The organism is Novosphingobium sp. UBA1939, assembly GCF_002336885.1.
Lineage (GTDB): Bacteria > Pseudomonadota > Alphaproteobacteria > Sphingomonadales > Sphingomonadaceae > Novosphingobium.
This window is the reverse complement of the sequence record NZ_DDFB01000038.1, coordinates 1-45,083: the sequence shown is the minus strand read 5'-3', so window position 1 is coordinate 45,083 and position 45,083 is coordinate 1. Positions and strand designations below refer to the sequence as shown.

Genomic DNA, 45,083 nt, shown 5'->3' with positions numbered 1-45,083 from the left:
CCGGAATCGCCGCGAACAGGCCGATCGCGGTGGCCAGCAGCGCTTCGGAAATGCCCGGCGCGACCACCGCCAGCGACGAATTCTGCTGCGCGCCGATGTTGAAGAAGCTGTCCATCACGCCCCACACGGTGCCGAACAGGCCCACGAACGGCGCCACCGAGCCGACCGTGGCCAGGAAGTTCAACCGCCCGGCCAGCGCGTCGCTTTCCGCCGTCACCGCGCCTTCCAGCGCCAGGCTGAGCCGCTGGCGCGTGCCCTCGCGGTCAATCGTGCGGCCCGAGGTGGACCGGCGCCATTCGCCCAGCGCGGCGTTGACGACACGGGCGGAGGCCACATCGCGCTTGCCGTTCTCCTTCTGGAACGCGTCAATGTCGTGCGCGTCCCAGAACTCGCGCTCGTACTTGTCGCACTGGCGCTGGACGCGGCCCATCTTGATCCGGAAGCCGACGATGATCGTCCAGACCCAGACGCTGGCGAGCACCAGCCCACCCATCACCGCCTTCACCACGATGTCGGCGTGAAGGAAAAGCTCCACCGGATTGAGCTGGGTCGGCGCGCCGGCGGCGCCGCTGGCGAGAACTTCGAGCATCATGCGGAAATCGGGCCTTCCTGTTCGGATGAGGTCGCTTCGGATGGAGCAACGAGGACAGTGTGGAACGCATCGACCCACGCGCGCGGCTGGCGGCGGGGCCGGCCAGTGGGCGCAACGAAGGCGACACGCACGGTCGCCTGGGACAAGAGCGCGTCTTCCCTGAACGCACGCTGGACGATCCGGCAAGTCGCGGGGGAAATCTCGGAAACATGGCTGCGCACCAGCACCGCATCGTCCAGCCGGGCGGGCCGGAGATAACGGATCGCCAGGTCGGTCACGGCATAGGCGCCCTCGCCCGCGTCATGCGCGCCGCGCTGGTCGATGCCCAGGCAGCGCAGCATGTCGGACCGGGCGCGTTCGAACCAGCGCAGGTAGTTGGCATGATAGACCACGCCGGAAAGGTCCGTGTCCTCGAAATAGACGCGGACCGGGAAAAGATGGACAGCGCCGTCGAAACGGCCGGAAGGCGGCGCGGGCGGGAGCATGGGCGTTCCGTTTCTAGCCGTGCGACGAGTCGAAGGGCAAGGTCGTGCGGCGAACTTTGTTAAGCATCAGGCGAACCGAAGGACAGAACCCGAAAACGCCGCCGCTACGCCCTCGCTCGCTCAGCGCGTCACCAGCATCGGCCCCAGCGGACGGCCCGCGAAGACGTGGACGTGCAGGTGCGGCACTTCCTGGTGGCTGTCCGGCCCGACGTTGGCGAGCAGGCGATAGCCCGGCTCGATCACCCCCGCCTCGCGCGCCACCGTGCCCACCGCGCGCACGAAGCCGCCGATCTCCGCGTCAGACGCCTTGGCCGAGAAATCGTCCCAGCTCACATAGGCGCCCTTGGGGATCACCAGGATGTGCAGCGGCGCCTGCGGGTTGATGTCGTGGAACGCCAGCGCCCATTCGTCCTCATAGACCTTGCGCGAGGGGATCTCGCCCCGCAGGATCTTCGCGAACACGTTCTGGTCGTCGTAAGGCAGGGTGGCGTCAACGGCCATGGCCGGCTCTCCTCTTGGCGTTTCTTGTCGGAACGGCGGGTCTTTCGAGGTCGCTTACTCCGTTGGCCGGCTGGCCTTTTCGGCGATGCCGGAAACGCCTTCGCGCCGGTCCAGTTCCGCCAGCACGGCGTCTAGCGGCACGTCGCGCGCACCCAGCAGGACGAGCAGGTGGAACAGCAGGTCCGCCGCTTCGCCGGTCAGCTCGTCGGCGCTGCCCGAAAGCGCGGCGATCACCGTCTCGGTCGCTTCCTCGCCCACCTTCTGCGCGATCTTGCCCAGCCCCCGCGCGTGGAGCTTGGCGACATAGCTGGTCGCGGGATCGGCGTTGCGCCGCGCCGCGATGGTCGCTTCCAGGCGCGCGAGAGTGGTGGCGTGGTCCATGGCGCGGGGGATGGAGCGCCCGGGCCTCCGGGTCAAGAGGCCCGAATACCGGTCAGGCCCGCGCAGGAAGGCCCGCCGCGCGCAACGCGGCGTGCGCCTCGGCGATGGAATGCGTGCCGAAGTGGAAGATCGACGCCGCCAGCACCGCGCTGGCGTGGCCCTCGGTCACCCCGGCGACGAGGTGGTCGAGCGCGCCCACGCCGCCGCTGGCCACCACCGGCACGCTGACCGCATCGGCGATCGTCCGCGTCAGTTCGAGGTCATAGCCCTGCTGGGTGCCATCCCCGTCCATCGAGGTGACGAGCAGTTCGCCCGCGCCCAGGTCGGCCAGGCGCACCGCATGGTCCAGCGCGTCGATCCCGGTCGGCTTGCGGCCGCCGTGGGTGAAGATTTCCCACTTCCCCGGCGCCACCCGCCGCGCATCGACCGAGCCGACCACGCATTGCGCGCCAAAGCGCTGGGCGATGTCCGCCACCAGTTCCGGCCGGGCGACGGCGGCGGAATTGACCGCGACCTTGTCCGCCCCCGCCAGCAGCAGAGCGCGCGCGTCCTCGGCGCTGCGCACGCCCCCGCCCACGGTCAGCGGCATGAAGCAGACCTCGGCCGTGCGCGCGACCACGTCGAGCAGCGTGCCGCGCCCTTCGTGGCTGGCCGAAATGTCGAGGAAGCACAGCTCGTCCGCCCCGCCCTTGTCATAGGCGCGCGCCTGCTCCACCGGATCGCCGGCATCGCGCAGGTCGACGAAGTTGACGCCCTTGACCACGCGCCCGTCGCGGACATCGAGGCAGGGGATCACGCGGACGCGGACGGTCATGGTTCAGCCCCTCGCCGCCATCTGCAGCGCGGCGCGCAAGTCCAGCCGCCCGTCATAGAGCGCGCGGCCGGTGATGACGCCCTCGATCCCGTCCTCGGCGTGGAGCGTCAGGACATGGATGTCGTCCAGCCCCTTCACCCCGCCGCTGGCGATCACGGGGATGTCCACGCGCCGGGCCAGGTCCACCGTGGCCTCGATGTTCACGCCCTTGAGCAGCCCGTCGCGGCCGATGTCGGTGAACAGCAGGCTGGCGACGCCCGCGTCCTCGAACCGGCGGGCGAGATCGACCACCGACACGTCGGACACGTCGGCCCAGCCCTCGGTCGCGACCATGCCGTCGCGCGCGTCCACCGCCACCACGATGCCGCCGGGAAATTCCTTCGCCATGTCCTTGACGAATTCCGGGTCCTTCAGCGCGGCGGTGCCCATGACCACGCGGCTTACGCCGAGGTCGAACCAGCCCGCCACCGCTTCGCGCGTGCGGATGCCGCCGCCCAGCTGGACGTGGCCGGGAAAGGCTTCGAGAATGCCTTCCACCGCCTCGCGGTTTTCCGCGCGGCCGGCGAACGAACCGTCGAGATCGACGACATGCAGGTGCATCGCACCCGCTTCGGCGAACAACAGCGCCTGGGCCGCCGGGTCGTCGCCATAGACGGTCGCCCGGTCCATATCGCCTTCGGCGAGGCGGACGACCTGCCCTGCTTTCAGGTCGATGGCGGGAAAGACGATCATGTCAGGGCTTCCATTCCAGAAAACGGGCCAGCAGCTCCAGCCCGTAGGACTGGCTCTTTTCGGGGTGGAACTGCACCCCCAGGATGTTCTCGCGCGCGACGGCGGCGACGATTCCGCCGCCGTGGTCGGTCATCGCCGCCACGTCCGCGCCCGCTTCGGGCACGAAGTGGTACGAATGCAGGAAATAGGCCTCGCCCGGCTCGATCAGGCCCGCCGCCGGCGCGCCGGCATGGTGCGCCGGGGCAACGTCGTTCCAGCCCATGTGCGGCACCTTGATCGCGGGATCGGTCGGCTCGATCAGGCGGACCTCGCCGCCAATCCAGCCCAGCCCAGGCGTCACGCCGTGCTCCACGCCGCGATCGGCCAGCAGCTGCATCCCCACGCAGATGCCCAGGAACGGCGCGCCGCCCACCAGCACGCGCTCGCGCATCGCCGCGACCAGCCCCGGCACCGCCTCCAGCGCATCGATGCAGGCCTTGAACGCGCCCACGCCGGGCAGCACGATGCGGTCCGCCGCCCGCACCACGTCGGGATCGGCGGTCACCGCGACGCCTTCCGCCCCCGCCGCCTTCAGCGCGTTGGCCACCGAACGCAGGTTGCCGGCGCCGTAATCGACCAGCGCGAGGACTTCAGCCACCGAGGATGCCCTTGGTGGACGGCACCGCATCGCCCTTGCGCGGATCGATCTCCACGGCCTGCCGCATGGCGCGGGCGAAGCCCTTGTAGATGCCTTCGATGATGTGGTGGTTGTTCGAACCATAGAGCGATTCGATGTGCAGGGTGATGCCGGCCGCCTGGCTCACCGACTGGAACCAGTGCTCGAACAGCTCGGTGTCCATCTCGCCCAGGCGCGGCTGGGTGAACGCGGCCTTCCACACCAGCACCGGGCGGCCCGAAATATCGAGCGCGACGCGACACAGCGCCTCGTCCATCGGCGAATAGGCGGTGCCGTAGCGGGCGATGCCCTTCTTGTCGCCCAGCGCCTGGGTGATCGCCTGGCCCAGCGCGATGGCGCTATCCTCGGTGGTGTGGTGCTGGTCCACGTGCAGGTCGCCCGCCACGCGCATCGTCACGTCGATCAGCGAATGGCGCGAAAACTGTTCGACCATGTGATCGAGGAAGCCGATGCCGGTGGACACGTCGTACGCGCCGGTGCCGTCGAGGTTGACCGAGACCGCGATGTCGGTTTCCGCCGTCTTGCGCGCGACCGATCCGGTACGGGACTGCTGCATGGTTTGGTCCTGTGCTGTCTGGGCCTGCGTATCCGAGGCGGACTCAACTGCGCCGCCTATAGGCGGGTACGAACGAGAATCAATCTTTGCGCGCAACAAGGCCATGTGGAGACATGCCCTCTTGACCGCGCGGGCGGCCAAGGCCAGTTGTGGCGACGATGAACGATACGCCCGACAGCCTGATCCCCTATGACGAGATCGTGCAGGAGGCCCTGCGCGCCGTCGTCGGCCGCGTGCTGGGCGAAGTGGAAGCCTCTGGCGGCTCGCTGCCCGGCAACCACCATTTCTATATTACCTTCAAGACCCAGGCGCCCGGCGTCTCGATCCCGGCGCGCCTGAAAGAGCGCTTCCCCGACGAGATGACGATCGTGCTCCAGAACAAGTTCTGGGATCTGAAGGTGGAGAGCGACCGGTTCAGCGTGGGGCTCAGCTTCAACCAGGTGCCCGCCATGCTGGATATTCCGTTCAGCGCGATCACCGCCTTCGTCGATCCGGCGGTGGATTTCGGCCTGCAGTTCCAGGCGATCGCCGACAGCGACGACGAACCGCACGAAAGCGCCGAGAACGATTCGCCGGAACAGGCGGAGCACCCGGCCGTTGAACGCAACGAGGACGGTTCCAACGTGGTAACGGTGGATTTCGGCCGCAAGAAATAGCGGCGGGGCCTGCCGCAGGATGTCGGCCCCGGCGGGAATACCGAAGGGCAAGGCATGACGATCAGGGACAAGCTGGCAAAGATCAAACCCGCGCGTATCGCGCGGAAAGCGGCGGGAAAGGTCGCCGAGGCGGCGCGCGATGACACCGCCGGCGGTACCAAGAATGCCGGCCCCAGCATTCCCGGCCCCAGCACCAACGCCATGACCAACCTGATCCTGGCCGACATCGCGCTGCGCGCCGGAGGCGCGCTGCTGCGGCGCGGGGTGGAACGCGGGCTGCTGGGCAACAAGACCGGCACGGCCAAGGCGAAAAAGATCATCCGCGGCCGCACCATGGGCGAAACGCTGATCGGCACCGCGCTGGCCCGCGTGGCCACCCGGTCGGTACCGGGCGCGATCATGGTCGGCGGCGGCCTGCTGGCCAAGACGCTGTACGATCGCCGGCACGGCAAATCCGCGAAGGCGGAAGGCGAGGCGGCCGTGGATGCGAAGGCGAAAAAGGGCGAGAAGGAATAGCCCGGCGGTCCGCCTGCAGCCGTCAGCGAAGCCGGGCCGAAAGCTCCATCAGTTCCAGCCGGTTGCCGAACGGGTCGTCGACATAGGCGTGCTGGTAGCCATCGCGCGACGCCTCGTCGCGGATCACGTAGCAGCCGGCATGTTCCAGTTTCCGCACCAGATCGCCAAGATGCGCCACGATGAACGCGACGTGGGCTTTATGCACCGGGCGGAAGTCGGGATCGACGCCGAGGTGGACCTTGACGGCATCGCGTTCGAACCAGCAGCCGCCCAGCTTCGCCAGATGCGGCGGCTTGGGCACTTCACGAATGCCCAGCACGTCGCGGTAGAACGCCCGCGCGCGGTCCTCTCCGCCCGGTGGCATGGCCAGTTGCACGTGATCGAGCCTCTGAATGTCCATCCCTTGCTCCCGCCAGCGGCTCGCCGCCCAGTAACGACCCTGACCACGGCCTTGACCACCGCCTTGTCCATGCGCCACTAGCACGCATGGCCGATAGCACCACGCATACCACGGATACGCTCCATCGCAGGGGGCTGATGTTCATCCTGTCATCGCCATCGGGCGCGGGCAAGACGACGATCGCGCGCAAGCTGCTGGACGAGGACGACGAGATCGCGATGTCGGTGTCGGTCACCACCCGCCCGATGCGGCCGGGCGAGGTCGACGGCAAGGACTACTACTTCGTCAGCCAGGCGGAATTCGACCGCATGGTGGAGGAAAGCGCGTTCTACGAATGGGCGCATGTCTTCGGCAACAGCTATGGCACGCCCAAGGCGCAGATCCGCGCGGGCCTGAAGGAAGGGCGCGATTTCCTGTTCGACATCGACTGGCAGGGCACGCAGCAGCTTTACCAGAAGGCGGAAACCGATGTGGTGCGCGTGTTCATCCTGCCGCCCAGCCTGGACGAGCTGCACCGCCGCCTGACCGGGCGCGGCACCGACAGCGCCGAAGTGATCGCCAGCCGCATGGCCCGCGCGCAGGCCGAAATCAGCCACTGGGACGGCTACGACTATGTCGTGGTCAACGATGACATCCAGAGCTGCTTCGACAAGGTGAAGCAGATCCTCGCCGCCGAACGCATGAAGCGCGCGCGCCAGACCGGGCTGATCGGCTTCGTCCGCGAACTGACGCGGGGATAGAACGGGCGCGCCGGCAGGCGGGCAACCTGCCGGCGATCGGCCTCAGTGCCCCGAAGGCCGGCTCAATGGCCCGAAGGATCGACGAAGTCGCTCGGGATCCAGGCGTTGACGATGCCACCATCGATCGGGATCGTCGTGCCGACGACATAGTCGCCCGCGCGGCTGGCCAGGTAGATCGCGCCGCCGGCGATATCCTCGACGCCACCGATCCGCCCCGAAGGGATGCCGCGTGCCGATTCCTCCGGCTTGCGCGCCGCCACCTTGTTCATTTCCGAAGGATAGGCGCCGGGTGCGATGCAGGTGACGACGATGTTGTCCTTGATCAGCCGTGCCGCCATGCGGCGGGTCAGGTGGATCACCGCCGCCTTGGACGCCTGGTAGCTGTAGGTTTCCCACGGGTTGACCCGCATCCCGTCGATCGAGGCGATGTTGATGACCTTGGCCGGTTGCCCCGCCGACGCGGCCGCCTTGAGCAGACCGTGCAGCTTCTGCGTGAGGAAGAAAGGCGTCTTGACGTTGAGGTTCATCACCTTGTCCCAGCCGCCTTCGGGGAAGTCCTCGAAGTCCGCGCCCCACGCCACGCCGGCGTTGTTGACCAGGATGTCGATCTTGGGCTCCAGCCTGGCCAGATCCTCGGCCAGCGCCTCTATCCCGGCGAGCGTGGAAATGTCGCCCGGCAGCGCGATCACGCGATCGCCCAGTTCGCGCGCGGTTTCCTCTACCACCGCCGCCTTGCGCGCGGTGATGTAGACCTTCGCGCAACCGGCGGCGAGGAACCCCTCGGCCAGCATCCGGCCGATCCCGCGCGATCCGCCGGTAATCACCGCCACGCGGCCTTCAAGGCTGAACAGCTTGCTGAAATCCATGTCAGTGCCTTTCGCTTTCCTTCCGCACGGGAAGGGCAATCAGGGTCAATATCCGCTCAGCTTCGCCACGCGCTCGGCATGGTAGAACGGATCGCCGGTGAATTCGGACAGCGCGCGGTCACGCTTCATGTAGAGACCGATGTCGAACTCGTCGGTCATGCCCACGCCGCCGTGCATCTGCACGCCTTCGCGCACGGCCAGGTTGCAGACCTTGCCCGCCTTGGCCTTGGCCACGGCCACCATCAGTTCCGCCTTGTCCGAGCCGGCATCGAGCAGTTGCTGCGCCTTGATCACGGCGGCCTCGGCAATCTCGATTTCCGAATAGAGATGCGCGGCGCGGTGCTGCAGCGCCTGGAACTCGCCGATCAGCTGGCCGAACTGCTTGCGCGTCTTGAGGTAGGCGGTGGTGATGTCGAACGCGCCGGAAGCGACGCCGATCTGCTCCGCCGCCGCGCCGACGCGGCCGGCATCGAGCACCCGGTTCAGCAGCGCGCGCCCGCCATCGACCTCGCCGATCACGCAATCGCCATCCAGTTCCACGTTGTCGAACGTGACGTGGCTGGCCATGGCGCTGTCGACCAGCCGCACCACGTCATGCCGCACGCCCGCGGCATCCTTGGGGACCGCGAACAGGGTGACACCATCGGCATCGCCGTCGCTGCCCGCGGTGCGCGCGGCCACGATCAGGGCATCGGCCGAGGCGCCGTGGACCACGAAGTCCTTGCGGCCCGAAAGGCGGAAGCCATTGCCCGCCTTCTCGGCGCGGCAGGCGATGCGTTCGGGGCGGTGCTTGGGGCCTTCGTCGATCGCCACGGCCAGCACCGTCTCGCCCGCGATCACGCCGGGCAGCCAGCGGCCGCGCAGCTCGTCCGATCCGGCGGACAGCGCGGTCACGCCCATAACCGCCGTGGTCAGGAACGGCGACGGGGTGAGGTTTCGGCCGATTTCGGTGAGCACGATGCCCGCCTCGACATGCCCCATCGCCAGCCCGCCATCGGCTTCGGCGGCGAGGATGCCGGTCAGGCCCAGCTCGGCGAACTGCTTCCACAGCGCATGGCCGAACCCGTCCGGGCAGTTGATGTCGCGCCAGTGGCGCAGCTGCTGCTTGATCCCGCCTTCGTCGGCCATGAAGCCGGTCACGGTTTCGGCGAGCATCGCCTGATCTTCGGTATGGTAGAGCGGCATGTCGTTTGCTCCGTTTCCCCTCCCGCTTGCGGGAGGGGTCAGGGGTGGGCCTGCTCCCTCCCCTCCATCACCGCANNCCCTCCCGCAAGCGGGAGGGGGGATCGAAGCGTCAGGCCCCCGGAAGATCCAGGATGCGCTTGGCGATCACGTTGAGCATCACCTCGCTGGTGCCGCCCTCGATCGAGTTCGCCTTGGTCCGCAGCCACGATCGCGCGGGCGTGCCGCCGCTGGTGGCCTCGCTTTCCCATTCCAGCGCGGTGCTGCCGCCGGCGGCCATCAGCAATTCGTGCCGGCGCTTGTTCAGCTCGGTCCCGGCATACTTCATCATGTTGGGCTGCGCCGGATGCGCCTTGCCCACCTTGATCTCGTCGAGGAACTTCTCGCCCATCGCGGTATAGGCCAGCGCATCGACATCGAACTGCGCCAGTTCGGCGCGCAGGATCGGGTCTTCCAGCCCGTTCCGCGCGATCACCGCGCCGATCGTGGTCAGCCGGTCGCTGCCGCCCGCGCCGGAGATCATCTCGCGCTCGTGGCCCAGCAGGTATTTCGCCACGTCCCAGCCGCGGTTGAGCTGGCCGACGATCTGCGCCTTGGGCACCTTCACGTTGTCGAAGAACGTCTCGCAGAACGGCGAACTGCCCGAAATCAGCTTGATCGGCTTGGTGGTGACGCCGGGGCTCTCCATGTCGAACAGCAGGAAGGAAATGCCCTGGTATTTGTTGGTCTTGTCCGTGCGGACGAGGCAGAAGATCCAGTCGGCCTTGTCGGCATAGGAGGTCCAGATCTTCTGGCCGTTGACCACCCAGTGATCGCCCTTATCCTCGCCGAAGGTCTGCAGCGAGACGAGGTCGGAGCCCGATCCGGGCTCGGAATAGCCCTGGCACCAGCGGATTTCGCCACGCGCGATCTGGCCCAGGTAGTGAACCTTCTGCTCCTCGGTGCCGAACTTCAGCAGCGCCGGCCCCAGCATCCAGATGCCGAAGCTCGACAGCGGCGGCCGGGCGCCGATGCGGGCGCACTCCTCGCGCCAGATCTTGGCTTCGGCCGGCGACAGGCCCGCGCCGCCATAGGCCTTGGGCCAATCGGGCACGGTATAGCCCTTGGCCACGCAGCGTTCGAGCCAGGTCTTCTGGGCCGCGTTCTTGAACTGGAAGCGCCGCCCGCCCCAGCATATGTCCCCTTCGTCGCGCACGGGCTCGCGCATTTCCGGCGGGCAGTTGGCTTCCAGCCACGCACGGATTTCCTGTCGGAAACTGTCGAGATCAGACATGTTCGGGCTCCTCTCTTAATCGCAAGGTTAAGGCGAGTCGCCGCGCTTGCGCAAGCGCGGATTTCCAAGGGTTTGCGCGATGCAAGGATGCCGTAGCGTCAAGCGCCAAGGCATTGACGAAGACCCATTCGCGCCTAAGCTCCCGGCCAAACAGACAGACCGGAACACGGTCCAGAACACAGGCCCGACCGGGCCGGGAGAGAACCATGCGCTTCGAAGGAAAGACCGTTGTCGTAACGGGTGCCGCCTCGGGAATCGGCCGCGCCACCGCGCTCAAGTTCGCCGCGGAAGGCGCGCGCGTCTATGCGGCGGACATCGACGAACAGGGCCTAGCCGCGCTGGCGGCGACCACCAACGGCAGCATCGCCACCGCGCGGTGCGACGTGACCCGGACCGAGGATATCAAGGCGCTGATGGACCGCGCTGCCGCCGAAACCGGCGGAATCGACGTGGTGTTCAACAATGCCGGCGCGGGCGGCGATCGCGCCACGATCGACGAGATCGAGCCGGCCGGCTGGGACCGCACGATGGACCTGCTGCTGCGATCGGTGGCGTTCGGCATCCGCTATGCCGTCCCGCACATGGTCGGCCGCAAGGACGCGGCGATCGTCAACACTTCCTCGGTCGCGGCGGTCGGGCCGGGCTATTCGCCCACCGCCTATGCCGTCGCCAAGGCCGGGGTGCTGCACCTGACCAAGTGCGCGGCGGCGGACCTCGCCAAGCACCAGATCCGCGTCAACGCGGTGCAGCCAGGCTTCATCAACACCAACATCTTCACCCGTTCGCTGGACATGCCGGCCGAACTGGAAGCGCAGGCCAAGGGCGCGATCGCGATGATGTCGCAAAGCGCACAGCCGGTGGCGCGCGGCGGCCAGCCGGACGACATCGCGGACGCCGTGCTGTTCCTGGCCAGCGACGCGGCCGGCTTCGTCACCGGCACCTCGCTGATCGTCGATGGCGGCATCACCATCGGCCCGCGCCACAGCTGGGATCCCGCGATGCCGGGGATGTTCGATGCCCTGCAGCAGATGGCAGACGCCGGGCAGCCGGCGTGATCCCGATAGAAGGCCGCGTTCCGACGCGGACCGCGGCGTTTGCCGGGCTTGGCAGCGTGGCCTACGGGATCAAGGACAACGGCTTCTCCACCTTCCTGCTGCTGTTTTACAACCAGGTGCTGGGCATGGACGCCCGGCTCGTCAGCCTGGCGCTGCTGATCGCGCTGGTCTTCGACGGGCTGGTCGATCCGCTGGTTGGCCATGTCAGCGATCGCACGCGCACGCGTTTCGGCCGCCGCCTGCCGTTCCTCTACCTTGCCCCGATCCCGCTGGGGATCGCGTGGGTGCTGCTGTGGTCGCCCACCGGCGCGCCCAGCTTCGCGACGCTGCTGGTCTCGGCCATTCTCGTGCGCGGGCTGGTCGCGGCCTGCGAGGTGCCCTCGGCCGCGCTGGTGGCGGAAATCAGCCGCGATTACGACGAGCGCACCCGCCTCACCCGCTTCCGCTTCGTGTTCGCCTGGGGCGGCGGGTTGCTGATGCTGCTGCTGGCCTATGGCGTGTTCCTGCCCAACGCGATGCTGGCGCGCGAAGGCTATCGCGCGTTCGGCATCGCCGGCGCGATCCTGATGGCGGGTTGCGTGCTCGGCTCGGCGATCGGCCTCCACCGCACCATCGCCGGCTGGCCGCCGCAACAGGCCTCATCCGGCAAGGGACTGCTCGGTTCGCTGGGTGAAATCCGCGAAAGCTTCTCGCACCCCGCCTGCCTGGTGGTGATGGCCGGCATCGCCTGCGCCATGACCAGCCAGGGCATCACCTTCGCGCTGTCGAACTACCTGTACCTCTACGTCTGGCGCTTCACGCCCACGGCCTTGCAGATCTTTCCGGTCGTGCTGTTCGGCAGCGTCATCGGCGCCTCGCTGCTCGCCGGGCCGGCACAGCGGCGCTGGGGCAAGGCGGGCGCGGTGGCGGCCACCGCGCCGCTGGGCATGCTGTTCTGGGTCGGCCCGCTGCTGCTGCGTTATGGCGACCTCTGGGCGGCGGACGGCAGCACGCCGGCGCTGGTGGCGATGTTCGTGTGCACGCTGCTGGCCAACACGTTCACCGTAACCTCGTCGATCGCGCTGTGGTCGATGGTGGCCGACGTGGTGGAAGCGTCGGAGGAACAGACCGGGCGCCGGTCGGAAGGCACGCTGTCGGCCGGGGCGTTCCTCGCGTCCAAGTGCGCCACCGGGCTGGGCATCTTCGCCGCCGGGCTGCTGCTCAGCTATGCGCAGTTGCAGCCCAACGCGCGACCGGACGCGGTGCCCGCGGCGGTGATAGACCGGCTGAGCCTGGCCTATGCCGTCTGCACCGCCCTTCTCGCCGTGGCCACCGCCCTGATCGCGCGCCGGTTTCCGATCGATCGCGCCGCCCACGAAGCGCGGCTCGCCCTGCTCGACAAGCTGGCGCACAGCGATCCCGACGCGGGAGGGCTGCACCCCTGACGCTGGGGCCTGACGCCCCCGGAACCGGTTTTGCTCCGGATCAAGGCCCGCTTTAACCGCACAGTTAGTTTTCGCTTGAATTCGCCCGATGCCCGGTGAATTCTTCCCGGACGCAAGGAGAGGACAGATGGATTTCGACCCCACAGAACGCCAGGTCTATTGGCGTGACCGCGTACGCCAGTTCATCGAGGACCGTGTCCGCCCGCGCAATGCCGAATTCAAGGCCGAGAAGAACAGCGGCGAACGCTGGAAAGTGATCCAGGTCCTTGAAGAGGAGAAGGCCCGCGCCAAGGCGCAGGGCATCTGGAACCTGTTCATGCCGCCGCAGTCGGGCCGCGCCCATGTGGACGACAGCTTCGCGTTCGAAGGCCCCGGCCTCACCAACCTCGAATACGCGCTCTGCGCCGAGGAAATGGGCCGCGTGGGCTGGGCCAGCGAAACCTTCAACTGCTCCGCGCCCGATACCGGCAACATGGAAGTGCTGCACCGCTATGGCACGCGCGACCAGAAGGAGGAATGGCTCAAGCCGCTGATGAACGGCGAAATCCGTTCCGCCTTCCTGATGACCGAACCGCAGGTCGCCTCGTCCGACGCCACCAACATCGAAACCTCGATCCGCCGCGAAGGCGATGAATACGTCATCAACGGGCGCAAGTGGTGGTCCTCGGGCGCGGGCGATCCGCGCTGCAAGATCGCCATCGTCATGGGCAAGACCGATTTCGAGGCGAAGCGCCACCAGCAACAGTCGATGGTGCTGATGCCGCTGGATGCGCCGGGCGTGACGATCGAGCGCTTCCTGCCGGTGTTCGGCTATGACGACGCGCCGCACGGCCACATGGAAATCCGGCTCGACAACGTGCGCATTCCGGCGTCGAACATCCTGCTGGGCGAAGGGCGCGGGTTCGAAATCGCGCAAGGGCGCCTCGGGCCGGGCCGCATCCACCACTGCATGCGCACGATCGGCGTGGCGGAAGAAGCCATCGCCAAGATGGCGAAGCGCCTGCAATCGCGCGTCGCCTTCGGCAAGCGCGTGTCCGAACATTCGATCTGGGAACAGCGCATCGCGCAGGCCCGCATCGACATCGACATGACCCGCCTGCTCTGCCTGAAGGCGGCGGACATGATGGACAAGGTGGGCAACAAGGCGGCCGCGCTGGAAATCGCGATGATCAAGGTGCAGGCCCCCAACATGGCGCTGCGCATCATCGACGACGCGATCCAGGCGCACGGCGGCGGCGGCGTGTCCGAAGACTTCGGCCTGGCCGAAAGCTATGCCCACATGCGCACGCTGCGGCTGGCGGACGGGCCCGACGAAGTCCACAACCGCGCCATCGCGCGCATCGAGTTCGCCCGCCACGCGGAAGGCCCGCAGGGCGATCGCGGCTTCAGCTCGGGCGATCTGGGCGTGGCGCGCTAGGCCTCTCTGGCGCCAACTCCCCCCTCCCGCACGCGGGAGGGGGTGGGGGTGGGCCGGTCGGGCGCTCCGCCGCAAACGCTCACCCTGCTCCGTCCCGATGGGGACCACAAAGGAAAAGCACACATGAAAGCCGCCATTCTCGAAAAGCCCGGCCAGCCGCTGGAAATCGACCGGCTCGCCATTGCCAAGCCCGGCCCGCATGAGGTGCTGATCCGCACGGCGGCCTGCGGCCTGTGCCATTCGGACCTCCATTTCATCGAGGGGACCTATCCCCACCCGCTGCCCGCCGTGCCGGGCCATGAAGCGGCCGGCATCGTCGAAGCGGTGGGCAGCGAAGTTCGCACCGTGAAGAAGGGCGACGCGGTCGTCACCTGCCTGTCCGCCTTCTGCGGGCACTGCGAGTTCTGCGTGACCGGCCGCATGGCGCTGTGCCTGGGCGGCGACACGCGGCGGGGCGCCGGCGAAGCGCCGCGCCTGACGCGGGCCAGCGACGGCAGCGCGGTCAACCAGATGCTCAACCTGTCCGCCTTCGCGGAAATGATGCTGGTGCACGAACATGCCTGCGTCGCGATCAATCCGGAGATGCCGCTCGATCGCGCGGCGGTGATCGGCTGCGCGGTGACCACCGGCGCCGGCGCGGTGTTCAACGCCTGCAAGGTGACGCCGGGCGAAACCGTGGCCGTGGTCGGCTGCGGCGGCGTGGGCCTTGCCACCGTCAACGCCGCGAAGATCGCCGGCGCCGGACGGATCATCGCCGCCGATCCGATGCCGGAAAAGCGGGAACTGGCGAAGAAGCTGGGCGCGACCGACGTGGTCGATGCGATGGCCCCCGATGCGGCCAAGCAGATCCTCGAACTGACCAAGGGCGGTGTCGATCACGCGATCGAGGCGGTGGGGCGGCCGGCTTCGGGCGAACTCGCGGTCAAGTCGCTGCGCCGGGGTGGCACCGCCACGATCCTGGGCATGATGCCGCTGAACCACGCGGTCGCCCTGCCGGCGATGGACCTGCTTTCGGGCAAGAAGCTGCAAGGCGCGATCATGGGCATGAACCGCTTCCCGGTGGACCTGCCGCGCCTGGTCGATTTCTACATGCGCGGCCTGCTCGATCTCGACACGATCATTGCCGAGCGCATTCCGCTGGAAGGGATCAACGAAGGCTTCGAGAAGATGAAGCAGGGCCATTCCGCCCGTTCGGTGATCGTGTTCGACCAATGAGCGAACCGGCCCCGATCGACGCCCAGGCCGCCTTTACCGGAACGGTCGTGCCCGAAGGGGCCGACCGGCTCGACGAAGCGCGCCTGACCGAATGGTTCGCGGCCAACGTGTCGGGCTTCCGGGGGCCGCTGACGGTGCGCAAGTTCAAGGGCGGGCAATCCAACCCGACCTACCGCATCGACGCGCCTTCGGGCAGCTACGTGCTGCGGCGCAAGCCGTTCGGCAAGCTGCTGCCCTCCGCGCACGCGGTCGATCGCGAACACCGCGTCCAGGCCGGGCTGGCCAAGACGGGCTTTCCCGTGGCGCCGCAATATGGCCTGTGCACCGACGATTCGGTGGTCGGATCGATGTTCTACGTCATGGGCATGGTCGAAGGCCGCACGATCTGGGATGGCGCCATGCCCGGCGCCACGCCCGATTTCCGCCGCCAGACCTATCATGCCATGATCGACACGCTGGCGGCGCTACACAGCGCGGACATCGAGGCGGCGGGGCTTTCGGATTTCGGCAAGCCCGGCAACTACTTCGGCCGGCAGGTCGATCGCTGGACCAAGCAGTACAAGCTGGCCGAAACCGAACACATGGACATGATGGAGCGGCTGATCGCATGGCTCCCCGCCACGCTGCCCGAACAGACGCGCACCTCGGTGGTCCACGGCGATTACCGCATCGACAACATGATCTTCGCGCCCACCGAGGCCCGCGTCGCCGCCGTGCTGGACTGGGAACTGTCCACGCTGGGTGATCCGCTGGCCGATTTCACCTATGTCGCGCTCGCCTGGGTGACCGAGAACGGCGGCCGGTCGGGCGTGATGGACCTTGATCGCAAGGCGCTGGGCATTCCCGAACTGGAAGAGATCGTCGAACGCTATTGCGCTGCCACCGGGCGCGATGGCGTGCCCGATCTGAACTGGTACTTCGCCTACAACTTCTTCCGCCTGGCCGGGATCATCCAGGGCATCAAGAAGCGCGTGATCGATGGCACCGCTTCCAGCGCCCATGCCCGGCAGATGTCGGAACGGGTCACGCCGCTCGCCGAAACGGCGTGGTCCTTCGCGGTCAAGGCGGGCGCCTGAACGTTACGTAACCAGGAACCAAAGCGGCGCTTCGGCGTAGATGGGCATCGAAACAGGAAAGCGCCGGGCGGCTCTCAGCAGACGACCCGGCAGCACCCGAAAAAGGATGCCAACCATGCTGATGACCATCGCCGTCGTGCTGCTCGTGCTGTGGCTGCTGGGCGTATTCGTGTTCAAGATCACCGCTGGCCTGATCCACCTGGTGCTGGTGGTGGCGATCGTCGTGGGTCTGTTCCAGCTGTTCACCGGTCGCAGAGCCTAGCCGGAGACTGAACCAATTGTAACCGGCACGGTCCTCTGCCAACGGGGGTTCACCCCGCCCGCGGCAGCGGCTACACCGGTTACATATGCAACAGCTTTCAGCGACAGAACGTGATCTCGTCGGCCGGTTCAATGCCGACGCCATGCTTTCGCAGGTGCAGGCGTGGAGCGCGGTCAACACCGGCACGCGCAATCTCGATGGTCTGGCGCGGCAGTGGGACCTGTTGGCCGGTGCCTTTTCCGATCTGCCGGGAGAAATCCGCAAGGTTGAACCCGCGCGCGTGACCGCCATCGCGGCGGACGGGCGCGAGGAAGAAGTGGGCCACGGCGCGCATTTCGTGCTCTCGGTCCGCCCACAGGCCGCGCGGCGCTATCTGCTGACCGGGCACATGGACACCGTGTTTCCGGCCACCCACGCCTTCCAGCAGCAGCGCTGGCTGGACGACGAGACGCTGAACGGCCCCGGCGTCGCCGACATGAAAGGCGGGATCGCGGTGATCCTGGCCGCGCTCGCCGCGTTCGAAACCAGCGTGGCGGCCGGCAACGTCGGCTACGACGTGATGATCAACTCGGACGAGGAGACCGGCAGCCTCGCCTCCGCCGCGCTGATCGCGGAACTGGCGCGCGGCAAGGCGGCGGCGCTGACCTATGAACCCTCTGCCTTGCCCGATGGCACGCTGGCCGGCGCGCGCGCGGGCAGCGGCAACTTTTCGCTGATCGTCACCGGCCGCTCCGCCCACGCCGGGCGCAATCCGCAGGACGGGCGCAACGCGATCGTCGCGGCCGCCGATCTCGCCCTGCGGCTCAAGCACATGGAAACGGCCACGCTTTCGGTCAATCCCGCGCGGATCGACGGCGGTTCGGCCAACAACGTGGTGCCCGATCACGCGGTGCTGCGCTTCAACATTCGCCCGCGCGCGGTGACCGATGCCGATCGCTTCGCCGTGGCGCTGCGCGGCCTGATCGCCGAGATCGAGCGCGAGCATGAAGTCTCCATCCACCTCCACGGCGGCCTCTCGCGCCCGCCCAAGCCGCTCGATCCCCCGGCCGAGGCGCTGTTCGGGCTGGTCCGCGATTGCGGCGCGGCGCTGGGGCAACCGATCCGCTGGCAAAGTTCGGGCGGGGTCTGCGATGGCAACAACATCGCCGCGCTGGGCGTGCCCGTGGTCGACACGATGGGCGTGCGCGGCGGCGCGATCCATTCGCCCGACGAATTCCTGATCGTATCCTCGCTGGCGGAACGCGCGGCCTTGTCCGCGCTGGTCCTTCACCGGCTTTCCGGAGGCAACTGACCGTCATGACGCACCGTATCCGCGCCGCCAGCGCGCAGGACCTCCAGCACTTGTACGAGATGGCCAAGCTGACCGGTGGCGGCTTCACCAACCTGCCGCCCGACCGCAAGGCGCTGCAGGCCAAGCTCGACCGCTCGGCCGAAGCCTATGGCACCGAGGAAACGGGCGGCGACGAGCTGTTCGTGCTGGTGCTGGAGGACATCGAGACCGGCGAAGTGCGCGGCACCGCGCAGCTCTTCACGCGCGTCGGTCTGCAGTGGCCGTTCTATTCCTATCGCATGGCCACGCTGACCCAGCATTCCAAGGAGCTGGGCCGCACCTTCCGCGCCGAAATGCTCAACCTCGTCACCGATCTCGAAGGGTCGAGCGAGGTCGGCGGGCTGTTCCTGCACCCGTCCGAGCGCGCGGGCGGCCTCGGCATGTTGCTGGCGCGCAGCCGCTACCTGTTCATCGCCATGCACCGCGCGCGCTTTTCCGACCGCATCCTGGCCGAATTGCGCGGCATCATCGACGAACGCGGCGGATCGCCTTTCTGGGATGGCGTGGCCGGGCGCTTCTTCGGCATGAGCTTCCAGGAAGCGGACTATTTCAACGCCATCAATGGCAACCAGTTCATCGCCGATCTGATGCCCAAGCACCCGGTCTATATCGCGATGCTGCCCGATTCGGCGCGCAGCGCGATCGGCCTGCCCCACCCTTCGGGCCGCGCCGCGATGCGCATGCTGGAAGGCGAAGGCTTTGCCAACGAAGGCTATTTCGACATCTTCGATGGCGGCCCGACGATGACCGCGCGCACCGACCGGGTGAAGTCGATCGCCGAGGCGCGCCATGTGAAAGTGGTACGGGTCTGCCCGCCCGACAATCCGAAGAAGGCGCTCGCCGCCACCGGCCACCTTTCCACCTTCCGTTGCACCTTCGCGGAAATCGGGGAGGATGGTGACGGGGTGACGCTCGATCCCATGGCCGCCGCCGCGCTGGACGTGCGCGAGGGCGATAGGATCTGGCATGTGGAACGCTAAGGCCGCGCGAACCGGACGGAGTCTCCTGTGAAACTGGTGGAAATCAACTTCGACGGCATCGTCGGCCCGAGCCACAACTACGCGGGGCTGAGCCTCGGCAACCTCGCCTCGGCCAGCCATGCCGGCGATGTCTCCTATCCGCGCGCCGCCGCGCTGCAGGGCGTGGCCAAGATGCGGCACAACCTGGCGCTGGGGCTGGCGCAGGGCTTTTTCGCGCCGCTGCCCCGGCCCAATTCCACGCTGGTGGAGGCCATGGGCCTGACCGCGATCGACGAAGGCGATCCGGTGCAGCGCCGGCTGCGCGCGGCGGCCTGGTCGGCCTCGTCGATGTGGACCGCCAACGCCGCCACGGTCAGCCCCGGCCCCGATACCGCCGACGGCCGGTGCCACCTGACCCCCGCCAACCTCGTGACAATGCTCCACCGCTCGCAGGAATGGCCGGACACCGCCCGCCAGCTCGCGCTCGCCTTTGCCGACACGGCGCATTTCGCGCTCCATGGTGCGGTTCCGTCGTGCTTCGGCGATGAAGGCGCGGCCAACCACATGCGCATGGCCGCGCGGCACGACGCGCCCGGCATCGAGATCTTCGTCTATGGCCGCACCGGCGGCGCGTTTCCGGCGCGCCAGCACGAACAGGCGAGCCGCGCCGTCGCCCGGCTGCACGGCCTCGATCCCGAACGCGCGCTGTTCATCGAACAGGCGCCCGAGGCGATCGCCGCCGGCGCCTTCCACAACGACGTGGTCGCCGTCGCCAACGAACGCGTGCTGTTCACCCACGAACAGGCCTTCGCCGACCCCGAGGGCGCCTATGCCGCGATCCGCGCAAAACTGCCCGAGGCGGAGATCGTGATCGTGCCGGCCGCCGCCGTGAGCCTGGCCGACGCGATCCGCAGCTACCTGTTCAACGCGCAGCTGCTGACGCTGCCCGATGGCGACATGGGCCTGGTGATTCCGCTGGAAGCCTGGGAGAATCCCGCCGTGCGCGGCTGGTTGGACGGGATGCTGGCTGGCAACGGCCCGATCCGCCGCGTGCTGCCGGTGGACGTGCGGCAATCGATGGCCAACGGCGGCGGTCCCGCCTGCCTGCGGCTGCGCGTGGTGGCCGATCCCGCCACGGTCGATCCGCGCTTCCTGCTGGACGAGGCAAAGGCCGAACGGATCGAGGCCACGATCGCCCGGCTCTGGCCCGAACAGATCGATCCGGCCGACCTCGGCCGCGAATCGCTCGCCATCACGGTACGCGCGGCGCGGGGGGGCCTGCTCGATGCCTTGGACCTTGGTGCGCTGGCCTGACGCCACAGCGGGATCACTCCCACATTGGAACATCGGGACCCGCAGATTTCCTTACCTGTCGCCGCGTTTTACAGTTACCATCCGGTTAACCTTGCCCTTTCCCGGAAATCCGGGGCTGGCACGATGATTGCTGACTGGTGGTTGTAAAATGGCGCCGGCCGTCCCCGCAGAGAAGGACGCAGCGGCGCAGGGGATAACAATGTTCGGAAAGCTCGGTCGCCTTTTCGTCATCAAGACTCGCTTTGAGGCCTGCGCCATCATCTATGCGCTGGCGCTGGGCGCGGTCGAGCGCGGGCAGGTTTACCTGTCGGTCTATCCCGGCTTCGGGGGCAAGCTGCTGTTCCTGGCCTGCACCGTCGCCGTGTTCATGGCAGGGTCGAAGATTTTCGACTGCCTGCGGCACGAACAGGCCGACCGGCTCCGGCTGTAGATCCAGGCGGTTCCACCCCGGCATCGTCAGTGCGAGCGTAGCGAAGCAATCCAGAGTTCCACGTGCCGCTCGGGATTGCCGCGGGGCTGCGCCCCTCGCCATGACGATGTAACCAACGCATTCGCTGCTACAGCACGCGCCAGACCCACAGCTTGATGCCCAGCGGGAAGCGCGCGCCCGAACAGATGAAGATCGAGCGGTTCATCCATTCGTACCGGCCCTTGGGCGCGATGAATTCCGGCACCGTGCGGAAATAGTACTCCGCCGGATCGACCGCGTCCCCGGCGGCGAGCCGCTGCATCACCTCGGGCGGGCCGTGGCGCAGGCCACGGTTGCGGATCTGGATGACCACGCCGTCGTCGGTCTCCAGTGCATAGATCGCGTCGGCCACCGTCACTCCGTCGGGGCGGGTCAGTTGCCAGTCCGCCGCGTTGCCGACCAGCTTTCCGCTGATCAGCGGCCCTTCCACGCGTCCGCCGCCCACGATCGGAATGATCCGCCGCGTCCCGTCATAGGTTTCGCCGATCGGGCGCGGCGGTTCGAGATCGCCCGTGGCCTCGTAGACGAATTCGAGGCCGGGCGGGCTTACCGGCGGATTCACGCGGCCTCCGCTTCCAGCAGGCCGATCTCCTCGGCATTGGCCCAGTTACCGTGCAGGCCGAAGCGCAGGCGGATGGGGACGTGGATCGTGGCGACCGGCCCCTTCTCGATATCAAGCGCGTCGAAGATCAGCAGATCGCTGCGCTGTTCCTCCAGCCGGTTGCAGACCTGCACGATCCAGCCATCGCCTTCGGGCGCGTTTTTGGCGCGCGGGACGAACGCCGGCTCCTGCAGGCTGCTGACCGGGCCGCACCACCAGTGCTGTTCGGCACCGGTCTCGAAGTCCTTGAGGAACAGGCAGTTCATCAGCAACCCGCCGGCACTGCCGCCGCGCAGCTCGACCGGTCGCTTCATGTCCATTTCCAGCCCCCAGCCATAGCGCGTCTTGCGGCCGGTGAAGCGGTCGTCGATGCGCGGAAACTCGCTGGCGGTATCGGTCAGCGGACGGATTTCGGCGAAATCCTCGCTGTTAGAGGCCATATCGACCACCCAGTCGGTCAGCCGGCTCATCGCCTCCATCCCGTTGAACGGCGCACCGTGGACATCGGGGAAGAACGGGAACATGTTGTTCTTGGCCTCGGGCACGATGAAGTGGATCTTCGTGCCTTCCTGCCAGGCGTTCAGCACGTGGCTGGCGAAGCAGTTATCGCGCTTGAACCAGCGGATGTCGGCGTCGGTCACGCCATCGCGGCGGGGGATGATTCCCAGATAGACCGGCAGCGTCGTATCGAATCCGAAGTGCGGCTTGCCCTGTTCCAGCCGTTCCCAGCTGCCGATCGAGGGCACGATGTGCAGCACCAGATAATCCTCGGTAATGCCGAAGTCGTGCATCATGCAGTAATAGGGCACCTTGAACCAGATCTCGCGCACCAGTTCGCCCGCCGGGCTGACTTCCATGTAGGTCACGTCGTCGGTGCACAGGCCCGATGCGGCATAGCCGATCGCCACCATGTTGCCGCTCGCCGGATCCACCTTGGGATGCGCGGTGAAGGTCTGCCCGGTCATCTTGCCGCCGAACTTCTCGAAGCCGAAGCTTTCCATCGTCGCCGGGTCCATGACCAGCGCGGGGCTGTCCTCCTTCATCGCCCACAGCTTGCCGCCGAAGATGAAGGCGTTGGTGTTGGCGGTGGAGCGGATCTCGCCCTTCACGCTCTCGTCATCGGTCAGCGGGTTGCGATAGGCGCCGAACAGCGCCTTTCCGGCCTCGTTCTCCAGCTTCCACTTGTCCGTCTTCGCCCAGCGCTGGCGGAAATCGCACTGCCCGTCGTGGATGTGGAACCGGGTGATCATGCCGTCGCCGTTGAAGGCGATGTCGTCGCCCAGCCGCGGCGGAAATTGCGGGTCGGGCTGGACGCGGTAGAAAGCGCCGTTTAACTCCTGCGGGATCGTGCCATCGTGGGCCAGATCGGCGATATCCGCCTCCACCCGCGACGGCGTGTTGAAGCCCGTGAAACTCGGGGTTTTTGGAAATTCGGCCATGACATCCTCCTTGTGATATTTGTATGCGACACTAACAAATAAGCAAGGGGCATCGGGGGTGGATCATTGATCAAGGACAAATTCGAGGACGCGATTGCGCCGGCCGACCCGGAATCCGGTGATATCGGCGCGATCAACGATATCCTGGGGTTCCACATCCGCCTGGCCCACGGCGCCTGCCTGCGCCACTTTACCGAGACGTTCACCGATCTCGATCTGACGCAGAAGCAGGTTTCCGTGTTGTGGCTGGTCGATGACCACCCCGGCATCGCCCAGACCGATCTGGCGCAGCGCCTGCGCATGGACCGCGCCACGACAATGGCGATCATCAACCGGCTTCAGGCCAAGCACCTCCTGCGCCGCGACCGTTCGCCGAAGGACGGGCGCAAGCAGGCGCTCTATCTGGAGCCGGCCGGCAACGAGATGCTGGCCAGCGCCAAGCGCGCGATCGGTGAGCACGAAGCATGGGTCAAAAGCCGCTTTAGCGATCGCGAAGTGAAGATCCTGCTGGAATTGCTGGCGCGCATTCATGAATGAGTTATAGGAAATAACAGTTTCGCCGCCGGCAGGGACCGATCTGGCGCGAAGGGGAGAGTGATGGCCGATTCGAGCACCGATCCACGCAGCATCCTCGACGATGCCCCGATGACCGCGCGGCAGTGGATCGCGGTGATCATCACGATCTTCCTCAACGCGCTGGACGGCTTCGACGTGCTCTCGAGCGCCTTTGCCGGCCCCGGCATCAAGAAGGAATGGCACCTCGCGCCCGACGGGCTGGGCGCGGTGCTGTCGATGGAACTGATCGGCATGGGCCTCGGCTCGCTGCTGCTCGGCGGCGCGGCCGACCGCTTCGGCCGGCGCCGGACCACGCTGGCCTGCCTGCTGCTGATGGTAGTGGGCATGTTCATGGCGACCACCGCCACGTCGCCGGTCGGCCTTTCGATCTGGCGCATCATCACCGGCCTCGGCATCGGCGGGATGCTGGCCGCGATCAACGCCATCGCCTTCGAACTGTCCAGCCGCAAGGCGCGCAGCATGGCGATGTCGCTGATGGTGATCGGCTATCCGCTGGGCGCGTTCCTGGGCGGCCTCGTCGCGGCGCAGCTGCTGAAAGCGCACGACTGGCGTTCGGTGTTCCTGTTCGGCGGGACGATGACGGCCATCTGCCTGCCGCTGGTCTGGTTCCTCGTGCCCGAAACGCCGGCGTGGCTGATGCGCGCCCGGCCCGCCGGCGCGCTGGAGAAGATCAACCGCGCGTTGGCTGCGCTGGGGCAGCCGGCGATCGGCGCGCTGCCGCCGCCAGCGCCGCACGAACAGAAGGCCAGCCTGGCCGACATCTTCAGCCCCGCGCTGCGCAAGGCTACGCTGATCCTCTCGCTCGGCTATGCCGCGCACGCGCTGACGTTCTACTACATCCTCAAGATGACGCCCTCGATCATGTCCGATCCCCAGTTCGCCGGACAGAACTTCACCCAGGCGCAAGGCGCAGGGGTGCTGGCCTATGCCAACCTTGGCGGCGCGATCGGCGGGGCGGCGTTCGGCTGGTTCATGCACCGTTTCGGGATCAAGCAGGCGACGCTGGTGGCGCTGGCGCTGTCGGTGCTGCTGGTCGCGCGCTTCGGCTTCGGCGCCAACAGTCTGATGGGCTGGACCCTGGCCGTGGTCTCGGTCGGCCTGTTCACCAATTCGGCGATCGTCGGCTTCTATACCGCTTTTGCCGCCGTCTATCCCACCCACGTCAAGGCCACCGGCACCGGCTTCGCGCTCAGCATCGGCCGCGCGGGGGCAGCGCTTTCGCCTTATCTCGCGGGCACGCTGTTCAAGGCCCAGCTGGGGCTGATGACGGTTTCGGTGATCATGGCCACCGGTTCCCTGCTCGCGCTCGCGCTGATGCTGTTCCTGCCGCTGCGGCGCGACCAGCACTGATCGCGGCCGCGGGCAGGCCCGGCGCTCACATCGCGGAAATGCCGCCGTCCAGCTTCAGTTCGGCGCCAGTCATGAAGCGGCTTTCGTCGCTAGCCAGGTAGAGCACGCCCGCCGCGATATCGTCGGGCTGGCCCACGCGGCCCAGCGGAATCTGCCGCGCCAGCTTGCCCATCACCACGTCCTTGTCGAGATTGGCGTTGGTGGCGATGCCATCGAGGATCGGCGTGTCGATGAACGTCGGGTGGACCGAGTTGCAGCGCACGTCCCAGCCGCGCTTGGCGCAATAGAGCGCCACCGACTTGGACAGCATCCACACCGCTGCCTTGCTGGCGTTGTAGCCGGGCATGGTGTCGGAAGCGATCAGGCCGGCGATCGAGCTGATGTTGACGATCGATCCGGGCTGGTTGTCCTTCAGCAGCGGCAGGGCCTTCTGGCAGCCCAGGAACACGCTGTCGACGTTGATGGCGAAGCCGCGCCGCCAGTCTTCCAGCGTGCAGGTCTCGATATTGCCGCGCACGCCCACGCCGGCGTTGTTGACCAGCACCGACAGCCCGCCCAGCGCCTCGCCCGCCAGCGCGATCGCGGCGTCCCAGTCGTCGGGGCTGGTCACGTCGTGGCGGATCGCGAAGGCGGTGCCCGCACCCAGCTCGGCGTTGATCGCCTCGGCCTGCGCCGCCGCTCCCGCGCCGTTGATGTCGGTCAGCAGCACCTTCGCGCCCTCGCGCGCCAGCATCCGAGCCTGCGCCGCGCCCAAGCCCTGCGCCGCGCCGGTCACCAGCGCCTTCTTCCCCTGAACCCTGCCCATTTCATCCTCTCCGTTATGGTTTTCAGGCACCGCCCAGCAGGCGCGGCCCCAGCAGCATGAGTATGCGCACGTCTATGCCATAGCCTTCGGCCCGGCGCGCGGCGATGAACCCTTCGATCTCCGCCAGCGGCACGTGGTGGACGGTGATGCCTTCGCCTTCCACCCCGCCGCCATCGGACACGCGCTCCAGATCGTGCGCGCGAAACAGCGTAAAACTTTCGGAGACCATGCCGGGGGAGGAATAGAACTCGCCCACCGCCTCCATGCGGCCGGGGCGATAGCCCGTTTCCTCCTCCAGCTCGCGCGCCGCGGCGACGGCGGCATCCTCGTCCGCGCTGTCGTCATGATCGCCGATCAGCCCCGCCGGCAGTTCGATCGCCGGCCGGCCCAGCGGCACGCGGAACTGTTCGACCAGGATCACCCGGTCCGCGCTGTCGATGGCGAGGATCACCGCCGCGCGGATGTTGCGCGTGCGGCTGACGTACTCCCAGCGCCCGCGCGTCTTGGCGACGATGAACCGCCCTTCCCAGCGCACCTGTTCGGGCTCGTCGCGATACTCGTCTTCCGGGCTCATACTTCGATCAACCGGTCCGGCAATTCGTTCACGTCATCATCGGCGCGCGGCAGGTGTTGCGCAAGCACCGCGCCCACGCCTTCCACGGCCGCGATCATCCCGTCGGCCACGCGGCCCTGCCGGATTTCGGCCAGCAGCCCGTGCATGGCGTCACCCCACACCTCGGGCGCGACGCGCGCAGCGATGGCCTCGTCGGCAATGATCTCGGCCCGGCGTTCCGCCATCGACAGGTAGATGAGGATGCCGGTGCGCCCGGTGGTGCGGCTTTCGGCGCCGATGCGGAAGCAGGTCAGCGCACGGGCGTGAACGCGCGCGCGCTTGATCGGCCGCGGCACCAGCCACAGCCGCAGCGGCTCCCAGGCCTGCAGCAGCAGCATGGCCAGGAATTTGACCAGTGCCACGCTCAGCGCCACCCCCAGCACCGCGCGCGGGCTCCATTCGGTCGCCCACAGGCCCAATACGCGGTCGATCAGCGCCAGATAGAAATGCGGCGCGAATTCGAGCGCGGCGAGCGCGAGAAACGCCACCGCCGCCGCCCAGGCCAGCGCCACGTCGCGATAGGGATCGGACCGCGCGGTCACGATCGTCACGATCTCGCCCGCGCTGCGCAACTCGGCGGCGGTGACCGCCTGCGCGATGCGCGTCCGGTCGCTGTCGGTCAGGTGCACAGCCGCCATCCTACCAGTCCCCCGAAGCGCCGCCGCCACCGAAGCTGCCGCCACCGCCGGAGAAGCCACCGCCTCCGCCGCCGCCGCCCCAGTCGCTGCCGCCCCAGCTGCTTCCACCGCCACCGCTGCCCCAGCCGCCGCCGGGGAAGATCATCACGCCGGGGCTGCTGCCATAGCGCCGCCCGCCTCCGCGCATGGCGCGGATGAACGGCAGCACGAAGAACAGGAAAAAAATCACCAGGAACACCACGGTGCCGATGTCGAACCGCGGCGCGCTGCCCTTGCCGGCCCCCGCCTGGGCCTGTTCGGCCACCTTGCGCGCCTCGTCATCGGGCAGCTTCAGTTGCGCGATGAGCTGGTCCACCGCCGCGTCGATCCCGCCGGCATAATCGTTCTGCTTGAAGCGCGGCACGATCTCGCGCTGGATGATCACCTGCGACAGCGCATCGGTGAGAATGCCTTCCAGCCCATAGCCGACCTCGATCCGCACCTTGCGTTCGTTGGGCGCGACGATCAGCAGGGCGCCATCGTTGCGCTGCTTGTCGCCCAGCCCCCAGGCGCGGCCGAGCTGGTAGCCATAGTCCTCGATCGGCAGGCCCTGCAGATCGGGGATCGTCGCCACGACCAGCTGGCGCTGCGACTGCTGCTCCAGCGCGGCCAGCTTGGCATCGAGCGCGGCGACCTGCTGCGGATTGAGCAGATGCGCGTCATCGACCACGCGGCCGGTCAGTTGCGGAAAGGTCTGCGCGAAGGCCGGGCCGGCAACAAGCGCCAGCACGGCCATCAGCGCGATCAGGAAACGCCGCACGGCGCGGCAATCAGTTGAAGTTGACCTTGGGCGCCTCCTGCGCCCCCGGCGTGGTCGCCTCGAACGGCACCAGCGGCTTCGCGCCATAGATCACCTTGGCGCCGATCACCGCCGGGAAGGTGCGGATCGTGGTGTTGTATTCGCGCACGGCCTCGTTGTAATCGCGCCGCGCCACGGAAATGCGGTTCTCGGTGCCTTCCAGCTGGCTTTGCAGCGCCAGAAAGTTCTCATTGGACTTGAGGTCGGGATAGGCTTCCACGTTCGCCATCAGGCGGCCCAGCCCCTGCGACAGCGCGCCCTGCGCCTGCTGGAACGCGGCCATCTTGGCGGGATCGGTCAGGTCGTCTGCCGAAATCTGCACGCTCGTCGCCTTGGCGCGCGCCTCGGTCACCTTGGTCAGCGTGTCCTGCTCCTGCTTGGCATAGCCCTTCACCGTGGCCACCAGGTTGGGGATCAGGTCGGCCCGGCGCTGGTACTGGTTCTGCACGTCAGCCCACTTGGCCTTGGCGTTTTCCTCGGCGGTGGGGATCGAATTGACGCCGCAGCCGGCCAGCGTCGCCGCGGCGGCGGCCACGAACGCGAAACGCGCCAGGGGGCGGGAAAGGCGGCGGAACAGGGAAGCGGCCATCGGTCGGAATACCCTTATGTCATCCTGCCGGGCGCGCGGCCCCGGCAGGGCCGCTCCGGCGTTGCTGTCCAGGAACATAGCGATAGCCGGTGACCGTTCAAGGGCAGGACCGGGTTGCGGCAACCTGCACCATTCTGGAGAAACCCGCAGCACGTTTGCCGCTTGTCGCGCCCGGCGGCGGGTGGCAAGCAACCGGTAACAGGGCCGTCAGAACTACGGGGAAGCTCATGGGCATGTTGCAGGAATTCAAGACGTTCATCGCGCGCGGCAACGTGCTGGACCTGGCCGTTGGCGTGATCATCGGCGCGGCGTTCGGCAAGATCGTCACCTCGTTGACCGAAAACGTCATCATGCCGGCGGTCGGCTATTTCACCGGCGGCGCCGATTTCTCCAAGTATTTCATCCGCCTCGGACCGATCCCGGAAACCTACAAGGGCAAGCCGGACGATTACGCCGCGCTCAAGGAAGCGGGCGTGGCGATGATCGGCTATGGCGATTTCGTCACCCAGATCGTCAACTTCGTGATCCTGGCCTTCGTGATCTTCCTGATCGTGAAAGCCGCGAACAAGGCGTTCGCCAAGCCCGAGGAACCGGCCGCTCCGGCCGCGCCCGCGGGGCCGAGCGAAGTGGAACTGCTCGCCGAAATCCGCGATGCGCTGAAAAACCGGGTCTGACCGGTCTTTCTCCGCGCGCGGGCATCCGGGCACGGCAAGGGGCGCTTCGGCGCCCCTTTTCATTTGGCGGGCGATCCCTATATGGGGAGGTGCCGGCTTGCCGGCTATGGTGATAAACTGCGGCGTGCAATAGGCGCAGCGGACCCGGGGGCGGTACCCGGCGGCTCCACCACCTTTCCCGTCCAGCCTCCTTTGGCGGCAGGCGGGGCAGATGACGGGGCCGAACTAGGATCGACGTGTGTTGAAAAGCGCTGTTTTCGCCCGGGCTGAGTAACCCGTTCAAGGCTCAAAACCAACAAGTGCCAACGACAACGAAGCACTTGCTCTCGCGGCGTAATTCTAGGGGCTAACGCCCTGAAGTTACAAAGCCAGAACGCGGTTGGACCCACCGGTCAACAGAAGCGGATTCCAGCGGCTTGGGGGGTGCCGGGCAACAGAAACCCCCTACCGTTTCCCCGATTTCACGCGGCTGGCGCACGATGGCTGCGTTTTGATCCGCTTCGTCATTGCGAGCGCAGCGAAGCAATCCAGTGCCCCGCGCGCCGCTCTGGATGGCCACGGGGCTTTGCCCCTCGCCATGACGAGAGGCCATGTCATCCGACTTTATGCGGAACCCGCACGCTCCAGCAGCGCCGCCTCGTCGCGCGCGGCGCGGCGGGCGATCAGCAGCATCAGCACCACGATCGGCACGGCCACCGCGTTGATGCTGAGCATCGATGCGCGCAGGTTGCCGGTTGCATCGGACAGCAGCCCGACCAGATAGGGGCCGATGCCCATGCCCAGGATCGTCATCGCCAGCAGATAGAGGCTCGCGGTCAGCCCGCGCATCCGCGGCAGCACCTGATCGTAGAGGATGGCGTAGAGCGGCGGCATCCAGCCGGTCAGCACCAGGCCGTAGAGCACGAACCGCCCATAGAACGTGCCGGCCGCCGGCGCGGTATAGACCCAGAACGACAGCAGCGGCGAAACCGCCATGGCGAACAGCGCCACGCCTGCGCGCCCGCCGCCCGGATAGCGGCGGTGGAGCCGGTCCGACAGCGGCCCCCACAGCATCGGGCCGACGATGCCCATTCCGGCCGAAACCATGCCGAACTGCAGCGCCGTCTCGCGCATCGACAGGCCATAGCTCTGGATCAGGAACGTGGGGTTGAACGCCATCATGCCATAGTTGATCGCCGACTGCAGCGTGCCGACCGCGATCGCCATGATCAGCGTGGGCGATCGCGTGATGACGCGGTGCGCCTGCGGATCGGACAGCCGCATCCCCTGCACCAGATTGACGATCACGAACACGCCGAAGCCGATCACGGTCCATTGCAGCGCGTGCGGGTTGATCGCCAGCCCGGCGATGACGAACGGCGGGCGCGGCGAAACCGCCATGCTCACCCGCGTCAACACCACCATCAGCGCCACGATCGCCGCCAGCCCCGCCAGATTACGCAGCACCGTGCCCCGATCGCCGCCGCGCCGGATCATGCCGATCCAGTGCAGGCCGGGCAGCACCGAACCCAGCAGTTCCAGGCTGGCCGCGAAAGGGCGCGGATCGGGCGCGGTCGGCAATCCGTCCATCACGCCGCGTTCCGGTTCGCGCAGGCGCAGCAGGAACAGCGCCAGCACGAAGCCGGGGGCCGACGCGACAAGGAAGGCGAACTGCCAGCCCTTCAGCCCGAACGGCGCCACCGTGCCGGCGTAGCGCTCGGTCCATGCCTGCGCCGCCACCCCGCCCAGCACCAGCGATCCGCCCAGGCCCAGCGCGATGGCAGAGGCCAGCACCGCCATCACGAAGCCCCGGCGCGGCTTGGGCCAGTAGTCGTAGATCAGCGAGGTGCCGGCCGGCTGCGTCGCCGCCTCGCCGATGCCCACGCCCAGCCGCGACAGCGCCAGCGTGGCGAAACTGCCGGCCAGGCCACCGAGCGCCGTGGCGGCGGACCAGAAGGCGATGCTGATGCCCAGCAGGCGCGTGCGCACCCAGCCGTCCGCCAGCCGCCCCACGGGCAGCGAGAACAGCGCGTAGAACAGCGCGAAGACGGTGCCATAGAGCAGCCCCATCTCGGCATCGCCGATTGCCAGGTCCTTCTTGATGGCGGGCGCCAGGATCGCCAGAATCTGGCGGTCGAGCAGGCTCATCGCGTTGGTCAGCGCCACCAGCGCGAGCGCGTACCATCCGCCCTTGGCGACTGCGTTCACCGGCTCTCCCTTTCCACCTGCGGCGCCCATGCGCCGGTTCAGATACCGAACCAGCGTTCGGCGTTGGTCTGGAAGAACTTCTTCTTGAGTTCGGGGGAGATGTCCATGGTGTCCATGTCGCGCACCTCGCGCGCCTCCACCTGATAGGGATAGTCCATCGCGTACATCACGCGGTCCTCGCCCACCACCTGCTGTGCGAAGCGGATCGCCGGCTCCCACGCCATGCCCGAATTGGTGATGAGCACGTTCGAGCGCATGTATTCGGCGATGGTCTTGTTCAGCGGCTTCATCCGTTCGTAGCGCTTCGACCGCACGCCCGCCTGGTGCATGTAGTCCAGGCGATAGAGCCAGTAGGGCAGCGCCTCGCCCATGTGGCCGACCATGATCTGCAGATCGGGATAGCGGTCGAAGATGCCGATGGTGATCAGCCGCAGCAGGTGCATCCCCGTCTCCACCCCGAAGCCGAAGATCGCGCCGTCGAGGCCCGATTCGAGCAGCGGGTCGATCATCGCGTCCGGCGGCGTGGCGGGATGGATGTACAGCGGCTGCCCGGTATCGGCGAGCGCGCGGAAGATCGGGTCGAACTTGGGATCGTCGAGGTATTCGCCCTGGGTGTGGCTGTTGATCTGCACGCCCTTGAAGCCCAGCTCGCCCGCGCCGCGGCGGATTTCGGCGGCCGACCATGCCGGGTCCTGCGGCGCCACGGCGGTCAGGCCGATGAAGCGATCGGGATGCGCGGCGCAGCGTTCGGCCAGATAGTCGTTGGCGCGCGTGGCGATGCCCTTGGCCTCGGCAAGGTCGAGCATCGGCTGCACGCCGGGCGAGGTCAGCGCGAGCACCGCCTTGTCGATGCCATAGGCGTCCATGTCGGCCAGCCGCCGCTCGCCCAGGTCGAGCAGGCGGTCCATGATCTGCGTGGCGCGTTCGGACGGCGATTGGGCATAGAAGCCCCACAGCGAGAGCATGCCCTTGTCGGCCGTGCCATCGCGCACCATGCGCAGGTAGACGTCGACCTGTTCGCGCGTGGCGAAGGCTTCCTCGGTGGCGATGCGCAGATAGCCGCGGTCGCCGCCGGTCCTGAGGGGGTGGTCACTGGTCATGGGCTGTTCCTTTTCCGAAGCAGCCCGGCGACGGTCACCTGCGCAGCGACAGCGAAAGGCTGATAACGTGGTTCATGCGGTCCGGCTGCCGATAACGGGCGATGTATTGCCCCATGTAGCCGGGTTCGATGGCGATTCCCCTGGCCACCGGCAGGGAGACGCCGGCAAAGGCGCGCACCTGATCGAAGCCCGCGCGCTGGCCCCAGCCGGTGGTGTTGAAGCTGACAAAGGGTTCGAGCGTGGACACCAGCGCCACGCCCCGGTCCCCCAACGGCAGCGTGCCGCGCACCTGCTGGCGCAACCGCCAGCCGGTATGGCCGGTCCAGCCCTCGACGAAGCGCTGCTCCAGCCGCGTGCGCGCGGTCAGCGTCGGCCCCTTGCCGTCTCCGGCGATGCGGAACGTCAGTTGCTCGAACACGCGATGTTCGTCGGTCGGCGTGCCGCCCAGCGGATCGGTGGTGACGAAGGCATAGCCGAGATAGGCGGCCGTGGTCTTGTTCAGGTAGACGCCGATCGCCGGCCGGATCAGCACCTGCCCCTGGCGCGAGGCGCCGTCGGTCACGCGGTACTGGACGTCGAACGCCGATGTCGCCCGGCCGCCCAGATCGACGGTGCCCTGCACCACGCCCCAGACCTGGTGATCGTTCTGCGCGGCGTGGGCCGGCAGCGCGGGCAGAGACAGAATCAGCCACGGCACGGGCAGGAACAGGGCACGGCGGGGCAATCGCGGCATGGCATTCTCGCTGAGGGAACCGGAAAACGGTCCGTTCAGCTAGATTGCCCATGTTTCCAAAGGATTGCCCGGCCATGACGTTGCGCTGCCCGGTCAGCCTTCGTGGACCGCCTTGGTGACCATGCAGGCCATCACGCCTTCCGGGCCGTCCTCCGCCCCGTGGCCCGACCACTTGACCCCGCCGAACGGCGCATCCGCGCCACCGATCATGGTCGTGTTGATGCCCACCATGCCGCTTTCGATCTCGCGCGCCACGCGCTGCTGGCGCTTGCCGTCCTGCGTCCAGGCATAGGCGGCCAGGCCATAGGGCAGGCGGTTCGCCTCCTCGATCATCGCCGCTTCGCCCCGGAACGGGTTGAGCAGCGCCACCGGGCCGAACGGCTCCTCGTTGAGAACCGCGGCATCGAGCGGGATTTCGGACAGGACCGACGGCGCATAGAAGAACCCGGCATTGCCCACGCGCTCGCCGCCCGCGAGCAGCTTCGCGCCGCGCGCCGTGGCATCGCCGATTAGGCGGTCCATCGCCTCGGGCCGGCGCGCGTTGGCCATCGGCCCCATCTGCGCGCCCTCGTCCAGCCCGTTGCCGACGCGGATCGCCTTGACCCGTTCGACAAAGCCGTCGCGGAAGCGGTCGAACACACTTTCCTCAACGATGAAGCGCGTGGGGCTGACGCAGACCTGCCCGGCGTTGCGGTACTTCGAGGTGACCATGGTATCGAGCGCGCGGTCGATGTCGGCATCGCCGAACACCAGCACCGGGCCGTGGCCGCCCAGTTCCATCGTCGTGCGGATGCAGTTGTCGGCGGCCAGTTTGCTCAGGTGCTTGCCGATCACGGTCGATCCGGTGAAGCTCAGCTTGCGGATCACCGGGCTGGCCAGCAGGTGCCGGCTAACCTCGTCGGGCACGCCGAACACCGCCTGCGCCACTTCCTTGGGCAATCCCGCGTCGAGCAGGCATTGCAGCACGCCCAGCGCCGAGGCCGGCGTCTCTTCCGCCGCCTTGAGGATCACCGAGCAGCCCGCCGCGATCGGCGCGCCCAGCTTGCGGCCCGGATTGCCCAGCGGGAAGTTCCACGGGGCGAAGGCGGCGACCGGACCGACCGGCTCGTGCGTGACGGTCGAGCGCATGCCCGCCGGGCGCACCAGCGTGCGGCCATAGAGCCGGAACACCTCGCCCGCGTAGAAGTTGAACAGCCCCACGTTCATCATCACTTCGATGCGGGCCTCGGGCAGCGTCTTGCCCTCTTCCAGCGTGGCGATGCGGGCCAGGTCGTCCTGCCGCTCCAGCATGAGCCGCGCCGCACCCTGCAGCACCGCCGCGCGCTGCTGCGGCGTCGAATCGCGCCAGATGCGGAACCCCTTGCGCGCGGTTTCCAGCGCGCGGTCGAGATCGGCCGGCTCGGCCAGCGGCAGTTCGCCGATGGTCTCGCCGGTCGCGGGATTGACGACCGCGTGCGTGCGGCGCCCGCCGCCGGCAACGCGCTCGCCATCGATCACCATGTGGAGGGCAGGATAGGCCGTCATCGGATCAGCCTTTCGCCTTTGCGCGGGCTTCATCGCCTTCCCAGCGCTGCGCCACGATTTCCTCGCCCGTCACCGGGTGGGGGAAGTGGAACGGCGTCAGCTTGTGGGTCGGCCACAGCCAGTGGCCCTCGATCAGCTCGTCCGGCCCGGTCGGATCGGTGGGATAGGTTTCCTTGGGGAACGGCACGTATTCAGGCCTGGTGTTGGCCCAGCCGGTTTCGAAATCGGCATGCCAGATCGGCATGTAGTTCAGGATGTGGATGCGCCAGGTGCCGTCCACCTTCTTGTAGGTGTTCTCGTAGATGCCGCCTTCCCACCATTGGCGGCTCTTGAGCCAGGGCTGGTCGCCTTCGAAGTCCTTGTGGCGCCCCGCCTGCATCATGGAGCGGGCGCGGGCCAGCGCGGTCACGCCATCGGGCTGCACGTTGATGATGTCCTGCAACTGCGGGTGTTCGAGCAGGAAGCCGTCGATCGGGCCGTTGTTGCCATAGGTGAAGCGCTTCTGGAACCGTTCGACATAGAGGCGGCGCACGCCTTCCTTGCCTTTCCAGACGCCGCCGAAGAAGCGCACTTCGCCATCGTCGGTGAACAGGTCGGCCGTCTCGTTGTAGAGGCACTTGTCGATGAGATAGCCGTAGAGGTGCTGGAGCTTGCGGATATCAAGCTCGTCCTCGCGCACGGTCAGGCGGCGGCCAAGCTCGGCGACCTGCGCTTCAAGCGTGGCGATACGATCGGAATCGGACATCTGGAAACTCTCCCGAATTGTACGTGTTGCAAACAAACTGCGGCAACTTCATTGAACTGTCAACGACCTTCCGCTTCCAGCCGCGCCACTTCGGCGCGATAGGGGCGGATGGCCAGCACCATGCACAGCGTGGCGATCGGCAGCAGCGTGCCGGCGGTGATCACCAGCGCCTTCCACAGCTCCGCCTCCACGCCCACGATCCGCTGCGCGACCACGCCGACCACGAAGCTGCCGAGCGCGCCGAAGAACGTGAACATGAACAGGTAGATCGCGGTCACCTGCCCGCGCATCTCGTTGGGGGCGATGCGCTGGATCGCGGCGTTCTGCGGCACCGCGCCCGCCAGGCCGAACACGCCGCCCAGCGCGAACACCGCCAGCGCCATCTCGCCCGTGGGCATCAGCGGCGCGGTGATCGAGCAGATCGTGACGAGCGCGAACAGGATCGCCGCGCAGCGCACGTTGGCATCGGCATGGCGCTTGGCCATCCATTCCACGAACACGCCGCCCAGAAACACGCCGGCCAGCTGCGAGACAAGCAGCATCGGCGCCATGACCAAGCCGATCCGCCCCTCGTCCCAGCCATAGGTGCGGATCATGAATGGCACGCGCCAGAACATCAGGCCGAACGTTTCGATCGCGCTCAACGCCAGCCCGCCGAACAGCGGGTAATAGACCCGGCCACGCGCATGGATCGCCCTGGCCGCGTCCAGCCCGGTGAAGGCCAGCACGCGCCGGCCCAGCCCCTGCCGCTCCGGCACCGGCACGCGCCCTTCCGCCGGCGCACGGACGAGGCGCGGCGGTTCCTTGACCAGCAGCAGCAGGCCGGCCGCCAGCAGCCCCAGCGCCGCCTGGCCCACCAGGATAAGCTGCCAGCTATGGACCCGCAGCCCCAGCACGTGCGCCTCGCTCCAGCCCGCCAGCGCGACGATCAGCTTGCCGCCGGCCAGCACGCCCGCGGTCGTCCCGCCGATGAAGCCCAGTTGCAGCAGCGCGAAGGCGCGGGTGATCTTCTTCGGCGGGAAATAGTCCGCGATCATCGAATAGGCGGCCGGCGCGTGCGCCGAACCGCCCGCGCCCAGGAACATGCGGCTGCCGATGAACTGGCCGAACCCCTGCGCGATGCCGCCCAGCCCCATGATCACGCCGGTCGCCGCCATGCCGCCGGCCAGCACCAGCTTGCGCGGATAGATGTCCGCCAGCCGGGCCAGCGGAATGCCCACGAACACGAAGAAGATCACGCTGGCGGGGCCGCCCAGAAAGCCCAGCTGTTCGTCGGTCAGCCCGAAATCGATCTTGATCCGCTGCGCCAGCATGCCGAACACGGTCTGGTCGAAAAAGTTCAGGAACGTCGCCGCGATGATCGCGAACAGCGCGAAATAGGCCGATGCGGTTGACGGCCAGCGCCGCTCGGCGCCCCCTTCTTCCGCCTTGCTTTCAGATACTTCCGGCGCACCGGTCATCGCCGGGGATGCTGCTCCCGCCATCTGCTCTCCTCTCCCGGCCAGTCGATTCTCCGACCTGTTTTTCGCACCGGATAATTGTTAGTCTTGCATACAATCTCGCGCTGGTGAATAGAAAAGACGATAACGAATGGTCGCATGGCCCCGGCACCCGGCTCCGCCCCTGAAACGGACCGTGACAACCGGGCGGGCGGCGCAGCATGGAGAGAGGCAAGGATGCAGAATCTTCCGGGCAAGACGGCTTTCATCACGGGCGGGGCCAGCGGCATCGGCCTCGGCATCGCCAAGGCGCTGCTCGGCGCGGGGATGAACGTGACCATCGCCGACATCCGCCAGGATCACCTCGATTCGGCCGTCGCCGAGCTGGACGGGGGCGACCGCGTGCTGGCGGTGCCGCTCGACGTGACGAATCGCGCCAACTTCGCCGCCGCCGCCGACGCCGCTGAAGCGAAGTTCGGCAAGATCCACATCCTGTGCAACAACGCCGGCGTCGCGGTGGTCGGCCCCACCGACCTCGCCACCTTCGCCGACTGGGACTGGGTGATGAACGTCAACCTGGGCGGCACCATCAACGGCGTGGTCACGATCCTGCCGCGCATGCTGGCGCACGGCGAAGGCGGGCACATCGTCAACACCGCCTCGATGTCGGCGCTGGTGCCGGTGGGCGGGACCACGATCTATTCGACCGGCAAGGCCGCCGTCACCGCGATGATGGAATGCATGCGCCCCGAACTGGAGCCGCGCGGCGTGATCTGCTCGGCCTTCTGCCCCGGCGCCGTCCAGTCCAACATCGCCGACGCCGGCAAGACGCGCCCGGCCGACCTTGCCGAAACCGGCTATGCCGAGGCTGACAAGCGCCGGCAGGCGGGCGGCAGCTTCATGCACCTCTACCAGACCAAGGAGGAAGTGGGCGAACGCGTGCTGCGCGGCATTCTCAACGACGAGCTCTACATCCTCACCCACAGCGAGTTCCTGGCCGGCGTGCGCGAACGCGGCGAAGCGACCACGGCGGCGGTGCAGACCCACTTGCCGGAAAACCCGGAATACAAGGAAACCTTCGCCATGCTGTTCCGCAACCCGGCAATCACCGCCGAGATCGAACGGCAGAACCGGCTGCGCGCCGGCGCCTGACCATAAACCCCTCCCGCGGGCGGGAGGGGTTTGGGGTGGGCAATCCCACGCACATCACATTTCAGGGAGAGGCCCACCCCCGGCCCCTCCCGCAAACCGGAGGGGAGACATATGAAGGATTTCGCAGGCCGCACCGCCTTCGTCACCGGCGGCGCCAACGGCGTCGGCATCGGCCTCGTGCGCCAGCTGCTCAACGAAGGCTGCAAGGTCGCCATTGCCGACATCCGCCAGGATTCGATCGACAAGGCCCTGGCCGCGCTGGACAACCGCGAGGTCATGGGCGTGCAGCTCGACGTCGCCAGCCGCGAAGGCTTCCGCGAGGCCGCCGACCGGGTCGAGGCGGAAATGGGGCCGGTTTCGATCCTGTGCAACAACGCCGGCGTGAACCTGTTTCAGCCGATCGAGGAAAGCTCGTTCGACGATTGGGACTGGCTGCTGGGCGTGAACCTGCACGGCGTGATCAACGGCGTGATGACCTTCGTGCCGCGCATGGTCGAACGGGTGAAGGCGGGCGAGCAGAAGGGCGGCCATGTCGTCAACACCGCCTCGATGGCCGCGTTCCTCGCGGCGGGCACGCCGGGCATCTACAACACCACCAAGTTCGCGGTGCGCGGCCTGTCGGAATCGCTGCACTATTCGCTGCTGCAATACGAGATCGGCGTGTCGGTGCTCTGCCCGGGCCTGGTGAAGAGCTACATCTACGCCAGCGACGATATCCGCCCCGATGCGCTGAAAAGCCAGATGAAGGCGGTGGACAAGGCAGCGGTGGAGCGCCTTGCCGGGGTCCACGAATTCGGCATGGAGCCGGACGTGATCGGCGCGCGGGTGATCGACGCCATGCGCCACAACCGCCTGCACATCTTCTCGCACCCCGATCACAAGGACGAGCTGCGCACCATCTTCGACGAGATCATCGCCGAATATCAGGACTACCCCAAGGACCCCGGCTTCGATCAGCGCGTGGCCTTCGAGAAGTTCCGCCACGATGCCTTCGCCGAAGCCCGGCGCAAATCGCGCGCGGCGGATTTCTGAAACAAATAGCCCTCTCCCCTTCAGGGGAGAGGGTTGGGAGAGGGGAACGCGCTCAGCTGCCCCTCTCGACTCCGAGGGGGAGAGAACGGTCCCGCACGGTCAGATGCCGTGCTTGCGGTTGTACTCGTGAATCCATTCGAGCGTCTTCACCAGACCGCCGAACGGATAGAAGTGCAGGCGCACCCGGCCGTGTTCCGGCCCCAGCCCCTGGGCGAAGGCGTTCACCAGCTTGTCCGGCCCGGCCGAGCCGAGCAGGTTGGTGACCGAGATGCCGTACTTCTTGAGGACCGACGTGGACGCGCCCACACCGCAGCGCGCGGCGAACGCGAGCAGGCGCTTGATCCCCGCCGGCCCCGGCACGCCGATGCGCACCGGCGCGTCGATGCCGCGCGCGCGCAGCTCCTTCAGCCAGGCCAGGAACGCATCGGGATCGAAGCCGAACTGGGTGACGATCAGCGGGGCCATGCCGCGCCGCTCGATTTCCGCCACCTTCTTTTCCAGCACGGCCCAGCATTCGGCCACGGTCATGTTGGGGTGGCCTTCGGGATGCCCGCCCACGCCGATCGCCTTGATCCCGGCGCGCTCGAACGCGCCCGTCGCGATCAGCGCGGAGGTATCGAAATAGGGGCCTTGCGGCTCGGGCGGGTCGCCGGCGACGATGAAGCAGCGCTCCACGCCGGCCTGTTCGACCACGGCCTTCAGATAGCCTTCGAAATCGTCTTCGGACAGGATGCGGCGGGCCGAGAAGTGCGGCATCGGCTCGAAGCCCAGCTCGCGCACCGCCACGGTCGCGGCGACACGTGCGGCCACGTCCTCGCCCGGCAGGAAGGTAACGGCGATCGGCGTATCGGCGGGGATGAGCGGGGCGGCGTCGCGCAGCGAGGCCTCGTCCTTCGCGGTCATCTCCAGGCTGAAGCCGTCGGTGATCCCGTCGGGCGCCTTGTCCCAGTTGGGATGGATCAGGGGTGTTGCCATAACGGGATCCTCTTTTGATGGAAGGCCATCCGCCCGGCCGCCTTTGCGGCGATCCGGGCGGGGCCAGTCTTCATTGCATCAGCGGGCGGTACGCCAGCCTTCCGCGTAGGCTTCACGAGCGACGCGGCTGTACGGGACCGGCGAGACGATCGCGCGGACCTCGATCTGCTTGTGCGGCTCGACAGTGGTCTTGCGGGTCCCGCCGTTCTCTTCGCCCCACACCACGCGCAGCTCGGTGCCGACCGGGATTTCCGGATCGATCGTGGCGAGCGAAAGCGCCTGCTTCTCGTTGTACGAATAGCCCGTGAACATCGAGAAACCGACGGTCTTGCCGCCCGCATCGACCACGCGATCGTAGTTCGACGAGGCATAGTTGGCGAGCGGGGTGTCGAAGAACTTGTACTGTTCGCCATCGGGGTTGAACAGCGAGGCCACGATCTTGGTCATGTCCTCGGGGTGCCAGGCCAGCGTCACCTTCTTGCGCTGGTCGGCCGGGTTCAGGGCTTCCAGCGCCTCGCGGCCGTGGAAGTCATGGTCGAACTTGACGAAGTTGCCGTAACCCAGTTCCCACGGGTTGAGGTAGTAATCCTCGATGTTGTCCGACACGAACGAACCACCGATCGAACCGGTCGCTTCGTAGCTGTCGGCGCCCAGCCATTCGCGGAAACCCTTGAGCTTTTCGCCGGTGTAGATGGCGGGCAGCGGCGAGGGGATCCAGCCGGATTCGAGCGTGTTCGACGGATAGGCGCGGCTGCCGCAGGCGATCAGGCCGAATTCCTTGCCGGCTTCGAGGATCGCGGCGCGGATTTCTTCCTGCTCGGCATAGGGACCCCAGATTTCCAGGCCCGGCGCGCCCGACATGCCGTGGCGCAGCGTGCGCACGGTCTTGCCGGCGATGTTCATCGTGCTCATGTTGAAGAACTTGAGCTGTTCCAGCGGGCCGCCGTGCAGCTTTTCGATCACCGCCCAGGCGTTCGGACCCTGGATCTGGAAGCGCCATTCCTTGCGGGTGACGGGCTTGCCCATCGGGCGCATCGGCGAACGGTCGTCCAGCTCGATCTCGCAGTCATAGCCGCCGGTCGCCGCGTGATAGCGCAGCCAGTTCGAGGCCGGCGCGCGGCCGACATAGGTGAACGATTCCTCTTCTTCCCAGAAGATGATGCCGTCGCCGATGACGTGGCCATAAGGCGTGGTCGGCACGTACTGCTTGGCCTTGTTGACCGTCCAGCCCTTGGGGCTGTTGATCATGGTGTCGGACAGCAGCTTCAGCGCGTCCTTGCCACGGATATAGAGGTTCACCATGTGGTGCGACTGGTCGAACAGCACCGCGCTGTGCTGCCAGGCCCACTGTTCCGAACGCCAGTTCGAAAATTCCGGCGCGACCACCGGATAGACATACGCGCCGAGCTGCGAATTGCGCAGCATTTCGACGATGTTGCCGCCCGCGTTGAGGACTTCTTCAAGATTCTTGGCTGCCATGCCTTCTCTCCCGACAAAAAATGGCTGGTTGAAAATTTGTATGCAACACATACAATATCAAACGAGATTCGCAATCGGAAATCGTGCGCCCTATGAGGCCCACGCAGACGGGAGAGACTTTTGATGAGTGCACCGCTGATTTTGACGCTTTCGTGCGAGGACAAGCCGGGCATCGTCGCCCGCGTCACCGGCAACCTGTTCGAATCGGGCGCCAACATTCTCGAAGCGCAGCAGTTCGACGATACCGAATCGGGCCGCTTCTTCATGCGCGTGGTGTTCGATCCCGGCGAAGCGGGCGCCGACGCGCTCCGTTCCGCCTTCGCGCCCGTGGCGCAGCAGTTCGCCATGGACTGGACCATGCGCGATACCGCGGCCAAGCGCCGCACCATCCTGATGGTCTCGAAGTTCGATCACTGCCTGGGCGATCTGCTCTACCGCACGCGGCTGGGCGAGCTGCCGATGGACGTGGTGGCAATCATCGGCAACCACCCCAAGGAAGCGCTGAACATCTCGCTGATCGGCGACGTGCCCTATCACCACCTGCCGATCACGCGCGATACCAAGCCGCAGCAGGAAGCCGAAGTGAAGCGCATCGTCAACGAAACGGGCGCCGAATTCGTGGTGCTGGCGCGCTACATGCAGATCCTCTCGGACGATCTGGCGCGGTTCCTGTCGGGCCGCTGCATCAACATCCACCATTCGTTCCTGCCCAGCTTCAAGGGNNGCCAAGCCCTATCACCAGGCGCACGCGCGCGGCGTGAAGATGATCGGCGCCACCGGGCATTACGTAACGGCGGATCTCGACGAAGGCCCGATCATCCACCAGGACGTGGAAACGGTCAGCCATGCCGACACGCCCGAGGATCTGGTGCGCAAGGGCCGCGACATCGAACGCCGCGTGCTGGCCGAAGCGGTGCGCCTGCATCTGGAGGACCGCGCGCTGCTGAACGGCAACAAGACCGTGGTGTTCAAGGGCTGATGCGGTTGCCGGGCGGCGGGGTCACCAGCCCGCCGCCCCCAGCCCACCGTCCAGGGCCGCCTCCGGTCCGGTTTGCGAGAGGAGAAGGCCATGCGCGTCAACGCGCTCGATCACGTCAACATCATTACCGACCGGCTCGACGAAACCGCCGAATTCTACCGTTCCCTGCTCGGCCTCGAACGGCGCGACGCGCCTGCCCCGCTCACGCCGCGAAACGCGCAATGGATGTACGACGATGCCGGCCGGGCGATCATCCACATCAATTCGGAAGACTGCCCCCGCGCGTTCGACCGCACCGTGCGCCCCGGCGACCTGACCGGCGCGATCCACCACGTCGCGCTCAACTGCGCCGGCTATGACGAAATGATCGCCCGGATCGAGGCGCGTGGCATGGCCTATCAGGTCAATACCGTCGCCGCGATCGGCCTGCGCCAGATATTCACCGCCGATCCCAACAACGTGCTGCTGGAACTCAATTTCTTCGGCGATTGAACCCCGCCTGCCGCGCGGAGCCGCCCGTCTCAGGCCGGAATGCCGCTCTCCAGCGCATCGGCCAGCTCGACCGGGCGCGACAGATAGGGGCTATGGTCCGCATCCAGCGTCACCACCCGCGCGCCCGGCGAAAACTGCTGCATCTTGCGCTGGCTGTCGATCGGGATCGTGCGGTCCTGCGTGCATTCCACATAAGTGCGCGGCAGGCTGCCCCACCGTTCCGGCGTTAACGCCAGCTTTTCCGAGCGCGGGCCGTGCGGCTCGGCGATCAGGCGCGGCAGCACCGCCGCCACCCGATCGGGCGGGGAAACCTGCGCGAAGACCGCGCCCGCCGCCGCCGGATCGACCACCGTGCCCACGCCGCCGTGGACCGGGCTGATGACGGCGTCGAACGCGGGGTTGGGGCCTTCCAGCTTCTTGAACTCGGCGCGCGAGAGGCCGTCAGGCAGCATCATCGCGCAGATATAGACCAGCGCGTCCATCGCCTGCGGATCGCGCTCCGCCGCCGTGCTGACCACCAGCCCGCCCCGGCTGTGCCCGGCCAGCACCACCGGCCCGCCGGTTTCGGCGCGCAGCCGGCGGCAGTGTTCCAGCGCGAAATCCGCCCAGCCAGCGAGCGTGACCGCCGCCAGTTCCTCCGCCGTGCCGCCCATGCCAGGCAGCGTCGGCGCCAGCACGGCATGACCCCGCGCGCGCAGGATCTCGGCGACCGGATCGAAGCACCAGCCGCCGTGCCAGGACCCATGAATCAGGACAAAACCGGCCATGTCGTTCCCATTTCTCCCTTTCGCCGCGCCTTAGCGGACATGCCCGGTCCAGGTGCGCAGCCCCGGCGCGGTGCGGTCCTCGCCGCGCAGCGCTTCGGCCACGCCGGGGCGCGCGGTCATCCGCTCGCGCCAGTCGACCAGGCGCGGCGCGCGCTTCGCGATCTCCAGTTCGGGGAACATGCGCTCCACCATCATGCCGCAATGGGCGTAGAAATTGATGTCGGCCAGGGTGTAGGCATCGCCCGCCAGCCACGCCGTTTCGCCCAGCTGCCTTTCCACCTTGTCGACCGCGTATTCGATCTTGGCCGTGGCGTTGGCCAGATCGGCCTCGGAAAAGCCCGATCGCGCCGTGGCCCATTTCTTGCGCTGGTCGGGCAGCGGAATGTTCTCCAGCAGCTTCTCGAACTCCCCGTTCTCGATATTGCGCGCGATCACGCCGATCATGCGGTGCCAGCCGTGCATCGAGACGAAGTTCATCACATGCTCGTCGACGAACTTGTTCCAGTAACGCATCCGCGCCGCACCCAGCGGATCGCGCGGGCGCAGCGGGCCGGAGGCAGGCTGCGCATCGGGGAAGGCATCCTCCAGATATTCGTTGATGACCGTGGTGTGGGTAATCACCGTGCCATCGTGGTCGAGCACCGGCACCTGCCCTTCGGGATTGATCGCCACGAACCACGGCTGATGCTGTTCGAACTTGTGCAGATCGACATAGACGCTTTCGTAGGCGAGGCCCTTTTCCTTGAGCGGAATCATCGACTTGAGCGAGTTCGCCACCGGCTCGGCGTGGTAGTATTTCAGGGCCATAGACTTCTCCCGTGGGCGCGTTCAGACGCGCATCGTTCCCAGCATCCCGCCGTCCACCGCCCAGGCCTGCGCCGTGACGTGGCTGGCCGCATCCGACAGCAGGAACGCGGCCACCTCGGCCAGTTCCGCCGCCGCGCCGGTGCGCCCCTGCGGCACCGCCTGCGCCATCTGCGAGGCGGCTTCGGGCGGAAGCCCTTCCAGCATCGGCGTATCGATCAGGCCGGGGATGATGCAGTTGCAGCGCACGCCGAACGCGGCCGCCTCGCTGGCGACGGCACGCGACAGGCCCAGCACCGCGTGCTTGCTGGCGACATAGCCCACGTTCATCGGCAAGCCGCGCTCGCTGGCCAGGCTGCCCGTCACCAGGATCGCGCCCGCGCCGCGCTGCTTCATCGACGGCAGCACATGCTGGATCGCCCAGAGCACGCCCTTGAGGTTCACCGCCAGCACCGCGTCGAAGGCATCGTCCGGATAGTCTTCCACCGGCGCGAACGTGCCGCCGATCCCGGCGTTGAGGAACAGGCCGTCGATCGGGCCATGCGCCGCGACGGCGGCGTCCAGCGCGGCGGTGAGCGCTGCCTTGTCGGCCACATCGGCGACGGCGAAGGCCGCGCGCGCGCCGGTTTCGGCCCGCAACGCGGCCGCCGCCTGTTCCAGC

49 protein-coding genes, 1 other RNA gene and 1 pseudogene are annotated in these 45,083 nt (G+C 67.3%); 21 read left to right on the top strand and 30 right to left on the bottom strand.

Features of this window, described 5'->3' with window-relative positions:
• From B3547_RS06410 to hisB, 8 genes are all read right to left on the bottom strand, one after another.
• On the bottom strand, positions 1–592 hold a 592-nt coding region (locus B3547_RS06410), incomplete at its 3' end, for a MotA/TolQ/ExbB proton channel family protein (protein ID WP_292961319.1).
• Entirely contained in the window at positions 589–1,077 is a 489-nt protein-coding gene (locus B3547_RS06405) for a YbgC/FadM family acyl-CoA thioesterase (protein WP_292961317.1), read from the bottom strand. The genes B3547_RS06410 and B3547_RS06405, both read right to left, overlap by 4 nt.
• Before the next feature lie 120 nt (positions 1,078–1,197).
• Positions 1,198–1,578 (bottom strand): histidine triad nucleotide-binding protein, encoded by a 381-nt coding sequence (locus tag B3547_RS06400; protein ID WP_292961315.1) that lies wholly within the window; start codon positions 1,576–1,578, stop codon positions 1,198–1,200.
• A 54-nt stretch (positions 1,579–1,632) separates the two neighbouring features.
• Positions 1,633–1,959: a phosphoribosyl-ATP diphosphatase gene (locus tag B3547_RS06395; protein WP_292961313.1), complete on the bottom strand. Its 327-nt coding sequence runs from the start codon at positions 1,957–1,959 to the stop codon at positions 1,633–1,635.
• Between the two features lie 52 nt (positions 1,960–2,011).
• Complete coding sequence (gene hisF / locus B3547_RS06390; RefSeq protein ID WP_292961311.1) at positions 2,012–2,773, bottom strand: imidazole glycerol phosphate synthase subunit HisF; 762 nt, start codon at positions 2,771–2,773, stop codon at positions 2,012–2,014.
• A 3-nt stretch (positions 2,774–2,776) separates the two neighbouring features.
• Entirely contained in the window at positions 2,777–3,505 is a 729-nt protein-coding gene (hisA, locus tag B3547_RS06385) for a 1-(5-phosphoribosyl)-5-[(5-phosphoribosylamino)methylideneamino]imidazole-4-carboxamide isomerase (RefSeq protein ID WP_125954523.1), read from the bottom strand.
• Between the two features lies 1 nt (position 3,506).
• Entirely contained in the window at positions 3,507–4,142 is a 636-nt protein-coding gene (gene hisH / locus B3547_RS06380; RefSeq protein WP_125954522.1) for an imidazole glycerol phosphate synthase subunit HisH, read from the bottom strand.
• Complete coding sequence (gene hisB / locus B3547_RS06375; protein WP_292961307.1) at positions 4,135–4,737, bottom strand: imidazoleglycerol-phosphate dehydratase HisB; 603 nt, start codon at positions 4,735–4,737, stop codon at positions 4,135–4,137. The genes hisH and hisB overlap by 8 nt, the downstream gene beginning before the upstream one ends.
• Before the next feature lie 158 nt (positions 4,738–4,895).
• Here hisB and B3547_RS06370 point away from each other — a divergent pair, with 158 nt between their 5' ends.
• Positions 4,896–5,393 (top strand): SspB family protein, encoded by a 498-nt coding sequence (locus B3547_RS06370; protein ID WP_124810167.1) that lies wholly within the window; start codon positions 4,896–4,898, stop codon positions 5,391–5,393.
• 54 nt (positions 5,394–5,447) lie between these two features.
• Positions 5,448–5,909 (top strand): hypothetical protein, encoded by a 462-nt coding sequence (locus B3547_RS06365; protein WP_292961302.1) that lies wholly within the window; start codon positions 5,448–5,450, stop codon positions 5,907–5,909.
• Positions 5,910–5,931: 22 nt separating this feature from the next.
• On the opposite strand, the gene B3547_RS06360 is transcribed toward B3547_RS06365, so the two are convergent.
• On the bottom strand, positions 5,932–6,309 hold the full coding sequence (locus tag B3547_RS06360; protein ID WP_124810168.1) for a VOC family protein: 378 nt from the start codon (positions 6,307–6,309) through the stop codon (positions 5,932–5,934).
• 86 nt (positions 6,310–6,395) lie between these two features.
• Here B3547_RS06360 and gmk point away from each other — a divergent pair, with 86 nt between their 5' ends.
• Positions 6,396–7,049: a guanylate kinase gene (gmk, locus tag B3547_RS06355; protein WP_125954521.1), complete on the top strand. Its 654-nt coding sequence runs from the start codon at positions 6,396–6,398 to the stop codon at positions 7,047–7,049.
• Positions 7,050–7,111: 62 nt separating this feature from the next.
• Here gmk and B3547_RS06350 read toward each other — a convergent pair whose 3' ends face one another.
• From B3547_RS06350 to B3547_RS06340, 3 genes are all read right to left on the bottom strand, one after another.
• On the bottom strand, positions 7,112–7,915 hold the full coding sequence (locus B3547_RS06350) for an SDR family oxidoreductase (protein ID WP_292961298.1): 804 nt from the start codon (positions 7,913–7,915) through the stop codon (positions 7,112–7,114).
• A gap of 45 nt (positions 7,916–7,960) precedes the next feature.
• Positions 7,961–9,100: an acyl-CoA dehydrogenase family protein gene (locus tag B3547_RS06345; protein WP_125954520.1), complete on the bottom strand. Its 1,140-nt coding sequence runs from the start codon at positions 9,098–9,100 to the stop codon at positions 7,961–7,963.
• Positions 9,101–9,209: 109 nt separating this feature from the next.
• Positions 9,210–10,370, bottom strand: coding sequence for an acyl-CoA dehydrogenase family protein (locus B3547_RS06340; protein ID WP_292961295.1), 1,161 nt, complete (start codon positions 10,368–10,370; stop codon positions 9,210–9,212).
• 206 nt (positions 10,371–10,576) lie between these two features.
• On the opposite strand from B3547_RS06340, the gene B3547_RS06335 reads away from it, so the two are divergent.
• From B3547_RS06335 to B3547_RS06290, 10 genes are all read left to right on the top strand, one after another.
• Entirely contained in the window at positions 10,577–11,425 is an 849-nt protein-coding gene (locus B3547_RS06335) for an SDR family NAD(P)-dependent oxidoreductase (RefSeq protein ID WP_292961293.1), read from the top strand.
• Between the two features lie 56 nt (positions 11,426–11,481).
• Positions 11,482–12,849, top strand: a complete 1,368-nt coding sequence (locus B3547_RS06330) for an MFS transporter (protein ID WP_292961291.1) — start codon at positions 11,482–11,484, stop codon at positions 12,847–12,849.
• Positions 12,850–12,976: 127 nt separating this feature from the next.
• Positions 12,977–14,266, top strand: a complete 1,290-nt coding sequence (locus B3547_RS06325) for an acyl-CoA dehydrogenase family protein (RefSeq protein ID WP_125954517.1) — start codon at positions 12,977–12,979, stop codon at positions 14,264–14,266.
• Between the two features lie 123 nt (positions 14,267–14,389).
• A complete protein-coding gene (locus B3547_RS06320) occupies positions 14,390–15,481 on the top strand; it encodes a Zn-dependent alcohol dehydrogenase (RefSeq protein WP_125954516.1) in 1,092 nt (363 codons plus the stop codon).
• Complete coding sequence (locus B3547_RS06315) at positions 15,478–16,557, top strand: phosphotransferase family protein (protein WP_125954515.1); 1,080 nt, start codon at positions 15,478–15,480, stop codon at positions 16,555–16,557. Before B3547_RS06320 ends, B3547_RS06315 begins: the two co-directional genes overlap by 4 nt.
• 115 nt (positions 16,558–16,672) lie before the next feature.
• Entirely contained in the window at positions 16,673–16,819 is a 147-nt protein-coding gene (locus tag B3547_RS06310) for a lmo0937 family membrane protein (protein ID WP_124810178.1), read from the top strand.
• 85 nt (positions 16,820–16,904) lie between these two features.
• The gene (locus tag B3547_RS06305) at positions 16,905–18,110 is read left to right on the top strand and encodes a hydrolase (protein WP_125954514.1); all 1,206 of its coding nucleotides are present in this window, start codon (positions 16,905–16,907) and stop codon (positions 18,108–18,110) included.
• 5 nt (positions 18,111–18,115) lie between these two features.
• Positions 18,116–19,129: an arginine N-succinyltransferase gene (locus tag B3547_RS06300; RefSeq protein ID WP_125954513.1), complete on the top strand. Its 1,014-nt coding sequence runs from the start codon at positions 18,116–18,118 to the stop codon at positions 19,127–19,129.
• A 27-nt stretch (positions 19,130–19,156) separates the two neighbouring features.
• On the top strand, positions 19,157–20,422 hold the full coding sequence (locus B3547_RS06295) for an N-succinylarginine dihydrolase (protein WP_292961285.1): 1,266 nt from the start codon (positions 19,157–19,159) through the stop codon (positions 20,420–20,422).
• Positions 20,423–20,621: 199 nt separating this feature from the next.
• Positions 20,622–20,852, top strand: coding sequence for a hypothetical protein (locus B3547_RS06290; protein ID WP_292961283.1), 231 nt, complete (start codon positions 20,622–20,624; stop codon positions 20,850–20,852).
• A gap of 127 nt (positions 20,853–20,979) precedes the next feature.
• On the opposite strand, the gene B3547_RS06285 is transcribed toward B3547_RS06290, so the two are convergent.
• Together B3547_RS06285 and B3547_RS06280 are read right to left on the bottom strand one after the other, a co-directional pair.
• The gene (locus B3547_RS06285) at positions 20,980–21,453 is read right to left on the bottom strand and encodes a DUF3237 domain-containing protein (protein WP_124810183.1); all 474 of its coding nucleotides are present in this window, start codon (positions 21,451–21,453) and stop codon (positions 20,980–20,982) included.
• The gene (locus B3547_RS06280; protein WP_124810184.1) at positions 21,450–22,931 is read right to left on the bottom strand and encodes a carotenoid oxygenase family protein; all 1,482 of its coding nucleotides are present in this window, start codon (positions 22,929–22,931) and stop codon (positions 21,450–21,452) included. Before B3547_RS06280 ends, B3547_RS06285 begins: the two co-directional genes overlap by 4 nt.
• A gap of 66 nt (positions 22,932–22,997) precedes the next feature.
• Between B3547_RS06280 and B3547_RS06275 the strand changes: the two genes are divergently transcribed.
• Entirely contained in the window at positions 22,998–23,468 is a 471-nt protein-coding gene (locus B3547_RS06275) for a MarR family winged helix-turn-helix transcriptional regulator (RefSeq protein ID WP_124810185.1), read from the top strand.
• A 60-nt stretch (positions 23,469–23,528) separates the two neighbouring features.
• A complete protein-coding gene (locus B3547_RS06270; RefSeq protein WP_292961279.1) occupies positions 23,529–24,857 on the top strand; it encodes an MFS transporter in 1,329 nt (442 codons plus the stop codon).
• A gap of 25 nt (positions 24,858–24,882) precedes the next feature.
• Here the strand turns inward: B3547_RS06270 and B3547_RS06265 are convergent, their stop codons facing one another.
• From B3547_RS06265 to B3547_RS06245, 5 genes are read right to left on the bottom strand one after another with little or no spacing between them, the layout of a single operon-like run.
• Positions 24,883–25,662, bottom strand: coding sequence for an SDR family oxidoreductase (locus tag B3547_RS06265; protein ID WP_124810187.1), 780 nt, complete (start codon positions 25,660–25,662; stop codon positions 24,883–24,885).
• A gap of 22 nt (positions 25,663–25,684) precedes the next feature.
• A complete protein-coding gene (locus B3547_RS06260) occupies positions 25,685–26,236 on the bottom strand; it encodes an NUDIX hydrolase (RefSeq protein WP_194919391.1) in 552 nt (183 codons plus the stop codon).
• Positions 26,233–26,913 (bottom strand): TPM domain-containing protein, encoded by a 681-nt coding sequence (locus B3547_RS06255; RefSeq protein WP_292961275.1) that lies wholly within the window; start codon positions 26,911–26,913, stop codon positions 26,233–26,235. The genes B3547_RS06260 and B3547_RS06255 overlap by 4 nt, the downstream gene beginning before the upstream one ends.
• 1 nt (position 26,914) lies before the next feature.
• Complete coding sequence (locus tag B3547_RS06250) at positions 26,915–27,688, bottom strand: TPM domain-containing protein (RefSeq protein WP_292961321.1); 774 nt, start codon at positions 27,686–27,688, stop codon at positions 26,915–26,917.
• A 34-nt stretch (positions 27,689–27,722) separates the two neighbouring features.
• The gene (locus B3547_RS06245; protein WP_292961273.1) at positions 27,723–28,340 is read right to left on the bottom strand and encodes a LemA family protein; all 618 of its coding nucleotides are present in this window, start codon (positions 28,338–28,340) and stop codon (positions 27,723–27,725) included.
• 227 nt (positions 28,341–28,567) lie between these two features.
• Here B3547_RS06245 and mscL point away from each other — a divergent pair, with 227 nt between their 5' ends.
• A complete protein-coding gene (gene mscL / locus B3547_RS06240) occupies positions 28,568–29,014 on the top strand; it encodes a large conductance mechanosensitive channel protein MscL (protein ID WP_124810192.1) in 447 nt (148 codons plus the stop codon).
• A gap of 52 nt (positions 29,015–29,066) precedes the next feature.
• Positions 29,067–29,424: a transfer-messenger RNA gene (gene ssrA, locus B3547_RS06235) on the top strand.
• A gap of 193 nt (positions 29,425–29,617) precedes the next feature.
• Here ssrA and B3547_RS06230 read toward each other — a convergent pair.
• The 6 genes from B3547_RS06230 to B3547_RS06205 all read right to left on the bottom strand — a co-directional run bounded on the left by B3547_RS06230 (position 29,618) and on the right by B3547_RS06205 (position 36,787).
• Entirely contained in the window at positions 29,618–31,201 is a 1,584-nt protein-coding gene (locus tag B3547_RS06230; protein ID WP_292961270.1) for an MFS transporter, read from the bottom strand.
• A gap of 38 nt (positions 31,202–31,239) precedes the next feature.
• Positions 31,240–32,301 carry an amidohydrolase family protein gene (locus B3547_RS06225; RefSeq protein ID WP_125954504.1) on the bottom strand — a complete coding sequence of 354 codons (1,062 nt, stop codon included), beginning with the start codon at positions 32,299–32,301 and terminating at the stop codon, positions 31,240–31,242.
• A 34-nt stretch (positions 32,302–32,335) separates the two neighbouring features.
• On the bottom strand, positions 32,336–33,025 hold the full coding sequence (locus B3547_RS06220; RefSeq protein ID WP_292961266.1) for a DUF2490 domain-containing protein: 690 nt from the start codon (positions 33,023–33,025) through the stop codon (positions 32,336–32,338).
• Positions 33,026–33,127: 102 nt separating this feature from the next.
• A complete protein-coding gene (locus tag B3547_RS06215; protein ID WP_292961264.1) occupies positions 33,128–34,558 on the bottom strand; it encodes an NAD-dependent succinate-semialdehyde dehydrogenase in 1,431 nt (476 codons plus the stop codon).
• 4 nt (positions 34,559–34,562) lie between these two features.
• Positions 34,563–35,303: a nuclear transport factor 2 family protein gene (locus tag B3547_RS06210; protein ID WP_125954501.1), complete on the bottom strand. Its 741-nt coding sequence runs from the start codon at positions 35,301–35,303 to the stop codon at positions 34,563–34,565.
• Between the two features lie 59 nt (positions 35,304–35,362).
• Positions 35,363–36,787, bottom strand: coding sequence for an MFS transporter (locus tag B3547_RS06205; protein ID WP_292961260.1), 1,425 nt, complete (start codon positions 36,785–36,787; stop codon positions 35,363–35,365).
• 192 nt (positions 36,788–36,979) lie between these two features.
• Here B3547_RS06205 and B3547_RS06200 point away from each other — a divergent pair, with 192 nt between their 5' ends.
• Both B3547_RS06200 and B3547_RS06195 read left to right on the top strand, forming a co-directional pair.
• A complete protein-coding gene (locus B3547_RS06200) occupies positions 36,980–37,894 on the top strand; it encodes an SDR family NAD(P)-dependent oxidoreductase (protein ID WP_292961258.1) in 915 nt (304 codons plus the stop codon).
• Positions 37,895–38,005: 111 nt separating this feature from the next.
• The gene (locus B3547_RS06195; RefSeq protein WP_194919377.1) at positions 38,006–38,926 is read left to right on the top strand and encodes an SDR family NAD(P)-dependent oxidoreductase; all 921 of its coding nucleotides are present in this window, start codon (positions 38,006–38,008) and stop codon (positions 38,924–38,926) included.
• A 99-nt stretch (positions 38,927–39,025) separates the two neighbouring features.
• On the opposite strand, the gene B3547_RS06190 is transcribed toward B3547_RS06195, so the two are convergent.
• Positions 39,026–39,901: a methylenetetrahydrofolate reductase gene (locus B3547_RS06190; protein ID WP_124810201.1), complete on the bottom strand. Its 876-nt coding sequence runs from the start codon at positions 39,899–39,901 to the stop codon at positions 39,026–39,028.
• Positions 39,902–39,979: 78 nt separating this feature from the next.
• Positions 39,980–41,380, bottom strand: coding sequence for a vanillate/3-O-methylgallate O-demethylase (gene ligM / locus B3547_RS06185; protein WP_292961254.1), 1,401 nt, complete (start codon positions 41,378–41,380; stop codon positions 39,980–39,982).
• A gap of 123 nt (positions 41,381–41,503) precedes the next feature.
• Between ligM and purU the strand changes: the two are divergent.
• Positions 41,504–42,359, top strand: a pseudogene (gene purU, locus B3547_RS06180) (formyltetrahydrofolate deformylase).
• 90 nt (positions 42,360–42,449) lie between these two features.
• Positions 42,450–42,851 (top strand): VOC family protein, encoded by a 402-nt coding sequence (locus tag B3547_RS06175; protein ID WP_292961252.1) that lies wholly within the window; start codon positions 42,450–42,452, stop codon positions 42,849–42,851.
• A 29-nt stretch (positions 42,852–42,880) separates the two neighbouring features.
• On the opposite strand, the gene B3547_RS06170 is transcribed toward B3547_RS06175, so the two are convergent.
• From B3547_RS06170 to B3547_RS06160, 3 genes are all read right to left on the bottom strand, one after another.
• Positions 42,881–43,618: an alpha/beta fold hydrolase gene (locus tag B3547_RS06170; RefSeq protein ID WP_292961250.1), complete on the bottom strand. Its 738-nt coding sequence runs from the start codon at positions 43,616–43,618 to the stop codon at positions 42,881–42,883.
• Between the two features lie 30 nt (positions 43,619–43,648).
• Positions 43,649–44,425, bottom strand: a complete 777-nt coding sequence (locus B3547_RS06165) for a glutathione S-transferase family protein (RefSeq protein WP_194919372.1) — start codon at positions 44,423–44,425, stop codon at positions 43,649–43,651.
• 21 nt (positions 44,426–44,446) lie between these two features.
• The coding region (locus B3547_RS06160) for an SDR family NAD(P)-dependent oxidoreductase (RefSeq protein WP_292961244.1) at positions 44,447–45,083 on the bottom strand (637 nt) is incomplete at its 5' end.

Bases quoted from the DNA above. Each gene is read 5' to 3' on its own strand.
- B3547_RS06405 (WP_292961317.1), bottom strand. From the start codon at position 1,077: ATGCTCCCGCCCGCGCCGCCTTCCGGCCGTTTCGACGGCGCTGTCCAT.
- B3547_RS06400 (WP_292961315.1), bottom strand. From the start codon at position 1,578: ATGGCCGTTGACGCCACCCTGCCTTACGACGACCAGAACGTGTTCGCG.
- B3547_RS06395 (WP_292961313.1), bottom strand. From the start codon at position 1,959: ATGGACCACGCCACCACTCTCGCGCGCCTGGAAGCGACCATCGCGGCG.
- hisF (WP_292961311.1), bottom strand. From the start codon at position 2,773: ATGACCGTCCGCGTCCGCGTGATCCCCTGCCTCGATGTCCGCGACGGG.
- hisA (WP_125954523.1), bottom strand. From the start codon at position 3,505: ATGATCGTCTTTCCCGCCATCGACCTGAAAGCAGGGCAGGTCGTCCGC.
- hisB (WP_292961307.1), bottom strand. From the start codon at position 4,737: ATGCAGCAGTCCCGTACCGGATCGGTCGCGCGCAAGACGGCGGAAACC.
- B3547_RS06370 (WP_124810167.1), top strand. From the start codon at position 4,896: ATGAACGATACGCCCGACAGCCTGATCCCCTATGACGAGATCGTGCAG.
- B3547_RS06365 (WP_292961302.1), top strand. From the start codon at position 5,448: ATGACGATCAGGGACAAGCTGGCAAAGATCAAACCCGCGCGTATCGCG.
- B3547_RS06360 (WP_124810168.1), bottom strand. From the start codon at position 6,309: ATGGACATTCAGAGGCTCGATCACGTGCAACTGGCCATGCCACCGGGC.
- gmk (WP_125954521.1), top strand. From the start codon at position 6,396: ATGGCCGATAGCACCACGCATACCACGGATACGCTCCATCGCAGGGGG.
- B3547_RS06350 (WP_292961298.1), bottom strand. From the start codon at position 7,915: ATGGATTTCAGCAAGCTGTTCAGCCTTGAAGGCCGCGTGGCGGTGATT.
- B3547_RS06345 (WP_125954520.1), bottom strand. From the start codon at position 9,100: ATGCCGCTCTACCATACCGAAGATCAGGCGATGCTCGCCGAAACCGTG.
- B3547_RS06340 (WP_292961295.1), bottom strand. From the start codon at position 10,370: ATGTCTGATCTCGACAGTTTCCGACAGGAAATCCGTGCGTGGCTGGAA.
- B3547_RS06335 (WP_292961293.1), top strand. From the start codon at position 10,577: ATGCGCTTCGAAGGAAAGACCGTTGTCGTAACGGGTGCCGCCTCGGGA.
- B3547_RS06325 (WP_125954517.1), top strand. From the start codon at position 12,977: ATGGATTTCGACCCCACAGAACGCCAGGTCTATTGGCGTGACCGCGTA.
- B3547_RS06320 (WP_125954516.1), top strand. From the start codon at position 14,390: ATGAAAGCCGCCATTCTCGAAAAGCCCGGCCAGCCGCTGGAAATCGAC.
- B3547_RS06315 (WP_125954515.1), top strand. From the start codon at position 15,478: ATGAGCGAACCGGCCCCGATCGACGCCCAGGCCGCCTTTACCGGAACG.
- B3547_RS06310 (WP_124810178.1), top strand. From the start codon at position 16,673: ATGCTGATGACCATCGCCGTCGTGCTGCTCGTGCTGTGGCTGCTGGGC.
- B3547_RS06305 (WP_125954514.1), top strand. From the start codon at position 16,905: ATGCAACAGCTTTCAGCGACAGAACGTGATCTCGTCGGCCGGTTCAAT.
- B3547_RS06300 (WP_125954513.1), top strand. From the start codon at position 18,116: ATGACGCACCGTATCCGCGCCGCCAGCGCGCAGGACCTCCAGCACTTG.
- B3547_RS06290 (WP_292961283.1), top strand. From the start codon at position 20,622: ATGTTCGGAAAGCTCGGTCGCCTTTTCGTCATCAAGACTCGCTTTGAG.
- B3547_RS06280 (WP_124810184.1), bottom strand. From the start codon at position 22,931: ATGGCCGAATTTCCAAAAACCCCGAGTTTCACGGGCTTCAACACGCCG.
- B3547_RS06270 (WP_292961279.1), top strand. From the start codon at position 23,529: ATGGCCGATTCGAGCACCGATCCACGCAGCATCCTCGACGATGCCCCG.
- B3547_RS06265 (WP_124810187.1), bottom strand. From the start codon at position 25,662: ATGGGCAGGGTTCAGGGGAAGAAGGCGCTGGTGACCGGCGCGGCGCAG.
- B3547_RS06260 (WP_194919391.1), bottom strand. From the start codon at position 26,236: ATGAGCCCGGAAGACGAGTATCGCGACGAGCCCGAACAGGTGCGCTGG.
- B3547_RS06255 (WP_292961275.1), bottom strand. From the start codon at position 26,913: ATGGCGGCTGTGCACCTGACCGACAGCGACCGGACGCGCATCGCGCAG.
- B3547_RS06250 (WP_292961321.1), bottom strand. From the start codon at position 27,688: ATGGCCGTGCTGGCGCTTGTTGCCGGCCCGGCCTTCGCGCAGACCTTT.
- B3547_RS06245 (WP_292961273.1), bottom strand. From the start codon at position 28,340: ATGGCCGCTTCCCTGTTCCGCCGCCTTTCCCGCCCCCTGGCGCGTTTC.
- mscL (WP_124810192.1), top strand. From the start codon at position 28,568: ATGGGCATGTTGCAGGAATTCAAGACGTTCATCGCGCGCGGCAACGTG.
- B3547_RS06225 (WP_125954504.1), bottom strand. From the start codon at position 32,301: ATGACCAGTGACCACCCCCTCAGGACCGGCGGCGACCGCGGCTATCTG.
- B3547_RS06215 (WP_292961264.1), bottom strand. From the start codon at position 34,558: ATGACGGCCTATCCTGCCCTCCACATGGTGATCGATGGCGAGCGCGTT.
- B3547_RS06210 (WP_125954501.1), bottom strand. From the start codon at position 35,303: ATGTCCGATTCCGATCGTATCGCCACGCTTGAAGCGCAGGTCGCCGAG.
- B3547_RS06205 (WP_292961260.1), bottom strand. From the start codon at position 36,787: ATGGCGGGAGCAGCATCCCCGGCGATGACCGGTGCGCCGGAAGTATCT.
- B3547_RS06200 (WP_292961258.1), top strand. From the start codon at position 36,980: ATGCAGAATCTTCCGGGCAAGACGGCTTTCATCACGGGCGGGGCCAGC.
- B3547_RS06195 (WP_194919377.1), top strand. From the start codon at position 38,006: ATGAAGGATTTCGCAGGCCGCACCGCCTTCGTCACCGGCGGCGCCAAC.
- B3547_RS06190 (WP_124810201.1), bottom strand. From the start codon at position 39,901: ATGGCAACACCCCTGATCCATCCCAACTGGGACAAGGCGCCCGACGGG.
- ligM (WP_292961254.1), bottom strand. From the start codon at position 41,380: ATGGCAGCCAAGAATCTTGAAGAAGTCCTCAACGCGGGCGGCAACATC.
- B3547_RS06175 (WP_292961252.1), top strand. From the start codon at position 42,450: ATGCGCGTCAACGCGCTCGATCACGTCAACATCATTACCGACCGGCTC.
- B3547_RS06170 (WP_292961250.1), bottom strand. From the start codon at position 43,618: ATGGCCGGTTTTGTCCTGATTCATGGGTCCTGGCACGGCGGCTGGTGC.
- B3547_RS06165 (WP_194919372.1), bottom strand. From the start codon at position 44,425: ATGGCCCTGAAATACTACCACGCCGAGCCGGTGGCGAACTCGCTCAAG.